Genomic DNA, 48,899 nt, shown 5'->3' with positions numbered 1-48,899 from the left:
AGGTGCAATCCTCCATGATCGGAGTTACATTCGCCTTTACAGTCCCACGACCGAATAAGCCTGATCAACCTGGGCGCTTTTGAGGGCAACGCGGGTCCGTGACCTTGCCGGATCCAGGCTCGAGAGTGTGCTCTGGCTTGACCTTGACACCGACTCGCCCGTCGTGGAACTGTCGCACTGAGGTTAAACGTCAAGCTAAGAAGCCGTTGTCGTACCGAACTTGATCGGCGGGTTTCCGCAGTTCGAGGCATGATGCCGGCATGGCGAGGCATGCTCGGGCCGTTGGGTTGTCTCGTTGGTGGAGGTGCCGGGATGGCGTCGGTGGTGGGTCTCCTGGAGGAGCGGGGAGCTGGCCGCGCGTGAGCGCGTGGAGGAGCTTCGGGAGGTGGCGGACCGGGTACTCGCTGAGCTCGGCCTGAAGCGGAGACGGCCTGGCACGAGTGGCTGATCGCCCGGCAGCGCGTTGGCGAGGTTCTGTCCGGGCCACGGCCCGGACAGGCAGGTGAAGCAGGCCCGGGAGCCGGTGAGTCTTCCGGGTCGGAGCCCGCAACGAACGCGCCCGCCGAGGTTCCCCTACCGAGGGCCGCGCGATGGGGCTCGATCGTCCCGGTGTGGCGTCCCGCGCTTTCCATGGACGTGCTCGCTCCCCACTACCAGCGCATCCTCACCACGCTCACCGAACAAGCATCCGGCGGGAAGCCAGTGATGTCCTGTCAGGAGATCGCTGCCTTACTCGGACTGGAGCCGGTTCCGGCAAGTGTGGAAGGAGTTCGGTCGAAGATGAAGCGGCTGGCCGACCGGGGCTGGGCCGACGAGCCCACCCTGGACGGTTCACGCTCGCCACCGGGCTGGCCGGCGGCTCATGAGTATCGTCATCGACCACAGCACCATCTGCTCATGCAGGGCGGGGCAGCTCGTCCTCGCGTGATCGCCAACGAAAGAGCAACCGATGCAACCGATTGTCCTATTCGACCTAGACGGCCTTTTGATCGACTCCGAGCCGATCTGGGACGCGGCAAAGCGTGAGGTGTTCGGTCTGCTTGGCCTGCACCTCACAACGGAGATGCAGGCGGCTGACGCGCGGGCTTCGGCAAAGGGACATGGTGGCCTATTGGCTCCGATCGGGCCACCATTCAGTGGTCGTTAAGTCCGACTTCTCTTCGTTCGTGATCGCTCGATCGTGGTACTGATCGCGGTCCGGGCTGCTCGATGGGCATGTCCATGTTGAGATGCGGGGCGTGATGAGAGAGCCGTATCTCAGCGATTTGTCGGATGGGCAGTGGGCGTTGATCGAGCCGATGATCACGGCCTGGAAACAGGGCCGGGTGGCGCGGTCGGCGACCGGGGATCCCGGGTCCTGTGACCTGAGGGAGGTCGTGAACGCGATCTTCTACCAGAACCGGACGGGCTGTCAGTGGCGCATGCTGCCGCATGACCTGCCGGCCTGGTCGGCGGTGTTCTACTACTTCAGGTTGTGGCGCGAGGACGGGCTCGACCAGCGGATTCAGGAACTCCTTCGCTGCCAGGTCAGGGAGAAAGCCCGCCGATTAGAGGACCCGTCCCTCGTGATCATCGACACCCAGTCCGTCCGCGCTGCGGCGGGTGTCCCCCGGACCACGACCGGGCTGGACGCGAACAAGAAGGTCTCGGGACGCAAGCGGGGACTGGCCGTCGACGTGCTGGGGCTGATCATCGGCGTCGTCGTCATGGCCGCCTCGGCGCACGACAACGCCGCCGGCATCGCCCTGCTCGACCAGGCCGCCGAGCGGTGCGGAATGCGCCTGGAGAAAGCCCTGGTCGACCAGGGCTTCAAGGAAGCGGTCATCGTTCACGGCGCACTGCTGGACATCGGCGTCGAGGTCGTCCGCCGCAACCCCGCTGACCAGGGCAAAGGGTTCGTCCCGCAGCCCAAGCGGTGGGTGGTCGAGCAGACGAACGGCACGCTGATGCTCCACCGGCGCCTGACCCGTGAGTACGACCACCGGCCCGACACCTCCGCCTCACGCGTCTACTGGGCCTCCACCGCCAACATGGCCCGCCGCCTCACCACACCCACGCCGACCTGGCGCGACACCATCGGGCTGGCCGCGTGAACATCACCGAACTCCTGGTGGACCTTCACCTCCGGGAGAACGAGGCCACGGCCCGGGCAGACGAACTCCGCCATCAGATCGCGCACTTCACCGCCGCCCTCACCGAGACCGAAGCTCGCCTCGCGGACCTCGCCACCACCCGCAAGGTCATCACCGAACTCGCACCTACCGGCACCGAACCCGATCCGCCCGAGTCGAGCACCGCCTACCAGACCATCGTCGACGCCTTCAACCAGCACCCCGACCAGGCGTTCCGGGCCCGCGACCTGCACGAACTCCTCGACATGCCCACCGACGAAGCATCCGTCAACATCACCCGCAGCCGCCTCGGACGACTCACCCGCCAAGGCTTCCTCACCCAACCCGGACGAGGCCGCTACCAGAAACGGACTTAACGTCCACTCAAGCCGACCCCGACGACGTCGAGCAGCAGATCGTGGCCGCCGTGTGCCGTAGGTTGGAGGGAGTGACGCTGAAACCCGGCGCCGAACACGCCGTCGCGGCGTGCGCGCGTGCATCGAGGGCGATGGCCGTCGTGTCATCTTCGCCGGAGTCGGTGATTCGGCATGCGCTCGCGAGCACCGGCCTTGACCGATCTTTCGATGCCGTGTTTTCGGCCGAAGACGACGAACACGGCAAACCCCACCCGGGCGCCTATCTCCGCGCAGCCGCCGCCCTCGGGGCGTCACCCGGCGAATGCATTGTGATCGAGGACTCGCTCAACGGCCTCCTCGCTGGCGTGTCAGCCCAGATGACGGTCGTCGCCGTTCCCGAGGCCGCTGATCGCTGCGATCCTCGCTTTGCGATTGCCACTCTGGTACTGGAGTCCCTCAAGGATCTCGATACCTCTGTATTCGGCGCGTATGTGTCCAGGGGGAGCCGGGACGCCACGTGGGCATCGCGTGCTGCGGATCCTCAACCGTTCCGTGAACCAGATCGTGCTGTATGACGCCCTCGATCAGGGTTCGGGCCTTCACGGGTGAAGGCCCGAACCCACCCCGGGACGGTTCACGCTCGCCACCGGGCCAGCCGGCGGCTCATGAGCATCGTCATCGACCACAGCACCATCTGCTCATGTACGGCGGACAGCGTCTCGTAGTCGCGCACCAGGCGCCGCGAGCGCATCAGCCAGCTCAGCGTGCGTTCCCCCACCCAGCGTCTGGGCAGCACCACGAACCCCGAGGCGTCGCCGCTGCGCTTGACGATCTCAAGAGCGAGCCCCAGTTGCTGCTTCGCCCAGCCGACCAGGCGACCCGCGTAGCCGCCGTCGGCCCACACCAGGACGATCCTGCGATAGCGGGCCCGGACACGTTCCAGCAGCGGCATCGCGGCGTCCCGGTCCGTCACGTTCGCCGCGGTGACCATCACGGCCAGCAGCAGCCCCAGGCAGTCGACCACGATGTGCCGCTTGCGCCCCGGCACCTTCTTGGCCCCGTCGTAGCCGCGGGTGGCCGCCGGCACCGTGGCCGCCGCCCGCAGTGACTGTGCGTCGATCACCGCCGCGGTTGGCTCCGGATCGCGGCCGGCCTCCTCGCGGACCAGGCCGCGCAACCGGTCGTGCAGTTCCGCGAGCAAGCCCTTCACACGCCACCGCCGCGCGAAGGCGTAGACGCGGTCCCACGCCGGGAAGTCGCCCGGCATCGCTCGCCAGGTGATGCCGCCCGCCACCAGATAGCGAACAGCGTCCAACATCTATCGGTGGCAGTACCCCTCCGTCTGCCCGCCCCGCCCCTCCAGCCACAGTGGCACCGGCAGACAGTCGCGCACGAGGGCCCATTCCGCGTCCGTCATGTCCGACGGATAGCGCGGTGCACGTCCAGGGCGATCACCCGCGTTCCCGAACCGGTGAGCAAGGCAATCACACGATGGGGCAGCCCCGTTGGACTCCACCCGCACGAGAGCGTAAGACTGCAACAACAGGGCCTCCTGGTGCGCTCCGGCTTCGACAACCATGAGCTGAACCGGAGGCCCTGCCTTCATGCGCGCACAAGCGAGAGATCACCCGACAGAGTCGCCACACTCGAACCGATGTCCACCATGATCGGTACGACAACAGCTTCTAACCTTGATCTTTAACCTCGCTGTTGTTTCAAGCGGACATGTTCGGTGAGGGTTTCGGGTCGTTTCACGGTCTTTCCGGGCTCGTGGCGTGGGGCTGGCCTGCGGTTTTTGGAGCCGGGTGGGCGTCCGGGGCCCGGGCCGGGTGGGTCTTGGCACACCTGCGGGACCGGGGGTCTTCGCGCGGAGGTGGCGGAACCCCGGCGGACGCGGTGCGGGGGTGAGCCGGCGGCGGGGCTCGGCGGGCCGTTCCCAGGGGCGGCGGAGGTCCTCGGCGAGCGGTCGGGCGCAGGCGGAGCTGGGTGTGGGCGGCGATGATCAGCCAGGTCCACAGGTCGGCGGTGTGCGGGTCTCGGACCTTCGGGACGGTCCAGCCGAGGGTCTGCTTGAACAGCCGAAAGGTGTGCTCGAGATCGAAACGCCGGAGGAACGCCTGCCAGCGCAGGTCGACGTCCCGGCCGGCCATCCCGGCCTTGGAGGACCACAGCCAGACCGGTTTCGGGTCGCGGTCGCCAGGCAGGCGCTCGACCTTCAGCCGTATCAATGTGCCGTGGATCAGGGGGAGTTCACCGCAGTGGTCGAGCCAGGGGCCGCGGGCCTGAAGGCGGGGGTGCATGCGGTCCCAGGCGAGGGCTTCGGCCCGGCCGTAGCGGGTGGTGTCGCAGGTCGTGGCCTGGTCGGGGGTGTGCCAGGAGTCCGGCTTCGAGAAGGTGAGCACGCCGCCGTGCTTGCGGGGCTGCCCGCCGCGCGGGGTGGAACGACGCGGGCCTGCGTCGCGGAGCATGACCCGGTCCGAGCGCAGTCGGCCGACCAGCTCGACGGGCAGGTCCGCCAGTACGTAGGCGAGGCGGGTGACGTCGTAGCCGGAGTCCACGACGATGAGAATGTCCGGGTCGCCGCGCTTCCACTGGCCGGCCCGCAGGAGCTGGCCGACGACCTCGCGGAGCTGGCCGGCGGTTACCGCGGTGGCGTCGTCGGCCGGGCCCAGGCGGATCGCGTCGAGCACGGCGGTCCACGAGGTGCGTCCTGTTTCCAGGGCGGCGACGAAGGAATAGGGCCAGCCGGGGATCATCTGGTCAGCACTGCGACCTCGCCCGTATACGTGGCAGAACAGCAGGTCCGGGATGGTGGGCGCGTCGGGCCGCAGCCAGTTGCTCACGTCGACCGCGAGGACGATCCGCCCGTCGGCCGCCCTCGGCAGCGGCGTCGAGGCCAACAGTCTGCGCAGGCGACGCGGCTCCAGCCAGCCGTGGTTGACCGCGTCGTACATCGCTCCATGCCCGCGCCGGTGCTCGGCCGTCAGCGTGAGCTCGACCAGCGACCTGACCGGCCCGTCCGTGCACAGCACCGCGTCGGTGAGCTCGAAGAGCGCATCCGCACGGGCATACAGGCACTCGTAGAACTCAACACGAAAGCGGGACAGGACACCCAACGCCTCGACGGCGGGAACATCGACAGGGAAACTCATCCTCAGCGGCCGTTCCTCGACACTTCGTTACTCGACATCTCGAAGCGTGGAGGGCGGCCGCGTCGCGCGCTCCCGGAAACGGTAGACCTCAGCAGGTCGGATGACGGGCGAGGTTAAAGATCAAGCTAACTCCTCAACGTGCTCGTCCGGCTGTCGGCACAACTGCGGATCAGCCTGCCGGCACAGCCCGTCGCTCCTGACGTCGTCAATCCGCTGGTCAATCTCCACGACGAGAAGGAGAGCCACCCTGATCGAGTGACGTGTGGGTGGGATGATCCCCGAGGCGGACGTGAGCACACCGATTGCTCAACGGGAAGGCTCGGATGAACACTTGGCAGGACCTCGTAGCGCTGGTGGAAGTGCGGCTGGAGGCCACGTCGCCCAGTGTGCGGGGCGTTTTCGCCGCGGGTGTTGCCGAGCGCCTGATGAGCTGGCACGAGACTCTGCCCGAGGCTGAACAGGCAGCCTTCACTCTGGGGCTGCGTCCGCTCCTGAACTCGGTGTGGGAGGGCGCCCTGGGCGATCCGGCGGCGTTTACCGCTGTCAACCGCGGCTTGGCCGAGTACGTGCTCGGCGACCACTGCCACAACGACGGCCAGGCGGGGCCTGACGATGCGCACGAGCCGGCCGCTGCCGCGAGCCTCAATGCCGCGTACGCGTACCTCTTCGGATGCACCGAGCTCGCGGTCTGGGCCAGTCGCCGGGCTGTGGATGGCCAGCACCTCGAGTACCTCGCCAAGCGGGAAGAGGGATGCCTTCTCGACACGGACAAGGCGCTCATCGACGAACTCAAGCGCCGACTGCGGGACCTCGACCTCGTCGCCGCGCGTTCGACGGAACTGCGTCACGCCTTGTTCGGACTACCCATCCTCACGTCCATCCCGCTCCGTGTGGATCTGCGCACTCCTCTTTCCAGCCGCGACTGACCGGGGCAACTTCCCCGTCAACCGTCGTTCAGCTTCCGTGATGCGGGCGCGTCGCGGACGCCTTGCGGAGGCGGAAGGACCCTGCGCCGTTGCCGGTGTCCGGGCTGGGTGTCAGGGGCGGGTAGCGGAAGCGCCGTGAGGGGTGGCGGGCCGGGCAGGCCAGGTGGCCCACCGGGTGGGGGTGAAGGCGTCGGCGTCGCGGCGGATCTCCACGGCGCCGGGGCCCGCGAAGTGGGCCGGGACGACCAGTTCCCGGCTCTCCACGGCCTGTTGAAGGATCCGGCGCCGTGTGGCCACCGCACCTTTCGCGTCCAGGCAGAAACAACTGTTGCAGGAGGGGCTGACGATCTGCACCGGGCTGTGCAGGAGGTCACCGACAAAGACGGCCCGTTCGCCGCCGGATGCCAGGCGCAGCACGGACGAGCCCGGCGTGTGGCCGGGCGCGGACTCCAGGGTGAGGTGTTCGTCGATACGGTGGGTGCCGTGCCACAGCACGGCCTGCCCGGCCTGATGGATGGGCGCGACGCTGTCCTGGTAGACCAGCCGGTCGTCGGGACTGCGGCCTGTGCCATGGGAGTTGGCCGGCCCGAAGTGGAAATCGTCCGCCGCCGGGATGAGGTAGCGGGCACGGGGGAAAGTCGGGACCCACTCTCCCCCGGCGTCGCGGGTGTTCCAGCCGACGTGATCGGCGTGGAGGTGGGTGTTGACGACGACGTCGACGTCCTGCGGGCGGATCCCGGCCCGTGCCAGGGCACCGAGGAAGTCTGTCTGCCAGTGGTGGAACTCGCGGCGAGTGCGGCCGTTCGCGGCCGTTGCCGACGCCGGTGTCGACCAGGACGGTCTGTCCGCCGCTGCGCAGGACCCAGGTCTGCAGGGCCATCACCGCCCGGTCGTCCTGCACCTGCCAGTGGTCCGGCGCCAGCCAGTGCTCGTTGTCCTGCCATACCCGGGCCTCGGAGTCCGCCACGAGACCGCGGGCGGGGGCGAACGGTCCCTGCCACTCCAGGACCCGGATGACCTCGACGTCCCCCACCATGATTGCCTGCTTGTTCTCACTCGTCATACCTCCGACTCTAGGAAGCGCCGGTGAGCTGCTCAATGTCCTTCCGGCTCAGGTGAATACGCGAACGTCTCACCCTTGATGCTCGGTGATGGACGCGGTGGATACCGTGGCCCGATGGACGTGGTGAGTGATGCGATCTCGGCCGTGCGGATCGGGCGGCCCTCCTCGGAGCGGGTACGGGTGAGCGGCAGCTGGTGCACGCGCCTCGCCCCGTACGACGGCGCCGGTTTCCACGTCGTCCTGGAGGGGAACTGCTGGCTGCTGCCCGACGGAGGCGCTGCCCTGTCGCTGGGGCCGGGTGACGCGGTGCTGCTGCCGTACGGCACCGGGCATGTGATCGCCGATAGTCCGGTCGATGCCCGGGCTGTGGAACGGGCGGTGCCGTTCGGTCAGTGGGACGCGGTACATGCCCCGGACGGGCCACACCGGACGGGCGCAGGCAGAACATGCACCGGTGCCGGCAGGACAGGCGCCATGAGCGGGCTGCCCGGGGCATACGAGGTGGACGGGGCGGACCGGATGAGCGGCCTGCCCGGTGCAGGCGGGGCTGGTGAGACGGACCGGATGGATGGGGCGAGCGGGGTCGGGGGTGGGCGCCGGGTGGTGGAGATGCTGTGCGGCAAGTACCGGCTCGACCGCAGCCGGGTGCACCCGCTGATGGCGGAGCTGCCGGAGGTCGTCCACCTGCCGAACCGCGTGGGCGCGCGTCCTGAACTGCGGGCCGCCATCGACCTGCTGGGCCGTGAGCTGGACGGCCGGCGGCCAGGCTCGGGCATCGCGGTGCCGGGCCTGCTCGACCTGCTCCTCGTCTACATGATCCGTTCCTGGGTGGCCGAGGACGGCAGCGGTGCATGGCCGGCCGTCCTGGGCGATCCGGTCGCCGCCGCCGCGCTGCGGGCCGTGCACTCGGATCCGGCCGCCCCCTGGACCAGTCAGACACTGGCCGCGGCCGCGGGGGTGTCCCGGCCCACGCTGGCCCGCCGCTTCACCGCTCTGGTGGGCCGGCCCCCGATGGCGTACCTCACCTGGTGGCGGCTCAGCCTGGCCGCGGCCCTGCTGCGCGACACCACGCAGCCGCTCGCCGCGGTCGCGCGTCAGGTCGGCTACGGCAGCCCGTACGCCCTCTCGCACGCCTTCAGCCGCGAGTTCGGCACCACCCCGGGGCGCTACCGGGCCCAGCCCTCCCCGCACCGTCCTCAGAGGACGACACCGGGTGAACGTGCGGGCGACGCCCCCGCGGTGGTGGTGGCAGGCGGACCGCCCTCGTCCGGCCCGGCTTCGTCAGCACCGGTAGCCGTTGGGAACCTGGAGGAGAGCCACAAAGATCCAGACCATGACCGGGGCGCCGGCCGTGCCGCCCAGGAGGGCGACCGCGAGGTTCCAGCGTCCTACGTAACCGATGAGCATCCCCCACCACACCGCTCCGCCGTGATCGTGAGCAGGTCGCCGTAGAAGACCGGGGCGAGCCCGTTGGCCGCACCGTTCACTCCGACGTCACACGCCCGCCAAGCGGCTGCCAGGAACATCGACCGAGCACACCGGTGGCCAGGCCGGCCACTGGGGCGACCGCACAGCCCCACTGTCCGTGCGTCACGCCGACCCGCATCGTGATCTGATCGCCTTGGTCGTCGTCCCCGGTGAGCAAGGTTTCTCCGAAGGGAGGAGCAATGCTCATGACCTGTGGACCTACCTCGGGTTGGACGCGAAAGGCGTAGCTTCCCGGGTGATCGGCTTCTGGTCATCTGTAGCGGAGCTGGCCGACCAGCGTGACGAGCGCGGGCGTCGCCTGCTGGTCCGCAACGGCCATCACCAGGCGAGGAAGGTCACCATCGCGGCCGGGGTGGTAGAGGTGAAGGCCCCACGCGTGAACGACAGGGGCAGTGACGAGGCGACGGGCGAGCGCAAGCGGTTCTCCAGCGACGATCACCCGCTTCACCCAGCAATGGCAAGCCGACCACACCGCGTTCGGTCAGCGAGATCTGTCCGCCGGCGACTACGTCTCCGTCTGGGCCGACGGCATCCACCTGCGCACCACGAACCCCATCGAGTCCACGTTCGCCACGGTCCGGCTCCGCACAAAGGCCACCCAGGGCGCCGGCAGCGCGGCCGCCGCCCTGGCGATGGTCTTCAAGCTCGTCGAGTCCGCCCAGGTCCGCTGGCGGGCCGTGAACGCACCCCATCTCGTCACCCTCCCCTCGTCCGCGCTGGAGCCCGCTTCGAGCGCGGACACCTCGTCGAACGCCCGGCGGGCCCGCATCGCATGAGGCGCGTGCCGACAGGACGTGAAATGCGATGGACACGGTGATCTCAGCGGCCGTACCCTCGACCGGTCCCAGCCTTCACACGTTCGAAGAGGTGCATTTGATGACGGTCCAGGTACTCGCGGCCAACTCCCGTCGGCCGCATTGCCCAGCCGTTCTGACCTCCACGGACCGAAGGAACCCTTGTAGTGGATCTGCCACGTAGCTTCACCATCCGCGAGAGCAGCCATCGCATCTGCAACCCGTTCACCAGCGAGAAACTGACCATCCTGGGTCAGGCCATCAACCCGTCGCCGGGTACCCGCATGCTCGACCTCGCCTGCGGCAAGGGCGAGATGCTGTGCACCTGGGCCCGGGACCACGGTGTGTCCGGCACCGGGGTGGACATCAGCACCGTCTTCATCGACGCTGCCCGCGGGCGGGCCGTGGAGCTGGGCGTTGCCGACCAAGTCGGCTTCGTGCACGCGGACGCCTCGGGCCATGTCGCCGACGATCCTGTCGGCATCGCCGCCTGCATCGGCGCCACCTGGATCGGCTCTGGCGTGGCGGGTACCGTCGAACTCCTGCGGCGCAGTCTCGTTCCCGGCGGCATGATGCTGATCGGCGAACCGTACTGGCGCCGCGAGCCTGAGGACCAAGTCGCCGTCGAGGGCTGTCACATGGCCCGCAAGGACGACCTGCTCCCGCTGCCAGAACTGCTCGAACAGTTCAGCGCCCTGGGCTGTGATGTCGTCGAGATGGTCCTTGCCGACCAGGACAGCTGGGACCGGTACGTCGCGGCACAGTGGCTCAACATCCGACGCTGGCTCGATGCCAACCCCGACGACGAGCTCGCCGACGAAATGCGTGCGGAACTCGCTGCGGCACCCGTCCAGCACGCCAGGTACCAGCGCGAATACCTTGGGTGGGGCGTGTTCGTCCTGATGGACCGCTGACACACCACTCCCAGTGAGCCCCGGCGCCACCTGCCGGGGCTCACCCGTGTGGCACCGCACCTCGAAGCCCCTCAAACACCGAGAGCATGTCTACGCGCCACGTGATCCACAGATCTTGACAATTACTCCCAAGGTAGGCGCCCTTGATGAGAGTGCCCGCGTCGCAGCCGGCTGCCCGGCCGACGTATCCGTAGTGGACGTTGGAAAAGGCGGACGCGAAGGACGCGTTCGGCATCGCGGAAGCCGACCGCGCGATCCTCACACTCTGCGGGCTGGCGACGGCAAGGATCGTTCCAGACGTCCCGAACTCACACCCGACCAGCTTGACCAAAGACGTGGGGCCCACAGGGTGCGCAGGGCGGCGGGACCGGGGGCGCGGTGGGGCGGACCGGGGCAGGGCAGGGCGGGGCGGGGCGGGGCGGAACGCAACCCGCTGCCTCTCCCCGCCACCCCTGACACCCCGTTATGTCCGCAGCTCCGTCCTGGAGTCCGGGGGCGGGCGCCGTGGGCCTCTGCAGGCGGCTCGCGCTGGAGCAGGGCCGGTGGGGATGGGGTCAGGTGAGGTGTGGGGGTGCGTCGTCCAGGAGCAGTCGCTTCTGCGGCTTGCCCATCGCGTTGCGCGGGATGGCGGTGACGAAGCGGACCTCGCGGGGGCGTTTGTGGACCGACAGGTGCGCGGCGACGAAATCGGTGAGTTCGCTGCCGGTGACGTTCTGGGCGACGACGAAGGCGACGATCCGCTGGCCGAGGTCGGTGTCGGGGACGCCGACCACGGCCGCCTCGCTGACCGCGGGGTGGTCCAGCAGAGCGTTCTCGATCTCGCCCGCTCCGATCCGGTACCCGCCGGACTTGATCAGGTCGGTGGAGGCGCGGCCCACGATCCGGTGGACCCCGTCGCGATCGTCGACGGCCGCGATGTCGCCCGTACGGAACCAGCCGTCCTCGGTGTATGCGGCGGCGGTGGCCTCGGGCCGGCCGAGGTAGCCGGAGAACAGGGTGGGGCCGGTGAGCTGGAGTTCGCCGATGTCGGCGCCCGGCTCGGCGGCGATGCGTGTGGTGATGCCCGTGAGCGGGGTGCCGACCGTGCCGGGGCGGACCTCGCCGCCCGCGCGGCCGCTGACGGTGATCAGGGTCTCGGTCATCCCGTAGCGCTCGACGGGGCGCTGCCCGGTCAGGCGCTCAAGGTCGCGGAAGACCGGCGCGGGCAGGGCCGCGCTGCCCGACACCAGCAGCCGGGCCCCGGACAGGGCGGCGGCGGACGCCGGGGCGGACGCGATGCGCGACCACACGGTGGGCACACCGAAGTAGAGGCTGCCACCGGCCGCGGCGTACGCCTCGGGGGTCGGCCGGCCGGTGTGCACGAGGCGGCTGCCGGTGCGCAGGGCGCCCAGGACGCCCAGCACCAGGCCGTGGACGTGGAACAGCGGCAGTCCGTGGACCAGGGTGTCCTCGGCGCTCCACTGCCAGGCCTCGGCGAGCGCGTCGAGGTCGGCGGTGATCGCTGCACGGCTGAGGACCACGCCCTTGGGCGGGCCCGTGGTGCCGGAGGTGTAGAGGATCAGCGCGGGATCACCGGGCGCGTGCGTAACTGCGGGCCCGGCAGGGGCGCGGCGGGCGAAGTCCGTCTCGATGAGGCGGGCGCGGGAGTCGGCCAGGATGTGTCCGCGCTCGGCGGGCCCGGCGTCTGGGGGCAGTGGTACGCAGGGCACCCCGGCGAGGAGTCCGCCGACGACGGCAGCCACGGTTTCCAGGGAGGCGGTGGCGGTCACCGCGAAGGCGGGCAGGCCCGACCGGTCGAGGTCGACGGCCACCGCGCGGGCCGCGCCGAGCAGTTCCTCGTAGGAGGTGGCGCGGCCGGCGACGGTGACGGCGTCCGCGCGGTCCCCGTGGGCCCCGGTGAGGGCGGTCAGCATGGCAGCGGCTCCGTTCGGCGGCAGTACGGGTGCAACGGCCAGCCTACGGGGGTGATCCGGACCGCTGCGCACTTATGATCGGCGGGACTTGACCGTTCGATGACCGGTTCTCGACCCGTCCTCGACACGGTTTTCGACGAGTATCGATCCGGGGGAGCCCCACGTGGAAACGGCACGGTTCGCGTCACTGATCGCCGCGACGATCACCATGGGTCTGATGAGCGGCCTGTTCTACGGTTTTGCGGTGTCCGTCATGCCGGGTCTGGCGCGCAGCGCCGACCGGACCGTCATCGAGACGATGCAGCGCATCAACGTGGCGATCCTCAACGGCTGGTTCATGCTCGGCTACCTGGGGGCACTGGTGTTCACCGGGGTGGCGGTGGCGCTCCACGCCACGGGTGACGGCGGGCGCCAGGCACTGGCACCGCTGATCGGCGCGCTCGTCGCCTACATCCTGGCGATGGCGGTCACGGCTCGCATCAACATCCCGCTGAACAACGCCCTGGAACAGGCCGGGCCCGTCGAGCAGATCAAGGACATGGCCGCCGTCCGCCGCGCCTTCGAGCAGCCGTGGGTACGCGCCAATGTGTGGCGTGCGGTGCTGTGCACGGTGGCGCTGGGCCTCCTGGCCTGGGCACTGGTCTTGCACGGCCAAGGCCGCTGACGCACGTCCCTCTGGATCCGGCCCCGGCCCGCGACGCCCGGGGCCCGGGGCCCGACCGACCGACCGACCGACCAGATCCGAACGCCACGCCCCGGGGAACCGTCTCTCGCTCAGTTGCCGCGCCCCTGGGACGGCCCTGCCGAAACGGCAGGGCCGTTCCCGGCTCCGGACCCGGCCGGCGAGTTGGCCGACGTGCTCCGGTATGGCGGCCTTGATACCGCGCACCTGTCGCCCCGACGGCACGCCCAGCCCGCAGACGGGCCGAACGGCGCCACCAGGGGCTCGCCCACGATCTCGGCCCGCCGCCGGCCGTCACCGGCTTCGCCGCAGCCCACGTACTGGTGCACGTCGAGCTCCACCAGCAGTGCGGCCCGCCCGAGGCGCCGCCGGTAACGCTGCTGCAGTGAGCGCTTGCGATACCGCCCCAGCCGCCCACTATTCCGTCTTGCTAAGTACCGGTAGTCAGCGTTACGGTGTACCGGTACCCAATAACACTGGATAGCTCAGGGAGGAGGTGTTCCATGGCCAAGCTGCTGACGGAGATGCTCAAGGGCACGCTGGAGGGCATCGTCCTCGCGATCCTGTCCGGCCGGCCCGCGTACGGCTACGAGATCACGGCGGGACTGCGGGAGCAGGGTTTCTCCGACATCGCCGAGGGGACCATCTACGCGCTGCTCGTCAGGATCGAGAAGCGCGGCCTCGTCGACGTGGAGAAGGTCCCGTCCGAGAAGGGACCGCCGCGCAAGGTGTACTCCCTCAACGCTCAGGGACGGGAGTACCTCGAAGAGTTCTGGAGGACGTGGAGCTTCCTCACGGAACGACTGGAACAGCTCCGCGAAGGGGGCAAGTAACCATGTCCGATGTCGAAAAGGGCGGCTTCATCTCGAAGGTGATCGGGCCCAAGAAGCGCTGGAGGGCGTACAAGGCGCGCTCGCGTCAGCTTCCCGAGAACTACCGCACGGCGGTCGAGGCGATCGAGCGGTACCTGATGCACTTCGTGCCGACCGACGGCGACAGCAATGCGTCGATGTTCGAAGACCTGGCCGACCTGTTCGAGCAGGCAGCGGCGGACGGAACGTCGATCCGCGAGATCGTCGGGGAGGACCCGGTGGAGTTCGTCGAGGCGTTCGTCCAGAACTACTCGGAGGGAGGTTACGTCCCCACCCGTGCGCGGAAGCAGCTGACCGACGCCATCGCGCGCGCCGAGGAAGGCGAGGAAGGCGAGGAAGAGGCGACGCGATGACTGCGCGCACGACCTGCTGACCGGCGATCCACACGCAGGGCCTTGAGTGGTCGCACAAACCGAACAACGAGCTGCTGCGAGTGACGCCGCCATGGCGCCGGACGCCCGGCTGCCAACCGGCCGGCCAGCCGGCCAACCAGCCGGCCGCCGTGGGCGTTCACCCCGTCGCGGCAGGTGGCGGCGCATCCGCAGTCGCCATCGATGCGGCCTGCAGCCCCTCCACGCCACGGGCAGCCAGTTGCCCGATCCGGACTTCGACGCCCCACGGCAGCATTCACCTCGGCCAGGTGGCCCGTGGTTCAGTCGCGCTCGGGATCCCTTGCGGTGATCCGGAGGCCGGCATCACCGCGGGCACTGCGGGCACCGCCACATGGCACGACGTCAACTCGGGCCCCGGGCGGGTGCGCAGCACGCTCCCCATATCCGAGGCCCCCAGAGGAGATCGAGGACACCTTCGAGATCCGCACCCAGGCCCGAGCCCTCACGGCGACCTCGACATCCGTCGCGCCCGGGGCCGACCCGCGAAGAACGTCCTCACCCCACTCCCCCAGCCACTTCAGTCTTCGAACGGGAGGGCTCCATGCCTTCATCTGTCATGCCCACATCCAGGCAGGGCGACGGTCACCTGTCGTCGGCCGCCGTCTCCGCCGTCGGGCTGCGCAAGTCCTACGGCGACAAGGTCGTGCTCGACGGCGTCGACCTGGCCGTCCCCGCAGGCACGATCTTCTCCCTGCTCGGCCCGAACGGCGCCGGCAAGACCACGGCCGTCAAGATCCTCTCCACCCTCATCTCCCCCGACCCCGCCTCCGGCGAGATCCGCATCGGCGGCCACGACCTCGCCACCGACCCGCAGGCGATCCGCGCCGCGATCGGCGTCACCGGACAGTTCTCCGCCGTCGACGGCCTGATCACCGGCGAGGAGAACATGCTCCTCATGGCGGACCTGCACCACCTGTCCAAGCGCGAAGGACGCCGTGTCGCCGCCGAACTGCTGGAGCGCTTCGACCTGGTCGAGGCCGCCAAGAAGCCCGCCTCCACCTACTCCGGCGGCATGAAGCGCCGCCTCGACATCGCCATGACCCTCGTCGGCGACCCGCGGATCATCTTCCTCGACGAGCCCACCACCGGCCTCGACCCCCGCTCCCGCCACAACATGTGGCAGATCATCCGCGAACTCGTCGCCGACGGCGTCACCGTCTTCCTCACCACCCAGTACCTGGAAGAAGCCGACCAGCTCGCCGACCGCATCGCCGTACTCAACGACGGCAAGATCGCCGCCCACGGCACCGCCGAGGAACTCAAGCGGCTCATCCCCGGCGGCCACGTCCGACTCCGCTTCTCCGACCCGGCCGCCTACCGGTCCGCCGGCACCGCCCTGCCCCAGGCCACCCGGGACGACGAGGCCCTGGCCCTGCAGATCCCCAGCGACGGCAGCCAGCGCGAACTGCGCGCCCTCCTCGACCGGCTCGACTCCGTCGGCATCGAGGCCGACGAACTGACCGTCCACACCCCCGACCTCGACGACGTGTTCTTCGCCCTCACCGGCGGAACGCACGCCCCGGCCACCCCAAGGAGACAGTCCGATGAGCGCCCTCTCCCTTGCCGTCCGTGACTCGAACACGATGCTGCGCCGCAACCTGCTGCACGCGCGGCGCTACCCGTCAGGGACCCTGAACCTCCTGCTCACGCCGATCATGATGCTGCTGCTCTTCGTCTACATCTTCGGCGACGTGATGAGCGCGGGCATCGGTGGCGGCAGGGCCGACCGCTCCGAGTACATCGCCTACATCGTGCCGGGCATCCTGCTGATGACCATCGGCAGCACCGTGATCGGGGCGGCGGTGTACGTCTCGATGGATATGACCGAGGGCCTCATCGCCCGCTTCCGCACGATGGCGATCCACCGCGGCTCGGTGCTCATCGGGCACGTCATCGGCAGCGTGCTGCAGTCGATCGCCAGCGTGGTCCTCGTCGGCACGGTCGCCGTCGCCATCGGCTTCCGCTCCACCAACGCCACGGCCCTGGAATGGCTGGCGGCATTCGGGCTGCTCGCACTCTTCGCCCTGGCCCTCACCTGGATCGCGGTCGGCATGGGCATGGCCAGCCCGCACCCGGAGGCGGCCGGCAACATGGCCATGCCGCTGATCCTCCTCCCGCTCATCTCCAGCGCCTTCATCCCGGCCGACACGATGCCGGGCTGGTTCCAGCCGATCGCCGAGTACCAGCCCTTCACCCCCGCCATCGAAACCCTGCGCGGCCTGCTCCTCGGCACCGAGATCGGCCACAACGGATGGATCGCCATCGCCTGGTGCGTGAGCCTGTCCGCGCTCGGCTATCGCTGGTCGACGGCCCACTTCAACCGCGACCCGAGGTAGCCTCCATGACAGCGCGCAGCCTCTCGCAACGTGTGGCGCTTCCCTTGTTCGCCCTGCAACCCTTGCGTGTCAGTGGCACTCGCTATCGTCCCCACCATGACCTCAAGTGATCATCTGCTTGACCTGATCCGGAACACCCCGGAGATCGATCTGCTGCTGCGGACATCGTTCAGTTTCGACATCGGGCGGAAGTATCACGGCGATGAGTTGAGGCTTGCCTCGGGTGCGCCGCTGGAGCCAATCGCCGGGGAGTCCGCCGGTGGCGCGTACTTCCTGTGCGCCGAGCAGGACGGCCGCCGACCGCTGGTGTTCGCGAGTTCCGAAGGGGAAGGCGGACTGATCGCCGACGACCTGGCCGGCGGACTGGAGATCATTATCGGGATGGCATGGCAGGACTGTCTCGGGTTCTCCGGCGGGGGTGACGTGGAGGTCATGCAGGTCTCTGCCCAGCACCTCGAACGGTCTCTGGCCCGGCACAACCCGGAGATTACCGAGGAACGAGCCCGCGTGGCTTCAGCCCTGTCACTTCGTGTCGTGCCCATAGCCGACCTCGTCGTCCGACTGCAGGACGCCGCCTCACGGACCGAGCCCGATTACGTGGTGACCTCCGAGGACGGGCAGGCGTATGACCCACCGTTCGGCGAGTTCTCGGAGCCTCGCCACGGGGGCTGGCGCTGAAACAACCGAACCCCTTGCTCGCCAGCCGACTGACCTTGTTTCCGACGGCTTCTGCGAGCCCACCGTGCGGGATGGCCGGGGCCGGACCGCAGGGAAGGTCAGCGGGTGGTGCGGCCGTGGAGCATCAGGGCGCGGGCGAGGGCGGCCAGGGCCGCCGTGCACAGCACGGTGCGGATGATGTTCGTGGTGACCCAGGTGGTCTTGAACCGCTCCACGATCGCCAAACCGTCCGCCCCGACGGCGTCGGGGTCCACGCCGGCGAGCTCGTTGTTGAGCGGGATGTTCACGGTGAAGGTGATCACAAGGACCGCGAGGTAGGCCACGGTGGCGGCACCCACCCACAGGGCGGTGGCCCGCCGGCCTCCGCGATACTCGACAACCACCGACCCGGCGGCCGCCAGCAGGGCCAGCACGAAGACCATGCCGAAGAGCGGGTTGCCGTCGATGGCCGCGTTGAAGGCACGCATCGCGGCGACGTACACCCGCTCATCACCGGCCGCCAGCCCCGGCATCACCGAGACGTCGAAAGCAAAGAACAGTCCGGCCATCAAACCCACCAGGACCGTCGAGAGCATCATCAGGACACCGGCAGACCAGGACGCTCGGGGAGCCGACGGGGACGAGGTCGAAGACGGGGACGGGGACGGGTACGGCGGCGGGCTGGCAGTCACAACGGCTTGTCTCCTCATTCCAACAAACGGCGCACGGTTCACGGTGTGCTCAGAACACCAACGCCTGATCGTGGCATCACCCGTTCAACATTCCGCCGGATTCAGCCCGCCCCTTGAGCGAATCTTTGCACCATGACAGGCGGCACACCCTGAGGCCGCGGGATGCCGCCAACACCCACCATCGTGGCGGACGTTGCTCCCTGGCCACTCTGCGGAGCAGCGGCTGCGTCCGGGGCTCTGCCCGGTGTCCTACGCACTTGTGGGACACGGGCAGGACCGTCCCGGACACAGCCGCGGCTCAGACGGCCGCGGCTGGACCTGACGCGCCCCGCCTCACGCACGACCGTGAGGCCATCGCCTCCGCCACAGGCGACAGCGCAGGCCTGGGGACGCTTTGCGGCCGGCGTCCAGGCCCCCCGTTCGGGCGGATTTCAGAGGCCGGGCCGCCGGGAGGTCCCGTGGGACGTCAGGCGCGGCAGCGCAGCATCTCCAGCGGGGGGTTGGCGTGGAAGTCCGCCCAGAAGTCCGCACCGAACTCGCGCCCGCCGGCCTCCGACACCGTCAGCGGGACCCAGGAAAGCTCGCGGAATCCGGCTGCCCGCAGGCACTTCTCGTAGACCTCGCGGCGCGGGCGGTTGGCAACGAACGAGACCGGCGGGTCGAGCAGCGCCGTGGTCCGGACCTGCGGTCCGGTCTCGACCTCCTCGCCGGTGAGCTCGCTGCGGAAGCCGTACCTCTCCGGGGTCGGTCCGTCGAAGCGGAAGTCGGGTGACTGGTTGAGCAGGAAGAACTCGCCGCCGGGCTGCAGGCTCTGGTGCGCGTTGCGGCACATCCGCTCCGTGGTGGCGATGTCCTCGGCGTAGTTGAGCAGTTGGACCGCCACCCCGACGTCGAAGCGCCGGTCGAGGGGCCGCAGCTCGGCCACGTCACCGACCTCGTAGTGCACACCCAGCGGACTGTGTTCTTCCAACTGCTGTGCCACGGCGACCATTTCACCGGAGATGTCGATACCGAGCACCTCCGCGGCGCCGCGCCGCTTGAACTCCCTGCTGTAGAAGCCGGTGCCGGAGGCCAGGTCGAGAACCGACTTGCCGCTCACGTCCCCGACCAGGGCCAGGAAGCTGGGTACCACTGCGTACTGCTCCAGCGGCAGCGCCTTGAACCCCTCGTACGCCTCACCGATCTCGTCGTACTGCTGCTGTGCGCTCATGGTGATGTCCTCCCCGTTTTCGGTATGTCCTTGGCCACGGCCCCACCCCCTGGGGCACGTGGCGGCTTCTGACTGGCAGTCTCTACGGGTCCCGGCAGACCCTCGTACTGGCAGAAACCACAAAGATCCGAGCTTCATCCCGGCAACGCGTACGGCGGGCCCACGAGTTCGAGCGGGTGCCGGACTCCCACGGTGCAGCCCCGCCTGACGTCTCCTCAGGACTTGGCGGTGAGGGGGTTTACCGAACGGAGTCCGGGTTACTGACCTTGAAGTCGTCTTGTCGTAGGGGCTGACGGTTGCTGATTGTCGCGGTATGCCGGGTGTATGAGGTATCCGCAGGGTGGGGGTCTGACCGCGGAGAGGCAAGCGTTCCGTGAGCGGGTCCGGATGGAAGCGGTCGCGATGTTCGCCGATGGGCGGGGCAGTACGGAGGTCGCGAAGGAGTTACGGGTCAGCGTGCGATCGGTTCAGCGGTGGCGTCGTGCTTGGCTCGAGGCCGGCCAGAGCGGGGTCCGTTCTCAAGGCCCGGCGTCCCGGCCGAAGCTGAGTGACGCGTTGTTCGCCGTGCTCGAGGAGGAGCTGGCGAAGGGTCCGGTCGCGCATGGCTGGTCTGATCAGAGATGGACGCTGGCCAGAATCAAGACGTTGATCGGCTGGCGGTTCCACAAGTCCATGACGCTTTCGGGTATCTCGCAGATGCTGCGGAGGCACGGCTGGAGCCATCAGGTTCCGGCTCGTCGGGCCGTCGAGCGTGACGAGCCGGCGGTGGCCGGCTGGGTGAAGGACGTGTGGTCGCACGTGGAACCACCGCGGCGGCGCTCGGGGCCTGGATCGTCTTCGAAGACGAAGCCGGATTCTCGATGACGCCGCCGACCTCCCGCACCTGGGCCCGACGCGGAACCACACCGGTCATCCGGGTCCGTGGACGATCCCAGCGTCGCTTCTCCATCGCAGCCCTGTGCTGCTACAAACCCGGCGAACGCTCCCGCCTCGTCTACCGGCCCAAACGGCATACCGATCACAAGAGCGGAGGCCGCAAGAGCTTTGCCTGGACCGAGTACCGCGACCTTCTCATCGCCGCCCACCAGCAGCTCGGCGGACCGATCGTCCTCGTATGGGACAACCTCAACGTCCACAAAGACCGCCGCATGCGGGCCTTCATCGAGGAGCACGACTGGATCACCGCCTACCATCTGCCGCCCTACGCACCCGACCTCAACCCTGTCGAAGGCATATGGTCCATCCTCCGCAGGACCAGCCAGGCGAACACCGTCTTCACCGACCCCGACCACCTCATGCGCCGGCTACGACACGGCCTACGCCAGATCCAATACCGCAGCGACATCATCGACGGATGTCTCACCGGCACCGGACTCACCCTGACGACACCACGACTACAAGGTCAGTAGACGCGTGGATACCGGAAGCGAACACCACGCGGGTGGGCGCCTCCGGAGCGGGTCCCGGCCGCATGACGACCTCTCCCCCGGCGTCATGCGGCAGGCCCGCCCGCACGACGGGCTGCCGCCTGGATCCGTACGGCACCCGGGCGGCCCCACACCCCGGCCACCCCTCCCCGGCCGGAATGCGGAGCCGCCCGGCAATCCCCCGGCGCCGGCGCTCAGACCGCCGCCCCCGGGCAACGGACCCCGACGGCAGCAGCCCGGCGCACACCCGACAGCCGCCCCTCGCCCGTTCGGCTGTCCCCGCTCACAAGGCCCTTTCTTGCTCCCCCTCTCACGGGGCCTGGTCCATTCCGTCCGCATCGCTGAGGCCACGCCATGTGAGAGAGCGCTCCGTTAGTGGCAAAGGCGAACCTCCTGCAACTGACGAACATTCAGGGCTCGGTCGTTCTCCGGCTCCCGCTGGACGTCTCCCAGGCGCCGGTCGCCCGCGACCACGTCCGTGGAACGTGGTTCCTCAACCTGTTCTACGTTGGGCGGTACTACTACAACAGAGACGGGCTGGCGAAATGAGTGAGGTCGTTGCTCCGTGAACCGTACGGATTCCGCCATGCGCGGTCGGACGACGGTACTCGTCGGCGCGGCATGCGCCGTGGCATTCGCCCTGGTCGGCGGTCTGCTGTACGGGGCCGCCACGCTGTTGATCGGCGCCGACGGGCAGTGTGACGAGCCCAGGGGCGTGAAGCGCCTGGCACAGGTCTCGGCCATCGCCGTTCCGCCGGCGCCGGCCGGGGCGGCCCCCGTCCCGGGCGCGAGCGGCGCCGAGTGCATGGACGACAGCGGCACCGAGGTCTGGCTGGTCGCCAACACGTACTACACCTACGACGGCGATCCCAACAAGGTGATCGACCACTACTGGGCCGCCGCTCCTGCCGCGGGCTGGAAGGCCACCGGGTCACGCCCGAAAATCACTCCCGGCTCCCTGCCCAAGGACATGTGCTTCCACAAGGAAGTGGACGGGAAACCGACGCTCCTCAGCGTCTTGTACTCCGCGGACAAGGAGTACTTCGTGTCCGTGAACGCGATCCTCGACGGATCCCGTCCCGACTGCTGAACCGGCCGCTGGTCGGCATGGGGTGCCCTCCGGGTCCGTACGGACCCGGAGGGCACCCTTCGTCATTCCGGCTGCGGCAGGCACGTGCTCCGCATGCTGCTCGACTCCGGACGCCGGCTCGTCGGTCCGTCGGTCCGCCGGTCCGCCGGCGGCCACGATGTTGATATCTCTCTCTCCCGGACCCGTTCTGACCCGACGCTCACGCCCACGGGGCCCGGGACCTGCGGTTTCTTTGTGGACGGGTGGGTCCGCTCTGCCGTAGTTTCCCTCTGCGCGCTCATCCCCGGGCGCCTTCATTCCGTGCCCGTGGGGGGTCCACACCATCATGTCCTCGTCCCGTTCCGGCGTTCTCCGTCCCCGCCCGCCCCTGGCCGCCCCGGCCTCCGGCCCCGGCCGCGGCCTGCTCACGGGGGTGTGCGCCCTGCTGTCGGCAGCCGCGGCAGGCGATCTCTTCTCCCTGTACGCCGGTGTTCGGGCGCACTCCGCGGTGGAGGGGGACGGGGAGTTCGCCTTCGTCTCCGAGGACCGGTGGGCGGCTCTGGAGATGCTCTTCTTCAGGGTGAACCAGGTGCAGGTGCTGGCCTTCGTGGCCTGCGCGGCCGTCTTCATCACCTGGTTCCACCAGGTCCGGCGGCGCGCCGGAGCGCTGGAGCCCGCCGGGTTCAGGAGCGGGCCGGGCTGGGCTGTCGGGGCCTGGTTCGTTCCGGTGGCCTGTTTCTGGCTGCCGTACCGGATCGCCGTCCAGGCCTGGACGGCCGGCCTGCGGGGCGCCAAGGGGGCCTTCTGGCCGGTGAACCTCTGGTGGGCGTCGTTCGCCGGCTCGGTCCTGCTGGGCCAGTACGCGAGCCTGCGCTATCGGCGGGCCGAGGACCTCGGGGCCTTCGTCGACGCGGTGACCCTGGGCATGGTGGCCGACGCCCTGAACATCGTCGCGGCGGGCGCGGCCGTGTACTTCGCCGTGCGCCTGACCCGCATGCTGGCGCCCGGAAGCAACCCGGCCCAGCCGCCCCTCAACGCCTGACCCACCTCCGCAACCCCGCCCGTGGCGCGCGTGTGCGCGGGGGCGCCTCAGCCAGGGGCGTCCTCACCGGGGCGCCCTCGCCCGGGTGTTCTGGCAGGCCGTCAGCAGCCGGCGCCCGTCCGCATGAAATCGGCCGTCGCCTCGCCGGACGGTCCCCGTGCCGCCCCCGTGACGCCCCCGTTCAGCGTCCCTGGATCCGGCCCTGGTCGCTCAACCTTGGTCGAGGTCAAGCGATATGATCATATGGTGGCATGACCACGAGGACTCTCTACCTGCTCTGCTCCGCCGCCCCACCTGTCTTCGACGTCGCCCACGTCATCGAAGACGCCCAGGCCCGCGGCTGGGACGTATGCCTGGGCCTCACCCCCACCGCCGCCCACTGGCTCACGGGCAGCCTCGACGGACTCGCCGCACTCACCGGGCACCCCGTGTGCTGGCAGTACAAACTCCCCGGCGAACCGGACGTCTGGCCCGAGGCCGACGCACTCCTCTTCGCCCCCGCCACGTTCAACACCATCAACGCCTGGGCTCTCGGCCTCACCCACAACTACGCCATCGGCCTCGCCGCCGAAGCCGCCGGCAAAAGCATCCCCACCATCGCCATGCCCTGCCTCGACACCGCCCTCGCCGCGCACCCCCAACTCGAAACCTCCCTCGCCACCCTGCGCACCGCCGGCGTCGAACTCCTCTACGGCGAAAACGGCTTCGCCCCCCACCGGCCCGGCTCGGACACCGTTCCCCACTACCCCTGGCACACCGCCCTCAACGCCATCAACCAGACCACGGCCCACCGCTGAACCGCCCCAAGCCGACACGAGACGTCGCAGTTCTCCACGCCGGACCGCAGTCGCGACGTGGGAGGAGATCGACACCCGCCCCGCCCCGACCCGCCCCCGATCGGTCCGCCCGGAGCACGGGCCGGTGGGCATACTGCTTGCATGGGCCAGTGGACGGCAGTCGTCACCGGTGCCCGTGCCCGGCTGGGCGAGGCGCTCTTCCTGCGTGTGGCGGGGCCATCGGGCCCGGCCAACCGGAACCGGATCCACCTCACGCCCGGTCCACGCTGGTTCGGGCCGGACCACCCGGTGCGGCGGGTCCACGGCGACGCCGCCCTCTTCGTCGGCGGGATCAGCGCCCTGCTTCTGCAGTCCCTGCATCCGCTGGCCATGGCCGCCGTGGCCCAGCACTCCGCGTACCGGGAAGATCCCTGGGGCAGGCTCCAGAGCATCAGCACCTTCCTCGCCTTCACCACCTTCGGTACGGCGGACGACGCGCAAGGGGCGGTCGACCGGGTCATCGCGGTGCACAGGACGATCAGCGGGCGGGCACCCGGAGGGGAGCCGTACACGGCCACCGACCCGGCCCTCCTGGAATGGGTGCACGACGCCGAGCTGACCTGCTTCCTCCGCTCCCAGCAGCACTACGGTGCCCACCCGCTGAGCCCCCCGGACCAGGACGCGTACGTGGCGGGCATGGCGCGGGTCGGCGCGGCACTCGGCGTCACCGACCCGCCACGCACCGCCGCGGGGCTCGCCGCCCGCATCGAGGCCTACCGGCCACAGCTGCGCGGCACCCCCGAGGCCCGGGAAGCCGCCCACTTCATCCTCCGCCGCCCGCCCCTGCCGTGGGCGCTGCGCCTGCCGTACGCCGCCCTGGCCGCGGGTGCGGTCGTACTGCTGCCGGACTGGGCCCGCGTCGAGCTGGGGCTGCACCGGCGGCTGCCGCTGGAGCGGTGGTGGGTCGGCCCCGCGGCCCGCGCGGCGGTCTGGCTGGTCCGGTGGTCCCTGCCTCCGGCGCCGGTGCCGGCCCGCGCCGCTGCCCCGCCGCCCCCTGACACGCGGCGGCGGGGGTTTCGCCGGGCCGGAAGGCGGGCAGCCGCCACGACGGGGGCTCGACACTGCGCTGCACCGAACCGAACCGCACTGCACCGCACTGCACTGCCACCTGAACGATCGGAGATCGCCGTGAGCAGCTCGGGCACCACCGTGGACGACAGCTGCCTGGACGCCTTGCAGGAGCTGAAGAGCAGACGGGAGATCAACACGGTCGTCTACCGGCTGGACGAGCCCCTGGCGACGGTGGTCGTCGAAAGCAAGTCCAACCTCACGCACGAGGAGATGCTGGAGTCGCTACCCGCGAACGAGCCCAGATTCGTCCTGTACGACCTGCATTTCGCCGCGGCGGACGGGGCCCGCAGGAGGGATCTCGTGATGATCTTCTGGATCCCCGACGGGGCGCTGCCCGCGCACAAGCTCGCCTACGCCTCCACCCACCGCGTCCTGCGGGATGCCCTCGACGGCATCCAGGTCGACGTCCGGGCCACGACCCTGTCCGCCCTGGCCTACGACGAGCTCGCCTCCCAGGCGGTCTGACGGACGGGATCGGCGACCGCCCCTGTTTGCGGTCCCCCGATCGGGTAGGTGCAGACCATGTCCGCTCTATTGACCGACAGCACCCTGTCCCTGTTGCTCCACGGCTACGCATGGGCCCCCGACCTGCGCCGGGCCCATGACGGAGCACCCGTGGTGCCCACCCACCTGTTCGGCCGTCCTGCGGCACTTCTGCACGGGCCCGAGGCCGTCGACCTCTTCTACGACGAGAGTCGCGTCCAGCGGCACGATGCCCTCCCGGCGCCGGTGCTCGACACCCTCTTCGGCAAGGGCGCGGTGCACAGCCTGGACGGGCCACGGCACCGGGTACGCAAGGAACTGTTCACCTCCCTGCTCATGTCCCCGGGCGCCATCAGTGCCCTGACCGAGAGCTTCGAGGGCGGCTGGCGCGATGCCGTGACGGCCTGGGAAGGCCGCCGGGTGGTCCTCTTCGACGAGGTGGCCACACTGCTCACACGGGCGGTCTGCGACTGGGTGGGGCTGCCCGTCACGGACGACGCGGCCCGGGAGATCGGTGAGGACTGCGTCTCCATGGTCGACGGCTTCGCCGCCGCCGGACCCGGGCGGCTGCGGGCCCGACACGCCCGGCACCGTCAGGAGCGGGCCCTCGCGGCCGCCATCGCCGACCTCCGCAGGAGCGGACCGCACCCGGACGGTGTCTTCTCCCCCTCCCAGCGCACGTCGGTGCCCGGGAGCCCTCTGGAGGCCGTCGCACTGCATCGCGAGCAGGACGGCACTCTGCTGGACCCGCACACGGCGGCCGTCGAACTGCTGAACATCATCCGTCCCACCGTCGCCATCGCCTGGTTCGCCGTCTTCGCCGCCCACGCCCTCCACCGGCAGCCGGGCGGGCTTGACCAGCTCCGGGACGGTGGCCCGGCCCACGCCCGTGCGTTCGCGCACGAGGTCCGCCGGTTCTACCCGTTCGTGCCCTTCATCGGAGGCGCCGCCGTGCACGATCTCAGCCTCTCCGGTCACCAGATCGCGGGCGGGACCCTCCTGCTTCTCGACGTGTACGGGCACCACCACGACCCGGAGCTCTGGGAACGGCCGTACCACTTCGACGCCGGACGCTTCCTCGGACACGAGCCGGGCCGTGACGCACTGATCCCGCAGGGCGGAGGCGACGCACGCACCGGTCACCGCTGCCCGGGCGAGGACCTCACCCTTTCCCTGCTCGCCGCGCTCTCGCCCGCCCTGGCGGATCTCGACTTCGCCGTGCCCCGGCAGGACCTGTCCATCCCCCTGAGCCGGATCCCGACCCGGCCCCGCAGCGGATTCGTCATCGACGTCGCAGGCCGGCCGGGGAGCCGCCGCGCCCGGGGGTTCCAACCCCCCGTGTGAACGCGGCGAAGGCGCCAGACTGATCACGCCTACCCCCCACCGGGGTGGGTAGCCGCCCGCCAGGGGCCGCTTCCAGCAGCGCGAGGAGCCTTCCATGACCCGACGTGTGCACGAGGTGATGACCGAGAATCCGGTGACGGTCGACAAGCTCACGTCGCTGGCGGAAGCGGCGCGGGTGATGCGCGATGCCGACATCGGGGACGTCCTCGTCGTCGACGAAGGCCGCCTGCGCGGCATCCTCACCGACCGGGACCTGGTCGTCCGTGCCATGGCCGAGAACAGGGATCCCGCCGAGACGACCGTGCAGGCCATCTGCAGCAGTGAGCCGGTCACTGTCCGTCCCAGCGACGACGTCATCCACGCCGTCACCCTCATGCGCCGGAACGCGCTGCGGCGCCTGCCCGTGGAAACCGAGGACGGCGAGCTCGTCGGCGTCGTCACCCTGGGCGACCTCGCGGTCGAACAGGACCCGGGGTCGGCCCTCGCCGCGATCGCGGCAGCGGAACCCGGCACCTGACGAGCCCGTTCGGCACCTGAACCTGAGGACCCCGCCGGCGGACGGGTGCGCCCATCCGGGGCGGGACCGGCGTGTGGCGCCGGTCCCGGTCCGCCCCGTGGCCGTAGGTTTCGCAGCGGGAAGTGCCCGGCCGGGTACGGAACGTGCTGAGGGACAGGGACACAGGAAGGGGGTACCGGCGATGACCGAGCAGCGGACCGTCACCGTATTCGGCGCGACGGGACATCAGGGAGGCTCGTTCGTACGGGCCGCCCTCGCGGACCGGGACAGCGGCTTCGCGGTGCGCGCGGTGACCCGTCGGCCGGACTCGGACGCGGCCAAGGAGCTGGAACGGCTCGGGGCCGAGGTGGTCCGGGCCGATCTCGACGACGAGGACAGCCTGGTCGCGGCGTTCGAAGGCGCGTACGGGGCGTTCCTGGTGACCAACTTCTGGGAGGACATGGACGCCGCGCACGAGAAGGCGCAGGCGGCGGCCCTGTCCCGGGCGGCGTCGCACGCGGGTGTGCAGCACGCCATCTGGTCCACCCTGGAGGACACCCGCGAGTGCATTCCGCTGGACGACGACCGGATGCCCACGCTCCAGGGCTCGTACAAGGTCCCGCACTTCGACGGCAAGGCCGAGGCCGACCAGTACTTCACGGACGACGGCGTGCCGACCACCTTCCTGCGCACCACCTTCTTCTGGGAAAACCTGTTCGGCGCGTTCGCCCCGCAGCGCGCCGAGGACGGGACGTTCGAGCTGAACTTCCCCATGGGCGACAAGAGGCTCTCCGGAATCGGCGTCGACGACGTCGGCAGGACCGCGCTCGCCATCCTCAAGCGCGGCACCGACTTCATCCCCGCCACCGTCAGCATCGCGGGCCAACACCTGCCCCTCGCGGACATGGCCGCAGCGCTCTCCAAGGAGCTCGGACAGCCCGTGCGCTACCGGCCCCTGACACCGGACGCGTTCCGCGCGCTCGGCTTCCCGGGCGCCGACGAGGCGGGCAACATGTTCCAGTTCTACGCCGACTGCGAGGCCCGCTTCACGGGCGCCCGCGACCTCGACGCCGTGCGCGCCCTCAACCCGGCCCTCCAGGACTTCTCCACGTGGCTGGCCGCACACCGCGACAAGTTCCACTGGAGCTGAGAACCGAGAACTGAGCCCCAAGGCCGAAAGCTGTTACCCCGTCAGGCATGGATGCAGGCAGGCAGGCGGCGGGTCGTAGCGTGGCCCCATGAAGACGATCCCGGTGTCCTGGACCTCCGCGAGCGCCCGCCGGATGGAGCGGCAAGGGCTCCTCACCCCTGCCACCACCGCCGAGACCCCGCCCGCCGACATCGCCGGGCGGATGCTCGGGGCGCACGCGCAGGTGGCGTCGGCGGCGGAGCTCTCCATCGCGCTCCGGTTGGACGGCGCGACGCGCACGGACGTACGCGACGCCCTGACCGGCGGACAGGAACCCGCACGAGGCAGGGGCCAGGCACCGCGACCGGAACCGGAACCGGGCACGCTGGTCAAGACCTTCGGGCCGCGCGGCACCATCCATCTGCTGCCCGCACAGGATCTGCCCTGGTGGACCGGGGCCCTCTCCGCCCTCCCCACGCTCCCCAGCCCCTTCCGCCCGGAGGCCCGGATGACGGCCGCCCAGACGGACGAGGTGATCGCCGCGATCGGCGACGCGCTGACCGACGCCGAACTGACGGTGGACGAGCTCACCGAGGCGATCGTGGAGCGGACCGGACCCTGGGCCGCCGACCCGGTCATGCCCGCCTTCCAGACCATGTGGCCGCGCTGGCGGCAGGCCACGCACGCCGCCGCCCATCACGGAGTGCTGGCGTTCGGCCGAGACCGGGGGCGCAAGGTCACGTACACCAACCCCCGCTGCACCCCCGCCTCCCCCACGCGGTCGCTGCACGAGCTGGTGAACCGCTATCTGCGCGCCTACGGGCCCGCCACCGCCGACGACTTCGCCACCTGGCTCGCCGCCCCCAAGGCCTGGGCCGCCGAGCTCTTCGCCTCCCTCGCGCAGAAGGGGAGCATCGAGGAGGTGGCCTTCGCGTCCGGCCGGGCATGGCTCGCCGCCGGCGACACGGTCTTCCCGGACGAACCCGCGCGCGGCCTGCGCCTGCTGCCGTACTTCGACGCGTACGTCGTCGCCGGCCGCCCCCGCGAACTGCTCTTCCCCGGCGCTGCGGCCACCCGCGCCCTGGCCGGCGGCCAGGCCGGCAACTACCCGGTCCTGCTGGTCGACGGCACGGTCGCCGGCGTCTGGCACCAGCGCCGTACAGGCCGGCGCATCGCGTTCACCGTGGAGCCGGTGGGACGGCTGAGCGCGGCCCACCGCCGCACGCTGGACGAACAGGTGGAGCGTACGGGCGCGATGCTCGAGGGAACTCCGGAGCTCACCCTGGGCAAGGTCACCGTAGGCCCCCACGCCTGACCCGCGTATCGCCGCGCCCCGATCGTGCCGTTCCGCGCATGGCACTCCGTCCATGGCGCTCCGTCGGCGCAGCCTGGCCGGCGGCATCCGGGGCCGTGCCCGCCGGAGGGGCCATGCCCACGGCGTGGCGAGGTCGGGGCGCTTGGGCGCTGGGTCATGATCGGCTGCGTGAAGACTTCCGGACGTCTGGCCGCCCTCACGGTCGCGGGCCTGCTCGCCGCACTCCCCGCGTGCTCGGAGTCCGACGGCCGTGGCGGCGGGACGGGGGCTCGTACCGGCGTGGACACCGCTCGGGCGGGGGCTGCCGGAGCGGTGTTCCGGGGCGGCCGCCCCGCTGCCGCAGGCGCCGGTGACCCGTACTTCCCGGAGCTCGGCAACGGCGGCTACGACGTCACCCACTACGCCCTGACTCTGGCCTACGACCCCGGCAGCGGCCGCCTCGAGGGCACTGCGGAGATCACCGCGAAGGCGACCGCGGACCTCAGCGCCTTCAATCTCGACCTCCTCGGCATGGAGGTGCAGAGCGCCACCGTCGACGGCCACAAGGCGCGGGTTCGGCACGACGGGCAGGAGCTGACCCTGCAGCCGCGCGATCACCTCAGGAAGGGCGCCGCCTTCCGCACCGTCGTGCGGTACGCGGGCACGCCGGAGTCGATCACCCATGACCACGGGTGGCGCGAAGGCTGGTTGAGGACGGACAACGGAGCGGTCGCGTTCGGTGAGCCGACGGGCTCGATGTCCTGGTTCCCGGGCAACCATCACCCCTCGGACAAGGCCTCGTACGACATCACCGTCACGGTCCCCAAGGGGGTGCAGGCGATCTCCAACGGGCTGCTGCGCGCCCGGCGCACCAGCGGCGACCGCGCCACCTTCCACTGGCACCAGGCCGAGCCCATGGCCAGCCATGTGGCGACCGTGGCCATCGGCAGCTACGACATCAGGACCTCCCGGACCCGATCGGGCGTCCCGGTCGTGTCGGCGTTGGACACGACCGCGAGCGTGGACGAGGACGGAGCGGTACTCGGCCGGTTCCCCGAGATCATGGAATGGGCCGAGGGGAGGTTCGGTCCCTACCCCTTCTCCGCCGCCGGGGTGATCGTCGATCAGGCGGCCGATGTGCCCTACGCCCTGGAGACCCAGACCAGGCCGACCATTCCGGCCGGCATCTTCCACACCACCAACGTGGTGCACGAACTGTCCCACCAGTGGTTCGGCAACTCCGTCACCCCGCGGACCTGGCGGGACATGTGGCTCAACGAGGGCTTCGCGACCTATGCGGAGTGGCTGTGGACCGAGGACCACGGTGGGGCCAGCGCCCAGGATCACTTCGACCGCAACCACGCCAAGGCCGCGGACGACGACGAGTGGGACTTCCCGCCCGCCGAGCCGCCGAGCGCCTCGGACATCTCCGGCCAGCCGGTGTACGTGCGCGGCGCGATGGTGATCCACAAGATCCGCCAGGCCGTGGGCGACGAGGACTTCCGTACCCTGGTGCGGGGCTGGACCCTGCGCCACCGCCACGGCCACGCCTCCACGGCAGACTTCACCGCGTACGTGGAGGCCGAGGCCGGCCGGGACCTCGACTCGATCTGGGACTCGTGGCTCTACGGCGACGGCAAGCCCGCGTGATGGGGTCGACGCGGTGTCAGAGTCCTGATGCGCCGGCGGGCGGTCTCGACGAGCTTCATGTACTTGTCCCAGTCCCACGCGGTCCCGGGGTCGTCGTGAGTGGACAGCGGGACCTCGACGTGGCCCAGAATGTGGTCCCGGTCGACCGGCACGTCGTACTTCGCGCAGATCGTGGCCGTGAGCACGGCGGATGCCTCGTACATCTCGTCGGTGTAGACGGGCTGATCGGTCCAGCCTTCGTGCTCGATGCCGATGCTCCGGTAGTTGTACCAAACGCTGCCGGAGTGCCAGGCCACGTCGCGCTCGCGCACGCACTGGGCGATCCGCCTGCCGGTCGCGCTGATCATGTAGTGCGCGGACACCCTCTCGGCGGGGTCGTTGAACTTGGCGAACATGATCGGCAAGATGTCCGTCGTCAGGTGAATGACGACGTATTCGATGGGGTACGCCTCGGGACGGTCGGAGGGCGAGTAGTTGGACTCGGAGGCTTCGACCCAGACGGCGGGGGCGTAGTCCACCGAGGGGTCCGTTCGCAGGGGCGCAGGCGGTCCGGCGGCGGCGACGGGAGCCTTGGCCTTGCGCACGGGTCTCGGCAGCGCAGCTTTCGCCTTCTCCTCGGGCCTCATCAGCTGGGGCAGCCCGACAGCGGCCAGAGCCGTGCCCGCCGCGCCGGCAGCACCCCACAACAGCCGTCGACGGCTCAGCGGGCTGTCTTCCATGGCCACTCCTCATGAGGTCGAGCAGGCAGGCAGAGGACGACGCGCCGCGAATCGTGACATCACGATAGATAGGCGACACATCACTTAATCTGATGCTTCACCAGGGCCCGCACCCCAGCAAGCCGGTCCTCCACCACTCGGCGCACACCCTCACCCCTGACCGGGCAGCATAAGAGGTCGGGCGCACGGGCCCCCTGCCCCCATCTGCACCCATTTGGGCGAAAACTCGATCAGACCCTGCCCATCGAGCCGAACGCGAGCCATGGTCTGTCCAGAGAAGACAGGCTCGACGAAGGGTACGGAACGTTGAATTTGAGGCGCACCGGAACGATCCTGGGCGGAGCCGCGCTGGCCGTGCTGACCCTCCCGGCCAACGCTCACGCTGCAGCCGTCGCTTGTGGCGGAGGTGTGTCGACCGGCCGTGTCGCCATCAACGGCTGCATCAGTGCCGAGCGGGGATCCGCCGGCAGATTCCCCACCCGAGAGATCACGGCACACATCAAGGCGCGCAACACCGGCACCAAGGCGGTGAATGTCTCGTACGAGGCGTTCTTCCGTGTGGTCGACGGTGGTCACTGGGTGAAAGTGGGCAGCGGTCGCGCCTACGTCCGGGCCGGCGAGGCCATCGGACCTGTCGAAGTGGGAAGCACGACCCGGGTATGCGGCCCCGTAAAGGTCGAGATCCGCGTACATGCTCGGGCCGACGGCGCTGCCTGGAGCGGCTGGTCTCCCGCAGCCACGAAGCAATGCCAGACCTGAGCTTCTGCGCTCCTGCGCTCCTGCGCTCCTGCGCTCCTGCGCTCCTGCGCACTCTGGGCCGACGGGCCGTGGCACACAGAGGGGTGGGCTCCCGTCATCTCCCTGCGGGACGACGGCGGGGACGGAGGCGAGGGTGAGGGCGTGGGTGTGGGGGAGGGCCCCGAGGCTCGTACGTTCAGGGGCGGTTCGGGAGCGGTGGCCGAGAGTTCCGGCTCCAGGCCCTCCTGCATCGCGGCCGTCCGGCGCCGCCCGGTGTCCGCTCGCCAGGCTTCGAAGACCAGCGTCGTCGCGGTGACCACGGCGAGGCCGAGCAGCCATCCCCCCACCACGTCGCTCACCCAGTGCACGCCGAGCGCGACGCGCGTGTAGCCGACGCCCAGCACGGAGACCGCCGCGAGCGCCCAGGGAAGCGGCCGCCAGGCGCGGGGCACCAGGGGCAACAGGACCAGCAGGAGGACGGCGCAGGAGGTGGTGGCCGTCATCGCGTGGCCGGACGGGAAGGAGAACCCGGGCGCGTGAGCGACCGGTTCGGGCAGATGGGGTCGTGCGCGCTCCACCACGCCCTTGACCAGCACCCCGGTCAGGGCGCCGGCCGTCGCGGTCACGGATGCCCAGGCCGCGAGCCGCCAGGCGCGGCGGGTCAGGAGCCAGAGCACGAGCAGGGCCACCAGCAGACGCATCGTCACGGGGTCCCACACGAAGCCGGTGAGCACGTCGAGGACGCGCACCCAGCCGGGGCGGCCGAGGGCGGCCTCGTGCAGCCGCTCGGCCACGGCCTGGTCGAGCCGGTACAGCGGCGGCCACCGGGACTCCACCAGGACCAGGGCGAGGGCGAAGGGCACTGATGCCGCGGCCGTGGCGGCGGCGGTCAGGAGCAGCCTCGCGCCGAAGGTCGCGTCGGGGCCGGAGTAGCGTGCCGGCAGGGCCCGGATGGTGGCGCGCTGTGTTCGGCGGGGCGGACCGGTGCTCGCCGGCCCGGCGCCCGCGCGGCCCGGCCGAACAGCACGACGGACCCGACGATCAGCAGCGTCGCAGCGCCGTTGAGCAGGCCGCCCGCCACGTCGGTGGGGTGGTGCATGCCTCGGTACACGCGGGACAGCGCGACGGCTGCCGGAACGAGCAGCGCAGCCGCCACCGCGGCGTACCGCCACCGTCCTCGGCCGCGTGTCCTCAGCAGCACGATGACGGCCAGGCCCGCGTAGAGCGCGACGGACGCCCCGACGTGCCCGGACGGGAAACTGGAGGTCGGTGGCGCACCGTCCAGGCGGGGGACGTCGGGGCGCGGTCGTCGTACGAGCGCCGCCACCACCAGGAACACGGCGGACTGCGCGGCGACCGACGCGGCGAGGAACAGGGCCTCGGCCCGCCACGCGACGCGCGGCAGCACGAGCATCGCCACGACGCAGACCAGGGTCACGGCGATGACGCTCTCCGTGTCGGCCAGCACGGAGAGCCACCGCGTGACGGCCGTGAGCGGTGGGACGCGTTCCTCGGCGAGGTACCGGTTGGCCCGGTCCTCCCACGACAACATCCCCTGGTCCGCCGACGCTCCGGTGACCAGTGCCCCCAGGCCCGCCATCAGCGCCGCCTGGACCGGCAGGAGCAACAACAACGGCCATGCCCTCGCACGCCGGGCCGGGCCTCTTTCTCGCATCATTTGGGGTCTTGTTGCCCCGGCGGACCCGATGATGCGCCCGGCGCGGCCTCTGTCTGGGGATCCCGGTGTGCCGGGTGGTCCGTTTGGATCCGGCGATCCCGTTCAGACGGGGAGAGACGTACCGGGTCCGCCATCCCCCGGGCGGTGGTCGGCGGTGTCGGGTGGCGAGAGGGGCCGCGCCGAGGGGGCGAAGCTCGTGACGAGTGAGGGAGGGGCCCGTATATGACGACATCGGGAGGGGGCCGGCGCGGCAGGGGCGACGGCGCGGCATCGGTGGGTCGTGACGTCGTGTTGGCGGTGGGGCTGGTGGGGATCTGCCTGGGCGGGTCGGCCCTCTTCGTCAGAACGGCCGCGACGGCGGGCGGCGACGAACCGGTGATGCCGATCGTCGTGCTGATCGTCCTGGCCGCCGGCGTGGCGCTGGCACGGTGGAGCGTAGCTGCCGGCCGACACCGCTCCCCCGCGCTCGGGCCGGGCTCGCGCAGGCCCGTAAGGCCGGACGCGCCGTCACCGTACGCTCCGTCGGCGGGGGCGGAGGCTGAGCCGGAGGCGGAGGCGGGGGCGGAGGCGGGGGCGGAGCCGGAGGCGGTCGGCCTGCCCGAGGTGGGGGTCGGCGCCCTGGACCACACGGCGGTGGACGCCGACGGCTTCGAGCACACGGTTGCCGCGTTGTGCGCCCGTGACGGCTGCCCCCGGGTGGAGGTGGTGGGCGGGGCGGGTGACTTGGGCGCCGACGTGATCGCCGTGACGGAGGAGGGGCTGCGCGTGGTGATCCAGTGCAAGCAGTACGGCGAGGGCAACCGGGTCGGTTCGCAGGACCTCCAGCGCTTCGGCGGTACCTGTTTCGCCGTGCATGAGGCCGATGTGGCCGTCGTCGTGACCACCAGCGCCTTCACCGCGCCGGCCGCGGAGTACGCCGCCGCCTGCGCCATCGTCTGCGTCGACGGCGAAGGCCTGGCCGCGTGGACGGAGTCGCGTACGCCGCCCCCGTGGGAGGCCGCCGCCGCGTCGCGGGCGGAGGAACGGGAAGCGGAGGGGGTGACGGGTGCCGGCGCATAGGGAAGGGAGCCCAAAGGGGCCCGAGGGACGGGTCGAGTATCGCCGCTGTCTTCTTCCACGGGCGGGAGCCTGATGCCGTCCGGGCCGGGCCGCCTGGGTGACATCCGGCCCGTTGCGATGAGTACGGGCTCCTCTGCCGGTCTACTCTGCAGTCCCATCGCCCCGGAGGAGCGGCAGATGACCGATACGACGACTCTCGACCTCGGACCACAAGCCCGGATCGTGGCCCGTCTCGCGGCGGGCGTCCCGGACGCCCGGCTCTCCGACCCGACGCCCTGCCCCGAGTACGCGGTCAGCGCCATTCTGGGCCACCTCACGGGCCTCGCCGTCGCGTTCCGCGACGCCGCCCGCAAGGACATGGGCCCCATGACGGACACGGTCCCCGACCCGGCCGCATTCTCCCTGCGCGCCGGCTGGCGCGAGGAACTGCCCCGGGTCCTCGGCGAACTGGCCGAGTCCTGGAAGGATCCGGCCGCCTGGACCGGTATGACCCGCGCGGGCGGTGTGGACCTGCCCGGCGAAATCGCCGGTGCGGTGGCCAACGACGAACTGGTGATCCACGGCTGGGACCTGGCCCGGGCCACCGGCCAGGAGTACGCACCCGATCTGGACGCGCTGCGCGCCTCGCATGCGTTCCTCCTGGCGGCCGCCGAGGACGAGGACCGCGGCGGGGGCATCTTCGGAGCCGTCGTGCCCGTACCCGACACGGCCCCGCTGCTGGACCGGGCAGTGGGTCCGAGCGGGCGCGACCCGGGCTGGACACCTCCGGGAACCCCGTGACGCGGGCGACCGGCTGTCCCCACGACGGCCTCGAGGTGTGGCGGTGGTCGGCCGCGGAGGCTTCGATCCGCGGCCTGGTGAGGACGGGGCGGTCCTCTCCCCGTCACCACTGGCAACGATGCGCCGCTGATCACGTCCCGGACGATCGCGGTCCTCCGGATCCACCTCACAGCGGTCGCCCGACGATCCTCTTCGCGCGGCTCCGGAGACGGTGTCCGGTGTCCGGTGTCGGGTGGGGCAGGGGGCATGGACCCGCCCAGGCCGCCGCGTGGCGGCGGACGGTGGTGCGGTGTGGCGTGGGGCTCAGGGTGGGCAGGGGCGGTTCTGTGGCCGGGGTGCCGGCCGGGACCGGGGATGTTCGATGGCGCCGATCGTGCTGGTGCACGGGATCTTCAACCATGTCCGTGGGGCGACGCCCGAGGCTGCGGCGCTGCGGCGGGCGGCGGATTGCCGGCCGAAGCTGGCGGAGGGCCTCGCACGGCTGTCGGTGGAGGTGCCGGAGCTGGTGATGGCCTACTACGCGGATCTGCTGCGGCGGGAGCTGCCCGAGCAGGCGCAGTCGGCCCGGATCGAGGCGGACTTCGAGGATCTCGGCGGCGGGCAACGGGCGGAGGCGGCGGAGTGGCTGATCGCGGCGGGGGCCCCGGTACCGGAGGATCCGCAGAATGTGGGCCTGACGCCGCTGCGGCAGATGCTGGGCTGGCTGGTCGCCGAACGCGCCGGCCGCTTGGGGGCGGCGGCGCGGGAACAGCTGATCGGCCGCCTGGAGCGGACCGTCGTCACGAACCTGCGTGAGGTGGAGGCCTATACCTCTTGGCCGGATCGGCGGCGGCTGGTGCGTGAGCGGGTGGCGGGTGTGATCCGGCGTGAGGCGCCGTCGGTGGTGATCGCGCATTCGCTGGGGTCGTACATCACTTACGAGACGCTGCACGCCTTCCCGGAGCTGGAGGTGGAGCTGCTGGTGACGGTGGGCTCGCCGCTGCGGGTCCCGGCGCTGGCGCGCCGGCTGGATCCGGCGCTGCGTGCGGGCCGCGGGGCACGGCCCGCCGGTGTGAAGCAGTGGGTGAACTTTGCGGATGTCGGCGATGTGGTGGCGGTGCCGCCCAAGCTGGAGGAGGTGTTCCCGGTCGATCAGGACGAGGTGTGAGACAACGGGCTGGGGTTCCACGGGTTCGGCGGGTATCTGGCGAACGGGTTCCTGGCGGCCGCCATCGCTCCGTACGTTTCCTGACAGGACTTCAGCCGCCCCGGCGTCGTGGCGTGACCTGCCGGGCCGGGCTGAACCGGGCCGGGGCAGAGGTGGGGACGGACGGGAAGAGGCGCGCGGTCGAGGGGTCGCCGCCGTCAGGTGGACAGGGGGGTCTTGTGGTGCGGGCATTGGTGGCGGGGGGGTCGGGTGTTTTCCCGAGCCGTATGTCAGCGAGGACGACGAGGCCGACGGCGTCCCAGCCTTCACACCGCTGCCGGCCGTCGCTGAGGCGGTACGGGAGCTGGCCTCTGCCCTGGAGCGAGCCGGTGCCATGATGGGCGGGGACCCGCTGCTGGAGTGTGACGAGGGCGAGTTCATGCGGCGCTGGCGAGAGCTGCGCCGGCACCCCGGTCACGGCGAGCCTCTCGTCGTACATTTCGCCGGCCACGGCATTCAGGCCGGCAGTGGCGGCCTGTACCTGGCCGCATCGGGCGGCGAGGCACGCGAGGACTTGCTCGCCGACACCTGTGTCAGCTTCGGACGGCTTCTGGAAGGAGCCGAGAACTGCGGGCGGCCGGTGCTGTTCCTGCTGGACGTGTGCGAGGCAGGTCAGGCCGTCGTCCAGCAACAGCTCGCCGACCTCGCGGCCCGCCGGCGGCAGGACGCACCACGGAACGTGTGGATCATCGGGGCCTGTACCAGCGGCGCTGTCACCTACGGAGCCCGCTTCAGCACCGCCACAGCCACGATCCTGCACCAGCTGGCCGACGGCGACCTCGACATCACCCCCACGGTGGAGTACGTGCCCCTCGCGGACTTCGCCGTCGCCGTCGACCGTCATCTCGCCCGCACCGACCGCGCCGCCGGACGCCCCCGGCAGACCCTGCTGCTCACCCCGCAGGTGCGTGCGGACCCCGAGCCGCAACCGTTCTTCCGCAACCCCGCACACACCGCCGACCCCCGGGGAGACCTCTTGGCCGGCATGGACCCGAGGCTGCGCGAATTCGCCCTCGGCTGTGCACCCGGCCTGGACCCGCTGCACTTCGCGACCCGCGCGGCCGGCAACCCCACCGCGAACGACATCCTCTTCTCAGGCCGCCGTTCCCCACTGGACCGCATCCAGGCATGGACAGACGCCCCGCGTGCCGGTCAGGAACGGCTCCTGGTGGTCACCGGCGGACCGGGCAGCGGAAAGTCCGCGCTCCTCGGCGTCACCGCCTGCCTGCTCCACCCCGAACTGGACCCCCTCGGCAACCGTGTCGCCCGGGCGGTAGAGCACTTCGACCCCCGGCAACCGGACACCGTGCTCGCCGTCCACGCCCGCCAGCTCACCCTCCGGCAGATCACCGACTCCCTGCGCCACCAACTCCACCACCAGAAGCAGCATGGCACCGGCCCGACCCGCACCGGATCAGGCGGGCCATCACCGCGGTCAGACGGCCCGGCCGGCGCTGAACAGGCAGACACGGCTGAGCTCGTGGCCACACTGCGCGCTTGCGGCGACGTACTCGTGATCCTTGACGCTCTGGACGAGGCCGACGATCCCGCCGCCGTGGTCAACAGGCTCCTCCTGCCCCTCGCCGCCGCCGACACCGGTACGGAGCCCTCCGGTTGCCGCGTCGTGATCGGCACCCGGAAGTGGTGGGACACCCTGCCTGCGCTGCGCCACTATCTGACCGAGTACCCCGATGCGGAACTCGACCTCGATCCCGCCACTGACCATGACCGTCGTGTCCTCGCCTGCGACCTCGAGACCTACTTGCGCGGGCTCCTCCCCCGCCGCCGCTATCCGCGAGACGAAGTCCGCCGCATCGCCGACCGGCTCGCCCAGTACAGCGACCACGGCGCCTTCCTCGTCGCCGCCCTGTACGCCGACCACCTGCTCCACAGCGGCCAGCCGATCGGCTCAGGGCCGCCCTGCACCATCACGGAAGTCTTCGACCTTCACGTCCAGAGCCTGGCCTCGGACGATCCGTGGATCCGGGCCGTTCTCAACGTCCTCGGCCAGGCCCGCGGCCAGGGCATGCCCCTCGACCTCATCCACGCGGCCGCCCTTGCCCAGCAACCTGCCGGCCCAGGCCGGACCACTCCCCCACTCGCCGACACCCGCCGTGCCCTCGCCAAGACCGCCTTCTACCTCCGGACCACCCCCGATACCGACCACCGCCTCCTCTACCGCTACTTCCACCAGGCCCTGACCGACCACGCCAGGCCCCACGCCGACCCCGCCACCGTCCACCGCGCCCTCGTCGCCGGCATCCCCACCACCGAGGACGGCACCCCCGACTGGGCCGACGCCCACCCCTACCTCCTACGCCACGCGGCCGCCCACGCCGCCGCAGCCGGCGGCGACGCTCTCGATCAACTCCTCACCGACCCCTGCTACCTCCTCCACGCCGACCCCGACACCCTCGCCCCTCACCTCCACCACGCACGTACCGAGCAGGGCCTCCTCCACGCCGATATCTACCGCACCACCGTCACCCACGACCCGCGCCGCCACCACGCCGAGGCCCGCCGCGCCCTGCTCGCCCTCGACGCCGCGGCTTGGCAGCAGTCCGGCCTCGCGCGCACCATCACCCACGCCCCGCTCGCCGGGCGGCCCGTTCCTCCGACTCCGGCGTGGGCGACGCGTCAGACCCACGCCGCCCGGCGGCACACGCTCACCGGCCATACAGACGTAGTGCGGGCGGTTGCGGTGGTGGAAGGCCCGGACGGGCCTCTCGCGATCACCGCCGGCGACGACAGGACGGCGATCGTCTGGGACGTGGTCAGCGGCGCCCGGCGCCACACGCTCAGCGGCCACAACGGAGACGTACGGGCCGTCGCGGTGGTGAACGGCCCGAAGGGACCCCTCGCCATCACCGCCAGCAATCACGGGACCGCGATCGTCTGGGATGCCAAGAGCGGTAGGGACGTCTCGCGCACCCACCTGCCGCACGGAGGGATCCAGGTGGCCGCAGCCGGGACCGGCTTCATGCTTGCCTACGGGCGGGAGGTTGCGTACTTCGCATGCCCATGCCCCTGCCCATGCCCATGCCCATGACGAGACAGCGTGCACGATGAACGGTCGCAGCACTGACCACCACTGACCTGGCCCAGTAACCCAGACACGCCGCGGCGGGGCTGCGGGCTTGCAGGCAGCACCCGGCATTCTGGTCTGGAGCTTGAGGGGTTTGAAGCGCGACACCGGGGCATCCCACAACGAGGCCCCGCGTTTGCCAGCGCCTTTGCCAGCCGACAGGAGGCAGCAGTGACCACCTACGTCATCACCGTGCCCGGCACGTTCCTGAAGGACGTCGACGATGCAGCACGCTCCGCGCTGGCCAGGAGGCTGGCCTCGCACCACACCGACTTGAGCGAGGCCGAAGACGTGGAACTGCTCACGGTCCACGAGGACGGTACCTTCTCCGTCCGGCTCGAAGTCGAGGCCTCGAACCGGGCCACGGCCGAGGCCGACGCCGTCCGCCTGGCAGCCGACGCCCTGGAAGAGCTGGGGTTCTCGGAGAAGGACGCGCCCCTGGGACCTCCGGCGGTCACAGGGGTCGACGGCGAGTCCTGAGCAGAACGCCGGGTATCCGGCTACGGGGTCCCCGCCCGGTAGGGCCCTGAAGCGCGCATGACCACTGGCCACTCCCTCAAACCCCTCCCCGGCGAACCGATCAGGCCACGTCGTCCCCTCTCCTCCGCGTGGCCCACGCCACCGGGCGCTGGTTCGCTGCGCGGCCATGCGGGTGACGTACGGGGAATGGGCAGGAGCGGGGAGAGGTTTTCACAGAGTAGGCCTTCCGTCCTGAAGGAGGATGCCGTGGCACTGTCCCGGACCGAGCGTGAGCAGTTCCTCGCCGAACCCCACATCGCTGCCCTCGCCGTGAGCGCGGGCGATGACCGTGCGCCGCTGACGGTACCGATCTGGTACCACTACACCCGCGGCGGCGACATCTGGATCATGACCGGCCGCGACTCCCGCAAGGCCGAACTGATCAAGTCCGCGGGCCGGTTCAGCCTGATGGTCGACCGCGTGGAGCCGACGATCCGGTACGTGTCGGTCGAGGGCCCGGTCGTCTCGACCGTACCGGCGGTGCGCGAGCAGCTGGTGTGGATCTCCTCGCGGTACCTGCCCCCTGAGAAGGTGGACGGCTACGTCGACGACGCGTGGAAGAACCACGGCGAGCAGGTCGTCATCCACATGCGTCCGGCACGGTGGGTGAGTTCGGACCTCGGCCAGGTGTAGACCGGCCGCTGCTCCCGGTGGTGCCGGCCTCAGCTCGGCGAGCCGTCGGCATGCCCGGGCCGAACGGCGTCGGGCAAGCCGCTACCGATGCGAAGGGGACCGACCGACCCGAGCCTCAGGGCCCCTCCCGGACGTCTCCTCTACTGGATGTTCAACCCCACCGGATGCGCGCCGTCCGCCGGACACACGAACACCCGCAACTCCCCGAAGCGCCCCACGGTCAGACCCGGATCACCGCCGCTGTCCACCGTCAGGAACAACCGCATCCCCGCCCCGCACACACCGCAGTCCACCCGCATCCGATTGGTCAGGTGCCAGCTCGGCCACCCTCCGACCTTCCACCCGGGCCTGCAGGCCAGCGTCCGGTGGTACTCCGTCCCCCGGGCCCGCGCCCACGCCTCACCCCGCTCGAACAGCTCCTCCGGTATCTCGTCGCCCGCCGGCAGGTCCACCACCTCCGCCGGATCCAGCACACACGGCCGAGCCACATAGATCCCCTGCGCCCCCGCCGACCGAGGGGCCTCCGCCACGGCCCCCACGTCCGACGACGACCGGAACCTCACCGTCACCGTCGGCCCCCAGTAGAACCGCCCGGCCTGCCGGCTCCGCGTGATCCTGCGGACACCACAACACCTGCACCACATCCGCGCCTCCGGGCCACTCCCACCCCGGCACATCCCGCGCGAACACCTGCACCACGGGCACCATGGGCACCCCGTCACCGACCCCGGCCGGCTCGCACCGCACACGCTCCCAGGACGCCAGGTCAAGGGACCCGCCGTCCATGATGCGGTCCATCAGCTCGGAATCCTCCGCGCCGACCACCGACACCCGCCGTCTCCGGCGCTCCCGCCTCCGACGGTCGATCCCCGCCCAGAGCTCCCGCTCCTCGTCGGTCAGCGCCTCGCGCACCTCGACGAGTCGCGGCTCGCGGCACACGGGCCACGCCTCCTCGACCGGCCACAACAGCGGTCCCCCGATGGAACTCTCCCGCACACCGGGCGTGCCGGCCGTCGGCCGGAGGAGGGTGGCGGAGCGGGCGTAGGGGGCGAAGTCCGGTAGCGCGGCGGTGAGGTCGGTCATCGGGGCAGGCTAGGGCATCTCAGCGAGTGCCACACGCCCACGAGCTCCGCCTTCACCCGACACGGGTTCTCACCGTAGGCAACCACGGCTGCGAACACCGCATCCAGGGCGGCCTGGAGCGGGTCGGCCTCGGCGGCGTCGAGCAACGTACGGGTCAGCACTGACAGTTGCGCCGCCCCCGCGAGGCTGCCTCTCGCTCAACTGGCCCGGTTCTGCGGGACTCTGCCTCGTCGCCGTCGACACGGGGGGGGCGTCGGCAGCGGCTGTCGGGTGGTGGCCTCCGGTGACGCTTGTTCAGGCGGTCGCTAGTAGTGCTTTGTTACCCGGTCTTGTCACGTCGGGTGTTCGGTAGTTCGCTGGTTGTATGAGGGCTGGGGAGCTTGGGGCGGTGCGGGTCCGGTTGGAGGAGTTCGCTTCGGAGGTGTTCGCGCCGCTGGTGCGGCGGGACTGGCTGGAGAAGGGCCAGTTGTATCTGCGGGGCCTGTTGCTGGACGGCCGACGCAAGGTCGATGCAGCCGATGGCCGAACGCCTCGGAATCGATCACCAGCAGCTGCAGCAGTTCATGACGTCCTCGACCTGGCCGGTCGAGGACGTCCAGGCCCGGCTCGCATGGCGGGCCGTGGCCGCGGTGCGGCCCGAGGTCTGGGTCGTGGACGACACCGGCTTCCCCAAGGACGGAACCGCCTCGCCGGGCGTGGCCCGCCAGTACTCGGGCACGCTGGGCAAGGTCGGCAACTGCCAGATCGGCGTCAGCGTCCACGCCGCTTCCGACACGGCCTCCTGTCCGCTGTCCTGGCGGCTGTTCCTGCCGGCTGGCTGGGACGGGCCCGAGGCGGCCGTCCGCCACAAGGCCTGCCGGATCCCCGCCACCGAACACCACCGCCCCAAGTGGCAGCTCGCGCTGGACATGCTCGACGAGCTGTCCGCGATCGGTCTGCGGCCCGCCGCGCTGGTCGCCGACGCCGGCTACGGCGCGAACGCCGACTTCCGTCACGGCCTTCAGGACCGGGGTCTGGCCTACGTCCTGCAGGTCAAGGGCGGGATGACCGCCCATGGTGAGGAGGCCGAGCCGCATCAGCCCGCCTGCAGCGGGCTCGGGCCCCGCCCTCTGCCTCGATACCGCACCCGGCCACGTTCCTTACGCGACCATGTGCTGGCTGCCGGGCGGAGCCGTGGCCGGACGCTGACCTGGCGCAAAGGCTCCAGGGCCGCGATGAGCTCGCACTTCGTGCACCTTCGGGTCCGCCTCGCCGGCCGCCGCCCGAAACCGGCAGCCGACGGGACGATCCCCTCGTCTGGCTGATCGCGCAGTGGCCCGAGGACGAGGCGGAGCCGGTGAAGTACTGGATCTCGAACCTGCCCGCGAACATCCCTGCCAAGGACCTGGTCCGCCTGGCGAAGGCCCGGTGGCGGATCGAGCACGACTACCGCGAGCTGAAGACCGTCCTGGGCCTGGACCACTTCGAGGGCCGCTCGTTCACCGGCTGGCACCGCCACGTCACCCTCGTCACCGCCGCCCACCTGTTCCTGACCGAACAGCGGAGGAGCCCCAAAGCCCCTGCCAGGGCCTGACCCTCTACCAGGCCCTGGACCTCCTCCAACACCTACTCGCCACCTGGACCGGCACCTGCCCCACCTGCCGACAACCCACCCCATGGCAGCCCCACGACACCAGCTAACAAAGCACTACTAGGGCCTGTCCGGCGGATCTTGTGACCGTCGTGGCATCGGGTCGTTGGCATGAGCATGGGGCGGGGAGATTTAGCGCATGAGGAGTGGGCCCGGCTGAAGCCGCATCTGCCGAAGTCCGGGCAGCGCGGCGGCCGGTGGGCCGGCCACCGCAGGGTCATCAACGGGATCCTGTACCGACTGCGCACGGGGGTGCCGTGGCGGGATCTAGCTGCGCGTTTCGGCCCTTGGAAGACGGTGTACGAACGGCACAGACGCTGGTCGGCGGACGGCACTTGGGACAGGATCTTCGCGGCCGTCCTGGCCGACGCCGACGCGGAAGGCCGGATCGACTGGTCGATGGTAAGCGTCGATTCGACCTCCTGCCGGGCCCATCAGCACGCCGCCGGGGCTCGTAGGAAACCGCCACGAGTGCCGGGAAAAGACGCACGCCCCGACAGCACCGCCCCGACGAGGGACTCGGACGCTCCCGGGGCGGTCTGACCTGCAAGATCCACCTCGCCGGTGAGGGTGGACGCCGCCCCCTGGCCCTGCTGATCACTCCGGGCCAGTGGGGCGACGCTCCGCAGCTCATCCCGGTCATGGACCGCATCCATGTCGCCCGCCTCGGCGGCGGACACCCGCGCACGCGGCCCGACCATCTCGGCGGCGACAAGGCGCACTCCTCCCGCCGCAACCGCCGCTACCTGCGACGACGCCAGATCAAGCACACCATTCCCGAACCGAAGAACCAGCGGGCCAACCGCCAACGAAGGGGCAGCAAGGGCGGCCGGCCCGCAGGCTTCGACAAGACGATCTACAAGCGCAGGAACGAAGTCGAGCGGACGATCAACGCGTTGAAGAACTTCCGGGCCGTGGCGACGAGGTTCGACAAGCGCGGCTACGTCTTCCAAAGCACCGTCACCGTCGCCTCGATCCGACTCTGGCTTCGCCCGTGATCTCTGCCGGATCTAGTCGCCGGTCTGGCCGTCGAGCATCTCGCGCAGGATGTCCAGGTGGCCGTTGTGGCGGGCTGTCTCCTCGGTGAGGTGGAGGAGGATCCAGCGCAGGTCGACATGGAGACCGTCGCGGACGGCTCCCTTGGCCTGGGTGTCCAGGCTGTTCCCGGCGACCAGTTCGCGGTAACGGGCGCTCTGTTCGGCGTATTCGTCGAGCAACTGCGTGAGCGGGAAGTCGACGGCGATACGCATCTCGCGGTCGGGGTCCTCATCGGTCCAGGGGCCCTGGTCTTCCTCGCCGAGGAAGACCACCTGGAACCAGTAGTACTCGACCCAGCGGAGATGGTTGATCAATCCGCTCATGGTCATCAGCGGTGAGCCCGGCAGGAGCGCCTTGCGGGCGTTCTCCACCGAGACGCCATCGCACTTGGCGCGGGCGGTGTCACGTGCGTAGTCGAGAAACGTGGTGAGCTGGGTGCGCTCGTCCCACGCGGGCGGCGTGTCGTCGATTCTGGTCATCGCGCGAAGCGTCCCCGATCACGCGACCGATGTCGAAGTATTTTTCGACGGGCCCAACCTGTTCCACCTAGCTCCTTGTCCGGCGGGTCGCTACAGCGATTCAGCGCCGGTGGGCCGCCCGGCATGATCCGCCGGACAGGCCCTAGGCTCGCGCCATGTCTATCGATCTCGGTTTCACATGCTCCTCCTGCGGCGAACAGCACGCAGACCTTCCCATGGCCTACTCTGCCATGGCTCCTGACGACTGGGACCCCAGCTTCGAAAGTGATCCGGACAGCATGTTGTCGTCCGACCAGTGTGTGATCAAGGGCCAGCACTTCTTCGTCAGAGGGATGATCGAGATACCGGTGATCGGCAGCCAGGACGTCTTCTCGTGGGGCGTCTGGGTCTCTCTGAGCAGGGACAATTTCGCCCGTGCTCTCGAGGTGTGGAACACGGAGGGCCGTGAAGCCGAGAAGCCGTACTTCGGCTGGCTCAGCACCGAGCTCGCGCTCTACTCCGAGAGCACCACCAACCTCAAGACCAACGCCCACACGCGACCGGTGGGCAAGCGCCCTTCCATCGAGCTGGAGCCCAACGAGCACCCGCTCGCCGTCGAACAGCGCACCGGGATCACGCAGGACCGTGTGCGTGAGATCGCCGTGGCGGTGCTGCATCCGGCCTGAGTCACCTCATGTCGTCGTCGGAACACCGGTCGTAGGCGGGTGGGCCCTTCCCCGACGGGTGCCGGGGGATATCCCCCCTTCCGATCCTGGGGTGCATCGGATGGTCTCCGCCCGTCGGGCGGACCTAGCGTTCCGCCATGACTTCGACTTCACGCTCGCGCCTCTCCGTGGTACTGGCCACGGCCACCGCCTGCTGCTCGCCGCCACGGCGGCGAGCGCCGTGGCCCGACCCCCGGGTTCCTCCGCCGCAGACCAGTTACGCCGGGACACCGAGGCGATCCACGCCCTCGGTGTCAGCGGCGTGCAGGCCCGCACGGTCGCACCAGGCGGTCGGCAGTCGGTCGCCACGAGCGGCACGGCCGACCTGCGCACCGGCCGCCCGGTCTCGTCCAACGGGTACTTCCGCATGGCCAGCACGTCCAAGACGATGGTCGCCACCGTGGTCCTCCAACTGGAGGCGGAGGGCAGGCTCTCCCTGGACGACACCGTCGACCGCCGACTGCCAGGAGTGGTGCGGGGGAACGGCAACGACGGCAGCCGGATCACCCTCCGCCAACTGCTCCAGCACACCAGCGGCATCCACGACGACCTGCCCGGATACACCACACCGGAGGAATACCGGCAGCAGCGCCACGACGTCCACAGCCCCGAGCAGCTGGTTGCCCGAGCCATGGCCCACGCGCCGAACTTCCCGCCCGGTGAGGGCTGGGAGTACTCCAACACCGGCTACGTCCTGCTGGACATGATCATCCGGATGGCCACCGGTCAACCAGCCCACCGGGAGATCGAAGACCGCATCCTGCGCCCGCTCGGCCTCGACCAGACCCGGTGGATGGGCACCTCGCCCACCCTGCCCCGTCCGCACGCCCGGGCGTACCAGCTCTTCGGCCCCGGTTCCGTGGTGGACGTCACCGAACAGATACCGGTGGACCACCAGAACCTTTCGTGGGTCACGACCACACCGGACGAGAACGACTTCTTCCGCGCCCTGCTCGGGGGCCGCCTGCTGCCGAAGGGTCAACTGGCCAAGATGAAGCAGACCGTCCCCGTGAGCGCGGAGGTCCAACAGCTGTGGCCCGGCGGCCGATACGGGCTCGGCCTGGTTGAACGCCCCCTGACCTGCGGGGGAACCTACTGGAGCCACGAGGGCGGCGACGGCGGCTACATCACCCACAACGGCGTCACCGACGACGGCAAGCGAAGCGCCGTCGTCTCCATGTCCGAGGCACGCGGCGACACCCCGGAGCACATACTGGCCCAGGAGGGCGCGGCCGGCACCCTGATCGACAACGCGTTGTGCGCCGGGGGCCGCGGCACCTCGTGAGCGAAGGCGTCCCCCGAGTCGGCCATGGCGGCCCCTTGGAGGCGCGTAGCGGTCGGCGGTCCCGTCGGGGCCAGGTGATCCATGGGGTCGGGGTCGAGGGGGGCAGGGCGGGATCACCTGGTGGACGATCCGGCGGGCAGTGGAGGGACCACGACCACTTGGACGGAATGGTGACTTCACGTCCTGGGTCCGTAACGGTCCCACGGGAAGGGGATTCCAGCGATTCCGCCGGGCACAACCGAATGGTCGACCACACGTTTCGAGCCAGGTGAAGGCACACGGGGGCTACCATGCGCACTGCCCGCAAGAGCTGGAAGACCTACGCCCTTGGGGTCCCGGCCATCGCCGCGCTCCTCTCGTCCACGGCCTGCCAGTCCGGCGGCGCGGACGACGGCAAGAGCCCCACCGCCTCCGGCAGCCCGAGTGCGACCGGCGTCCCCACGCCCTCCGGTACGCCGAGCACGGCCGGCACCGCCCAGCCCGGTGGCGGCGGTACGACCGGCCCCTCGCAGAGCCCGGGTGGCGGCTCGGCCGGCCCCGGCGGCGGTGACACCACCATCGCGGCCTGCAATGACAACGACCTCTCGATCGACACGTCGGGGTGGCGACAGGATTCGGGCCAGCACCTCCTCATCACGGCCACCAACTTCACCGACAGGGCCTGCACCCTCTACCACTACCCGTACGTCCGCTTCGGCACCGACATCGGAGCTCCGGTCAGTCCGATGGAGTCCGAGCCGCGGGCCATCGCCACGATCGGGCCGAAGGAGAAGGCGTATGCGGGCCTGTTCGTCTTCGGGCCGGCCAGAAGACGACGAACGTCACATCGTTCTCCCTCGGCTACCAGGACCGCGCCCCCAACAGCAACACGGATGTGGCACCGC

General features: G+C 70.3%; 42 protein-coding genes and 8 pseudogenes (1 of these 50 running past the window's edge). 37 read left to right on the top strand and 13 right to left on the bottom strand.

The window, feature by feature from the left end:
• Nucleotides 1-1,238: 1,238 nt before the first annotated feature.
• The 3 genes from OG534_RS37425 to OG534_RS37415 are packed head-to-tail and all read left to right on the top strand — an operon-like array spanning nucleotide 1,239 to nucleotide 3,042.
• Nucleotides 1,239-2,093 carry an IS5 family transposase gene (locus OG534_RS37425; RefSeq protein ID WP_385229381.1) on the top strand — a complete coding sequence of 285 codons (855 nt, stop codon included), beginning with the start codon at nucleotides 1,239-1,241 and terminating at the stop codon, nucleotides 2,091-2,093.
• On the top strand, nucleotides 2,090-2,488 hold the full coding sequence (locus tag OG534_RS37420) for a hypothetical protein (protein ID WP_326586005.1): 399 nt from the start codon (nucleotides 2,090-2,092) through the stop codon (nucleotides 2,486-2,488). Before OG534_RS37425 ends, OG534_RS37420 begins: the two co-directional genes overlap by 4 nt.
• Nucleotides 2,395-3,042, top strand: coding sequence for an HAD family hydrolase (locus OG534_RS37415; RefSeq protein ID WP_326593394.1), 648 nt, complete (start codon nucleotides 2,395-2,397; stop codon nucleotides 3,040-3,042). Before OG534_RS37420 ends, OG534_RS37415 begins: the two co-directional genes overlap by 94 nt.
• A gap of 59 nt (nucleotides 3,043-3,101) precedes the next feature.
• Here OG534_RS37415 and OG534_RS37410 read toward each other — a convergent pair whose 3' ends face one another.
• Nucleotides 3,102-3,785, bottom strand: a complete 684-nt coding sequence (locus tag OG534_RS37410; protein WP_326593393.1) for an IS5 family transposase — start codon at nucleotides 3,783-3,785, stop codon at nucleotides 3,102-3,104.
• 380 nt (nucleotides 3,786-4,165) lie between these two features.
• Nucleotides 4,166-5,619 (bottom strand): annotated as a pseudogene (locus OG534_RS37405) (NF041680 family putative transposase).
• A 323-nt stretch (nucleotides 5,620-5,942) separates the two neighbouring features.
• Here OG534_RS37405 and OG534_RS37400 point away from each other — a divergent pair.
• On the top strand, nucleotides 5,943-6,545 hold the full coding sequence (locus tag OG534_RS37400; RefSeq protein WP_326586008.1) for a hypothetical protein: 603 nt from the start codon (nucleotides 5,943-5,945) through the stop codon (nucleotides 6,543-6,545).
• A gap of 111 nt (nucleotides 6,546-6,656) precedes the next feature.
• On the opposite strand, the pseudogene OG534_RS37395 reads toward OG534_RS37400, so the two are convergent.
• Nucleotides 6,657-7,608, bottom strand: a pseudogene (locus OG534_RS37395) (MBL fold metallo-hydrolase).
• Between the two features lie 114 nt (nucleotides 7,609-7,722).
• On the opposite strand from OG534_RS37395, the pseudogene OG534_RS37390 reads away from it, so the two are divergent.
• From OG534_RS37390 to OG534_RS37380, 3 genes and pseudogenes are all read left to right on the top strand, one after another.
• A pseudogene (locus OG534_RS37390) lies at nucleotides 7,723-8,781 on the top strand (AraC family transcriptional regulator); the annotation flags it as partial.
• Nucleotides 8,782-9,629: 848 nt separating this feature from the next.
• Nucleotides 9,630-9,913 (top strand): annotated as a pseudogene (locus OG534_RS38900) (hypothetical protein); the annotation flags it as partial.
• A 144-nt stretch (nucleotides 9,914-10,057) separates the two neighbouring features.
• Nucleotides 10,058-10,804 carry an SAM-dependent methyltransferase gene (locus tag OG534_RS37380; protein WP_326586010.1) on the top strand — a complete coding sequence of 249 codons (747 nt, stop codon included), beginning with the start codon at nucleotides 10,058-10,060 and terminating at the stop codon, nucleotides 10,802-10,804.
• Nucleotides 10,805-10,844: 40 nt separating this feature from the next.
• Here OG534_RS37380 and OG534_RS37375 read toward each other — a convergent pair whose 3' ends face one another.
• Together OG534_RS37375 and OG534_RS37370 are read right to left on the bottom strand one after the other, a co-directional pair.
• On the bottom strand, nucleotides 10,845-11,039 hold the full coding sequence (locus OG534_RS37375; RefSeq protein WP_326593395.1) for a polymorphic toxin type 44 domain-containing protein: 195 nt from the start codon (nucleotides 11,037-11,039) through the stop codon (nucleotides 10,845-10,847).
• Between the two features lie 319 nt (nucleotides 11,040-11,358).
• On the bottom strand, nucleotides 11,359-12,717 hold the full coding sequence (locus OG534_RS37370) for an acyl-CoA synthetase (protein ID WP_326586011.1): 1,359 nt from the start codon (nucleotides 12,715-12,717) through the stop codon (nucleotides 11,359-11,361).
• Between the two features lie 163 nt (nucleotides 12,718-12,880).
• On the opposite strand from OG534_RS37370, the gene OG534_RS37365 reads away from it, so the two are divergent.
• The 6 genes from OG534_RS37365 (at nucleotide 12,881) to OG534_RS37340 (ending at nucleotide 17,677) form a co-directional block, all read left to right on the top strand.
• Entirely contained in the window at nucleotides 12,881-13,381 is a 501-nt protein-coding gene (locus OG534_RS37365) for an anthrone oxygenase family protein (RefSeq protein WP_326586012.1), read from the top strand.
• A gap of 521 nt (nucleotides 13,382-13,902) precedes the next feature.
• Nucleotides 13,903-14,232: a PadR family transcriptional regulator gene (locus OG534_RS37360; RefSeq protein ID WP_326586013.1), complete on the top strand. Its 330-nt coding sequence runs from the start codon at nucleotides 13,903-13,905 to the stop codon at nucleotides 14,230-14,232.
• A gap of 2 nt (nucleotides 14,233-14,234) precedes the next feature.
• Entirely contained in the window at nucleotides 14,235-14,624 is a 390-nt protein-coding gene (locus OG534_RS37355; RefSeq protein ID WP_326586014.1) for a DUF1048 domain-containing protein, read from the top strand.
• Nucleotides 14,625-15,219: 595 nt separating this feature from the next.
• Nucleotides 15,220-16,236, top strand: coding sequence for an ATP-binding cassette domain-containing protein (locus OG534_RS37350; RefSeq protein ID WP_326593392.1), 1,017 nt, complete (start codon nucleotides 15,220-15,222; stop codon nucleotides 16,234-16,236).
• Entirely contained in the window at nucleotides 16,208-16,999 is a 792-nt protein-coding gene (locus tag OG534_RS37345; RefSeq protein ID WP_326586016.1) for an ABC transporter permease, read from the top strand. Before OG534_RS37350 ends, OG534_RS37345 begins: the two co-directional genes overlap by 29 nt.
• A 96-nt stretch (nucleotides 17,000-17,095) precedes the next feature.
• Nucleotides 17,096-17,677: a hypothetical protein gene (locus OG534_RS37340; protein ID WP_326586017.1), complete on the top strand. Its 582-nt coding sequence runs from the start codon at nucleotides 17,096-17,098 to the stop codon at nucleotides 17,675-17,677.
• Between the two features lie 98 nt (nucleotides 17,678-17,775).
• On the opposite strand, the gene OG534_RS37335 is transcribed toward OG534_RS37340, so the two are convergent.
• Both OG534_RS37335 and OG534_RS37330 read right to left on the bottom strand, forming a co-directional pair.
• Nucleotides 17,776-18,255: an anthrone oxygenase family protein gene (locus OG534_RS37335; RefSeq protein ID WP_326586018.1), complete on the bottom strand. Its 480-nt coding sequence runs from the start codon at nucleotides 18,253-18,255 to the stop codon at nucleotides 17,776-17,778.
• 559 nt (nucleotides 18,256-18,814) lie between these two features.
• The gene (locus tag OG534_RS37330) at nucleotides 18,815-19,558 is read right to left on the bottom strand and encodes a class I SAM-dependent methyltransferase (RefSeq protein ID WP_326586019.1); all 744 of its coding nucleotides are present in this window, start codon (nucleotides 19,556-19,558) and stop codon (nucleotides 18,815-18,817) included.
• Nucleotides 19,559-19,882: 324 nt separating this feature from the next.
• Here OG534_RS37330 and OG534_RS38895 point away from each other — a divergent pair.
• The 12 genes and pseudogenes from OG534_RS38895 to OG534_RS37265 all read left to right on the top strand — a co-directional run bounded on the left by OG534_RS38895 (nucleotide 19,883) and on the right by OG534_RS37265 (nucleotide 31,399).
• A protein-coding gene (locus tag OG534_RS38895; RefSeq protein ID WP_442807010.1) for an IS630 family transposase occupies nucleotides 19,883-20,967 on the top strand; the annotation gives its coding sequence in 2 pieces (ribosomal slippage) (nucleotides 19,883-20,408 and nucleotides 20,408-20,967; 1,086 coding nt in all).
• Between the two features lie 393 nt (nucleotides 20,968-21,360).
• Nucleotides 21,361-21,534, top strand: a complete 174-nt coding sequence (locus tag OG534_RS37315) for a hypothetical protein (protein ID WP_326586021.1) — start codon at nucleotides 21,361-21,363, stop codon at nucleotides 21,532-21,534.
• Between the two features lie 37 nt (nucleotides 21,535-21,571).
• Entirely contained in the window at nucleotides 21,572-22,075 is a 504-nt protein-coding gene (locus OG534_RS37310; protein WP_326586022.1) for a hypothetical protein, read from the top strand.
• 325 nt (nucleotides 22,076-22,400) lie between these two features.
• Nucleotides 22,401-23,096, top strand: coding sequence for a DUF4328 domain-containing protein (locus tag OG534_RS37305; protein WP_326586023.1), 696 nt, complete (start codon nucleotides 22,401-22,403; stop codon nucleotides 23,094-23,096).
• A gap of 251 nt (nucleotides 23,097-23,347) precedes the next feature.
• Nucleotides 23,348-23,893: a flavoprotein gene (locus OG534_RS37300; RefSeq protein WP_326586024.1), complete on the top strand. Its 546-nt coding sequence runs from the start codon at nucleotides 23,348-23,350 to the stop codon at nucleotides 23,891-23,893.
• 141 nt (nucleotides 23,894-24,034) lie between these two features.
• A pseudogene (locus OG534_RS37295) lies at nucleotides 24,035-24,901 on the top strand (oxygenase MpaB family protein); the annotation flags it as partial.
• Nucleotides 24,896-25,468 carry an actin-binding ADF family protein gene (locus tag OG534_RS37290; RefSeq protein WP_326594032.1) on the top strand — a complete coding sequence of 191 codons (573 nt, stop codon included), beginning with the start codon at nucleotides 24,896-24,898 and terminating at the stop codon, nucleotides 25,466-25,468. The pseudogene OG534_RS37295 and the gene OG534_RS37290, both read left to right, overlap by 6 nt.
• A gap of 57 nt (nucleotides 25,469-25,525) precedes the next feature.
• On the top strand, nucleotides 25,526-26,830 hold the full coding sequence (locus tag OG534_RS37285; protein ID WP_326586027.1) for a cytochrome P450: 1,305 nt from the start codon (nucleotides 25,526-25,528) through the stop codon (nucleotides 26,828-26,830).
• 94 nt (nucleotides 26,831-26,924) lie between these two features.
• Complete coding sequence (locus tag OG534_RS37280; RefSeq protein WP_326586028.1) at nucleotides 26,925-27,347, top strand: CBS domain-containing protein; 423 nt, start codon at nucleotides 26,925-26,927, stop codon at nucleotides 27,345-27,347.
• Nucleotides 27,348-27,528: 181 nt separating this feature from the next.
• On the top strand, nucleotides 27,529-28,476 hold the full coding sequence (locus tag OG534_RS37275) for an NmrA/HSCARG family protein (protein WP_326586029.1): 948 nt from the start codon (nucleotides 27,529-27,531) through the stop codon (nucleotides 28,474-28,476).
• An 88-nt stretch (nucleotides 28,477-28,564) separates the two neighbouring features.
• Nucleotides 28,565-29,770, top strand: coding sequence for a winged helix DNA-binding domain-containing protein (locus tag OG534_RS37270; RefSeq protein WP_326586030.1), 1,206 nt, complete (start codon nucleotides 28,565-28,567; stop codon nucleotides 29,768-29,770).
• Between the two features lie 156 nt (nucleotides 29,771-29,926).
• Nucleotides 29,927-31,399: a M1 family metallopeptidase gene (locus OG534_RS37265; protein ID WP_442807011.1), complete on the top strand. Its 1,473-nt coding sequence runs from the start codon at nucleotides 29,927-29,929 to the stop codon at nucleotides 31,397-31,399.
• Here the strand turns inward: OG534_RS37265 and OG534_RS37260 are convergent.
• The 3 genes and pseudogenes from OG534_RS37260 to OG534_RS37250 all read right to left on the bottom strand — a co-directional run bounded on the left by OG534_RS37260 (nucleotide 31,375) and on the right by OG534_RS37250 (nucleotide 34,489).
• A complete protein-coding gene (locus tag OG534_RS37260; protein ID WP_326593391.1) occupies nucleotides 31,375-32,118 on the bottom strand; it encodes an N-acetylmuramoyl-L-alanine amidase in 744 nt (247 codons plus the stop codon). The two genes, OG534_RS37265 and OG534_RS37260, sit on opposite strands and share 25 nt — an antisense overlap.
• 941 nt (nucleotides 32,119-33,059) lie before the next feature.
• Nucleotides 33,060-33,800 (bottom strand): annotated as a pseudogene (locus tag OG534_RS37255) (phosphatase PAP2 family protein); the annotation flags it as partial.
• Nucleotides 33,746-34,489: a phosphatase PAP2 family protein gene (locus OG534_RS37250; RefSeq protein WP_326593390.1), complete on the bottom strand. Its 744-nt coding sequence runs from the start codon at nucleotides 34,487-34,489 to the stop codon at nucleotides 33,746-33,748. The gene OG534_RS37250 and the pseudogene OG534_RS37255, both read right to left, overlap by 55 nt.
• Nucleotides 34,490-34,756: 267 nt before the next feature.
• On the opposite strand from OG534_RS37250, the gene OG534_RS37245 reads away from it, so the two are divergent.
• The 6 genes from OG534_RS37245 (at nucleotide 34,757) to OG534_RS37220 (ending at nucleotide 41,796) form a co-directional block, all read left to right on the top strand.
• The gene (locus OG534_RS37245; RefSeq protein WP_326586033.1) at nucleotides 34,757-35,593 is read left to right on the top strand and encodes a restriction endonuclease; all 837 of its coding nucleotides are present in this window, start codon (nucleotides 34,757-34,759) and stop codon (nucleotides 35,591-35,593) included.
• A 177-nt stretch (nucleotides 35,594-35,770) separates the two neighbouring features.
• Nucleotides 35,771-36,373, top strand: a complete 603-nt coding sequence (locus OG534_RS37240) for a TIGR03086 family metal-binding protein (RefSeq protein WP_326593389.1) — start codon at nucleotides 35,771-35,773, stop codon at nucleotides 36,371-36,373.
• 361 nt (nucleotides 36,374-36,734) lie between these two features.
• Entirely contained in the window at nucleotides 36,735-37,520 is a 786-nt protein-coding gene (locus tag OG534_RS37235; RefSeq protein WP_326593388.1) for a hypothetical protein, read from the top strand.
• 373 nt (nucleotides 37,521-37,893) lie between these two features.
• The gene (locus OG534_RS37230) at nucleotides 37,894-40,608 is read left to right on the top strand and encodes an AAA family ATPase (protein WP_326593387.1); all 2,715 of its coding nucleotides are present in this window, start codon (nucleotides 37,894-37,896) and stop codon (nucleotides 40,606-40,608) included.
• A 207-nt stretch (nucleotides 40,609-40,815) separates the two neighbouring features.
• Complete coding sequence (locus tag OG534_RS37225) at nucleotides 40,816-41,124, top strand: hypothetical protein (RefSeq protein ID WP_326586040.1); 309 nt, start codon at nucleotides 40,816-40,818, stop codon at nucleotides 41,122-41,124.
• A 246-nt stretch (nucleotides 41,125-41,370) separates the two neighbouring features.
• A complete protein-coding gene (locus tag OG534_RS37220) occupies nucleotides 41,371-41,796 on the top strand; it encodes a pyridoxamine 5'-phosphate oxidase family protein (RefSeq protein ID WP_326586041.1) in 426 nt (141 codons plus the stop codon).
• A 140-nt stretch (nucleotides 41,797-41,936) separates the two neighbouring features.
• Here OG534_RS37220 and OG534_RS37215 read toward each other — a convergent pair whose 3' ends face one another.
• Nucleotides 41,937-42,284, bottom strand: coding sequence for a hypothetical protein (locus tag OG534_RS37215; RefSeq protein ID WP_326593385.1), 348 nt, complete (start codon nucleotides 42,282-42,284; stop codon nucleotides 41,937-41,939).
• Nucleotides 42,285-43,243: 959 nt separating this feature from the next.
• On the opposite strand from OG534_RS37215, the pseudogene OG534_RS37210 reads away from it, so the two are divergent.
• Nucleotides 43,244-44,452 (top strand): annotated as a pseudogene (locus OG534_RS37210) (IS701 family transposase).
• Between the two features lie 174 nt (nucleotides 44,453-44,626).
• Nucleotides 44,627-45,507 (top strand): IS5 family transposase gene (locus OG534_RS37205; RefSeq protein WP_326593400.1). Its coding sequence is split into 2 segments (ribosomal slippage): nucleotides 44,627-44,990 and nucleotides 44,990-45,507, totalling 882 coding nucleotides; the frame shifts between segments, so codons are not numbered across the junction.
• Between the two features lie 12 nt (nucleotides 45,508-45,519).
• On the opposite strand, the gene OG534_RS37200 is transcribed toward OG534_RS37205, so the two are convergent.
• Complete coding sequence (locus OG534_RS37200; protein ID WP_326586043.1) at nucleotides 45,520-46,026, bottom strand: DinB family protein; 507 nt, start codon at nucleotides 46,024-46,026, stop codon at nucleotides 45,520-45,522.
• Nucleotides 46,027-46,181: 155 nt separating this feature from the next.
• On the opposite strand from OG534_RS37200, the gene OG534_RS37195 reads away from it, so the two are divergent.
• Together OG534_RS37195 and OG534_RS37190 are read left to right on the top strand one after the other, a co-directional pair.
• Entirely contained in the window at nucleotides 46,182-46,691 is a 510-nt protein-coding gene (locus OG534_RS37195) for a DUF2199 domain-containing protein (RefSeq protein WP_326586044.1), read from the top strand.
• A 100-nt stretch (nucleotides 46,692-46,791) separates the two neighbouring features.
• Nucleotides 46,792-48,015, top strand: coding sequence for a serine hydrolase domain-containing protein (locus OG534_RS37190; protein WP_326586045.1), 1,224 nt, complete (start codon nucleotides 46,792-46,794; stop codon nucleotides 48,013-48,015).
• A gap of 319 nt (nucleotides 48,016-48,334) precedes the next feature.
• Here OG534_RS37190 and OG534_RS37185 read toward each other — a convergent pair whose 3' ends face one another.
• A complete protein-coding gene (locus OG534_RS37185; RefSeq protein WP_326593384.1) occupies nucleotides 48,335-48,610 on the bottom strand; it encodes a hypothetical protein in 276 nt (91 codons plus the stop codon).
• Here OG534_RS37185 and OG534_RS38890 point away from each other — a divergent pair.
• Nucleotides 48,573-48,830: pseudogene (locus OG534_RS38890) on the top strand (DUF4232 domain-containing protein); the annotation flags it as partial. The gene OG534_RS37185 and the pseudogene OG534_RS38890 overlap by 38 nt on opposite strands.
• A gap of 59 nt (nucleotides 48,831-48,889) precedes the next feature.
• On the top strand, nucleotides 48,890-48,899 hold the 5' end (the start) of the coding sequence (locus tag OG534_RS37180; RefSeq protein WP_326593383.1) for a hypothetical protein. It continues 122 nt past the right edge of the window; the window shows 10 of its 132 coding nt (coding positions 1-10); it begins with the start codon at nucleotides 48,890-48,892; its stop codon lies off the right edge, out of view.

The organism is Streptomyces sp. NBC_01294, assembly GCF_035917235.1.
Lineage (GTDB): Bacteria > Actinomycetota > Actinomycetes > Streptomycetales > Streptomycetaceae > Streptomyces > Streptomyces caledonius.
This window is presented reverse-complemented; position numbering and strand designations above follow the sequence as displayed.

What these genes read in the sequence shown, in the direction of transcription:
- OG534_RS37400 (WP_326586008.1), top strand. Translation starts at nt 5,943, where the DNA reads ATGAACACTTGGCAGGACCTCGTAGCGCTGGTGGAAGTGCGGCTGGAG.
- OG534_RS37300 (WP_326586024.1), top strand. Translation starts at nt 23,348, where the DNA reads ATGACCACGAGGACTCTCTACCTGCTCTGCTCCGCCGCCCCACCTGTC.
- OG534_RS37285 (WP_326586027.1), top strand. Translation starts at nt 25,526, where the DNA reads ATGTCCGCTCTATTGACCGACAGCACCCTGTCCCTGTTGCTCCACGGC.
- OG534_RS37335 (WP_326586018.1), bottom strand. Translation starts at nt 18,255, where the DNA reads ATGATGCTCTCGACGGTCCTGGTGGGTTTGATGGCCGGACTGTTCTTT.
- OG534_RS37280 (WP_326586028.1), top strand. Translation starts at nt 26,925, where the DNA reads ATGACCCGACGTGTGCACGAGGTGATGACCGAGAATCCGGTGACGGTC.
- OG534_RS37355 (WP_326586014.1), top strand. Translation starts at nt 14,235, where the DNA reads ATGTCCGATGTCGAAAAGGGCGGCTTCATCTCGAAGGTGATCGGGCCC.
- OG534_RS37195 (WP_326586044.1), top strand. Translation starts at nt 46,182, where the DNA reads ATGTCTATCGATCTCGGTTTCACATGCTCCTCCTGCGGCGAACAGCAC.
- OG534_RS37240 (WP_326593389.1), top strand. Translation starts at nt 35,771, where the DNA reads ATGACCGATACGACGACTCTCGACCTCGGACCACAAGCCCGGATCGTG.
- OG534_RS37260 (WP_326593391.1), bottom strand. Translation starts at nt 32,118, where the DNA reads ATGGAAGACAGCCCGCTGAGCCGTCGACGGCTGTTGTGGGGTGCTGCC.
- OG534_RS37375 (WP_326593395.1), bottom strand. Translation starts at nt 11,039, where the DNA reads ATGCCGAACGCGTCCTTCGCGTCCGCCTTTTCCAACGTCCACTACGGA.
- OG534_RS37330 (WP_326586019.1), bottom strand. Translation starts at nt 19,558, where the DNA reads ATGAGCGCACAGCAGCAGTACGACGAGATCGGTGAGGCGTACGAGGGG.
- OG534_RS37305 (WP_326586023.1), top strand. Translation starts at nt 22,401, where the DNA reads ATGTCCTCGTCCCGTTCCGGCGTTCTCCGTCCCCGCCCGCCCCTGGCC.
- OG534_RS37230 (WP_326593387.1), top strand. Translation starts at nt 37,894, where the DNA reads ATGATGGGCGGGGACCCGCTGCTGGAGTGTGACGAGGGCGAGTTCATG.
- OG534_RS37350 (WP_326593392.1), top strand. Translation starts at nt 15,220, where the DNA reads ATGCCCACATCCAGGCAGGGCGACGGTCACCTGTCGTCGGCCGCCGTC.
- OG534_RS37200 (WP_326586043.1), bottom strand. Translation starts at nt 46,026, where the DNA reads ATGACCAGAATCGACGACACGCCGCCCGCGTGGGACGAGCGCACCCAG.
- OG534_RS37275 (WP_326586029.1), top strand. Translation starts at nt 27,529, where the DNA reads ATGACCGAGCAGCGGACCGTCACCGTATTCGGCGCGACGGGACATCAG.
- OG534_RS37270 (WP_326586030.1), top strand. Translation starts at nt 28,565, where the DNA reads ATGAAGACGATCCCGGTGTCCTGGACCTCCGCGAGCGCCCGCCGGATG.
- OG534_RS37410 (WP_326593393.1), bottom strand. Translation starts at nt 3,785, where the DNA reads ATGTTGGACGCTGTTCGCTATCTGGTGGCGGGCGGCATCACCTGGCGA.
- OG534_RS37310 (WP_326586022.1), top strand. Translation starts at nt 21,572, where the DNA reads ATGCGCGGTCGGACGACGGTACTCGTCGGCGCGGCATGCGCCGTGGCA.
- OG534_RS37370 (WP_326586011.1), bottom strand. Translation starts at nt 12,717, where the DNA reads ATGCTGACCGCCCTCACCGGGGCCCACGGGGACCGCGCGGACGCCGTC.
- OG534_RS37190 (WP_326586045.1), top strand. Translation starts at nt 46,792, where the DNA reads ATGGTCTCCGCCCGTCGGGCGGACCTAGCGTTCCGCCATGACTTCGAC.
- OG534_RS37235 (WP_326593388.1), top strand. Translation starts at nt 36,735, where the DNA reads ATGGCGCCGATCGTGCTGGTGCACGGGATCTTCAACCATGTCCGTGGG.
- OG534_RS37340 (WP_326586017.1), top strand. Translation starts at nt 17,096, where the DNA reads ATGACCTCAAGTGATCATCTGCTTGACCTGATCCGGAACACCCCGGAG.
- OG534_RS37265 (WP_442807011.1), top strand. Translation starts at nt 29,927, where the DNA reads ATGATCGGCTGCGTGAAGACTTCCGGACGTCTGGCCGCCCTCACGGTC.
- OG534_RS37345 (WP_326586016.1), top strand. Translation starts at nt 16,208, where the DNA reads ATGAGCGCCCTCTCCCTTGCCGTCCGTGACTCGAACACGATGCTGCGC.
- OG534_RS37360 (WP_326586013.1), top strand. Translation starts at nt 13,903, where the DNA reads ATGGCCAAGCTGCTGACGGAGATGCTCAAGGGCACGCTGGAGGGCATC.
- OG534_RS37245 (WP_326586033.1), top strand. Translation starts at nt 34,757, where the DNA reads ATGACGACATCGGGAGGGGGCCGGCGCGGCAGGGGCGACGGCGCGGCA.